At 38.5% G+C, this 57,671-nt stretch carries 47 protein-coding genes (2 of these 47 cut by a window edge); 20 read left to right on the top strand and 27 right to left on the bottom strand.

Translation table 11 applies throughout. The features are described from left to right. The 4 genes in view from MOMA_RS07120 to MOMA_RS07135 are tightly spaced (at most 9 nt apart) and all read right to left on the bottom strand, a layout consistent with a single transcriptional unit that may run on beyond the window. Positions 1–126: the 5' portion of a hypothetical protein gene (locus tag MOMA_RS07120; protein WP_009501845.1), read on the bottom strand. 96 nt of this gene lie to the left of the window's left edge; 126 of the gene's 222 nt are visible here — the first part of the coding sequence; the start codon lies at positions 124–126; its stop codon lies off the left edge, out of view. A gap of 2 nt (positions 127–128) precedes the next feature. Continuing rightward, positions 129–359: a hypothetical protein gene (locus MOMA_RS07125; protein WP_009501846.1), complete on the bottom strand. Its 231-nt coding sequence runs from the start codon at positions 357–359 to the stop codon at positions 129–131. Next, complete coding sequence (locus tag MOMA_RS07130; protein WP_009501847.1) at positions 356–658, bottom strand: hypothetical protein; 303 nt, start codon at positions 656–658, stop codon at positions 356–358. The genes MOMA_RS07125 and MOMA_RS07130 overlap by 4 nt, the downstream gene beginning before the upstream one ends. Positions 659–667: 9 nt before the next feature. Beyond that, positions 668–1,969, bottom strand: a complete 1,302-nt coding sequence (locus MOMA_RS07135; protein WP_009501848.1) for a phage/plasmid replication protein, II/X family — start codon at positions 1,967–1,969, stop codon at positions 668–670. A gap of 238 nt (positions 1,970–2,207) precedes the next feature. Here MOMA_RS07135 and MOMA_RS07140 point away from each other — a divergent pair, with 238 nt between their 5' ends. Then, on the top strand, positions 2,208–2,531 hold the full coding sequence (locus tag MOMA_RS07140) for a helix-turn-helix domain-containing protein (protein ID WP_009501849.1): 324 nt from the start codon (positions 2,208–2,210) through the stop codon (positions 2,529–2,531). Positions 2,532–2,541: 10 nt separating this feature from the next. On the opposite strand, the gene MOMA_RS07145 is transcribed toward MOMA_RS07140, so the two are convergent. From MOMA_RS07145 to MOMA_RS07160, 4 genes are read right to left on the bottom strand one after another with little or no spacing between them, the layout of a single operon-like run. Beyond that, positions 2,542–2,766, bottom strand: coding sequence for a hypothetical protein (locus MOMA_RS07145; RefSeq protein ID WP_009501850.1), 225 nt, complete (start codon positions 2,764–2,766; stop codon positions 2,542–2,544). Positions 2,767–2,798: 32 nt separating this feature from the next. After that, positions 2,799–3,437: a hypothetical protein gene (locus MOMA_RS07150; RefSeq protein WP_009501851.1), complete on the bottom strand. Its 639-nt coding sequence runs from the start codon at positions 3,435–3,437 to the stop codon at positions 2,799–2,801. 12 nt (positions 3,438–3,449) lie between these two features. Then, positions 3,450–8,900, bottom strand: a complete 5,451-nt coding sequence (locus tag MOMA_RS07155; RefSeq protein WP_152411812.1) for a UvrD-helicase domain-containing protein — start codon at positions 8,898–8,900, stop codon at positions 3,450–3,452. Further along, positions 8,854–9,687 (bottom strand): enoyl-ACP reductase FabI, encoded by an 834-nt coding sequence (locus tag MOMA_RS07160; protein WP_009501853.1) that lies wholly within the window; start codon positions 9,685–9,687, stop codon positions 8,854–8,856. The genes MOMA_RS07155 and MOMA_RS07160 overlap by 47 nt, the downstream gene beginning before the upstream one ends. Before the next feature lie 198 nt (positions 9,688–9,885). Between MOMA_RS07160 and folE the strand changes: the two genes are divergently transcribed. Both folE and dnaE read left to right on the top strand, forming a co-directional pair. Continuing rightward, positions 9,886–10,488: a GTP cyclohydrolase I FolE gene (folE, locus tag MOMA_RS07165; protein ID WP_227498098.1), complete on the top strand. Its 603-nt coding sequence runs from the start codon at positions 9,886–9,888 to the stop codon at positions 10,486–10,488. A 161-nt stretch (positions 10,489–10,649) separates the two neighbouring features. Beyond that, a complete protein-coding gene (gene dnaE / locus MOMA_RS07170; protein WP_009501855.1) occupies positions 10,650–14,207 on the top strand; it encodes a DNA polymerase III subunit alpha in 3,558 nt (1,185 codons plus the stop codon). An 11-nt stretch (positions 14,208–14,218) separates the two neighbouring features. On the opposite strand, the gene MOMA_RS07175 is transcribed toward dnaE, so the two are convergent. The 7 genes from MOMA_RS07175 to MOMA_RS07205 form a co-directional block, all read right to left on the bottom strand. Continuing rightward, the gene (locus tag MOMA_RS07175) at positions 14,219–15,088 is read right to left on the bottom strand and encodes an RNA methyltransferase (protein ID WP_009501856.1); all 870 of its coding nucleotides are present in this window, start codon (positions 15,086–15,088) and stop codon (positions 14,219–14,221) included. A 23-nt stretch (positions 15,089–15,111) separates the two neighbouring features. Then, on the bottom strand, positions 15,112–15,459 hold the full coding sequence (locus MOMA_RS07180) for an Hpt domain-containing protein (protein ID WP_009501857.1): 348 nt from the start codon (positions 15,457–15,459) through the stop codon (positions 15,112–15,114). A gap of 148 nt (positions 15,460–15,607) precedes the next feature. Further along, positions 15,608–16,381 carry an acyl-ACP--UDP-N-acetylglucosamine O-acyltransferase gene (gene lpxA, locus MOMA_RS07185; RefSeq protein ID WP_009501858.1) on the bottom strand — a complete coding sequence of 258 codons (774 nt, stop codon included), beginning with the start codon at positions 16,379–16,381 and terminating at the stop codon, positions 15,608–15,610. A gap of 74 nt (positions 16,382–16,455) precedes the next feature. Then, positions 16,456–16,971, bottom strand: coding sequence for a 3-hydroxyacyl-ACP dehydratase FabZ (gene fabZ / locus MOMA_RS07190; RefSeq protein ID WP_009501859.1), 516 nt, complete (start codon positions 16,969–16,971; stop codon positions 16,456–16,458). A gap of 100 nt (positions 16,972–17,071) precedes the next feature. Continuing rightward, a complete protein-coding gene (gene lpxD / locus MOMA_RS07195) occupies positions 17,072–18,118 on the bottom strand; it encodes a UDP-3-O-(3-hydroxymyristoyl)glucosamine N-acyltransferase (RefSeq protein WP_009501860.1) in 1,047 nt (348 codons plus the stop codon). 36 nt (positions 18,119–18,154) lie between these two features. After that, the gene (locus MOMA_RS07200) at positions 18,155–18,655 is read right to left on the bottom strand and encodes an OmpH family outer membrane protein (RefSeq protein ID WP_009501861.1); all 501 of its coding nucleotides are present in this window, start codon (positions 18,653–18,655) and stop codon (positions 18,155–18,157) included. 104 nt (positions 18,656–18,759) lie between these two features. Further along, a complete protein-coding gene (locus MOMA_RS07205; protein ID WP_009501862.1) occupies positions 18,760–20,058 on the bottom strand; it encodes a PD40 domain-containing protein in 1,299 nt (432 codons plus the stop codon). 192 nt (positions 20,059–20,250) lie between these two features. On the opposite strand from MOMA_RS07205, the gene MOMA_RS07210 reads away from it, so the two are divergent. Continuing rightward, positions 20,251–21,702, top strand: coding sequence for an ABC1 kinase family protein (locus MOMA_RS07210; protein WP_009501863.1), 1,452 nt, complete (start codon positions 20,251–20,253; stop codon positions 21,700–21,702). A gap of 114 nt (positions 21,703–21,816) precedes the next feature. Here MOMA_RS07210 and MOMA_RS07215 read toward each other — a convergent pair whose 3' ends face one another. The 3 genes from MOMA_RS07215 to queC all read right to left on the bottom strand — a co-directional run bounded on the left by MOMA_RS07215 (position 21,817) and on the right by queC (position 23,986). Further along, positions 21,817–22,620 (bottom strand): acetoin reductase, encoded by an 804-nt coding sequence (locus tag MOMA_RS07215; protein ID WP_009501864.1) that lies wholly within the window; start codon positions 22,618–22,620, stop codon positions 21,817–21,819. Between the two features lie 220 nt (positions 22,621–22,840). After that, positions 22,841–23,170, bottom strand: coding sequence for a hypothetical protein (locus MOMA_RS07220; RefSeq protein WP_009501865.1), 330 nt, complete (start codon positions 23,168–23,170; stop codon positions 22,841–22,843). A 72-nt stretch (positions 23,171–23,242) separates the two neighbouring features. Beyond that, positions 23,243–23,986, bottom strand: a complete 744-nt coding sequence (gene queC / locus MOMA_RS07225; RefSeq protein ID WP_009501866.1) for a 7-cyano-7-deazaguanine synthase QueC — start codon at positions 23,984–23,986, stop codon at positions 23,243–23,245. A 251-nt stretch (positions 23,987–24,237) separates the two neighbouring features. Between queC and MOMA_RS07230 the strand changes: the two genes are divergently transcribed. Both MOMA_RS07230 and MOMA_RS07235 read left to right on the top strand, forming a co-directional pair. Beyond that, positions 24,238–24,915 carry a hypothetical protein gene (locus MOMA_RS07230; protein WP_009501867.1) on the top strand — a complete coding sequence of 226 codons (678 nt, stop codon included), beginning with the start codon at positions 24,238–24,240 and terminating at the stop codon, positions 24,913–24,915. 119 nt (positions 24,916–25,034) lie between these two features. Further along, entirely contained in the window at positions 25,035–25,589 is a 555-nt protein-coding gene (locus MOMA_RS07235; protein WP_009501868.1) for a hypoxanthine-guanine phosphoribosyltransferase, read from the top strand. A 90-nt stretch (positions 25,590–25,679) separates the two neighbouring features. Here the strand turns inward: MOMA_RS07235 and recD are convergent, their stop codons facing one another. The 3 genes from recD to MOMA_RS07250 form a co-directional block, all read right to left on the bottom strand. Then, positions 25,680–27,638: an exodeoxyribonuclease V subunit alpha gene (gene recD, locus MOMA_RS07240; RefSeq protein WP_009501869.1), complete on the bottom strand. Its 1,959-nt coding sequence runs from the start codon at positions 27,636–27,638 to the stop codon at positions 25,680–25,682. 28 nt (positions 27,639–27,666) lie between these two features. Further along, positions 27,667–31,974 (bottom strand): UvrD-helicase domain-containing protein, encoded by a 4,308-nt coding sequence (locus MOMA_RS07245; protein ID WP_009501870.1) that lies wholly within the window; start codon positions 31,972–31,974, stop codon positions 27,667–27,669. Between the two features lie 75 nt (positions 31,975–32,049). After that, positions 32,050–36,171, bottom strand: coding sequence for an exodeoxyribonuclease V subunit gamma (locus MOMA_RS07250; RefSeq protein ID WP_009501871.1), 4,122 nt, complete (start codon positions 36,169–36,171; stop codon positions 32,050–32,052). 213 nt (positions 36,172–36,384) lie between these two features. Between MOMA_RS07250 and MOMA_RS09915 the strand changes: the two genes are divergently transcribed. Further along, on the top strand, positions 36,385–37,020 hold the full coding sequence (locus MOMA_RS09915) for a hypothetical protein (protein WP_202593254.1): 636 nt from the start codon (positions 36,385–36,387) through the stop codon (positions 37,018–37,020). Positions 37,021–37,122: 102 nt separating this feature from the next. Here the strand turns inward: MOMA_RS09915 and MOMA_RS07265 are convergent, their stop codons facing one another. Next, positions 37,123–37,902 carry a ferredoxin--NADP reductase gene (locus MOMA_RS07265; protein ID WP_009501873.1) on the bottom strand — a complete coding sequence of 260 codons (780 nt, stop codon included), beginning with the start codon at positions 37,900–37,902 and terminating at the stop codon, positions 37,123–37,125. A gap of 250 nt (positions 37,903–38,152) precedes the next feature. On the opposite strand from MOMA_RS07265, the gene tsaA reads away from it, so the two are divergent. From tsaA to MOMA_RS07325, 11 genes are all read left to right on the top strand, one after another. Beyond that, positions 38,153–38,911 (top strand): tRNA (N6-threonylcarbamoyladenosine(37)-N6)-methyltransferase TrmO, encoded by a 759-nt coding sequence (tsaA, locus tag MOMA_RS07270; RefSeq protein ID WP_009501874.1) that lies wholly within the window; start codon positions 38,153–38,155, stop codon positions 38,909–38,911. A gap of 226 nt (positions 38,912–39,137) precedes the next feature. Further along, complete coding sequence (locus MOMA_RS09920) at positions 39,138–39,629, top strand: MCR_0457 family protein (protein WP_009501875.1); 492 nt, start codon at positions 39,138–39,140, stop codon at positions 39,627–39,629. 192 nt (positions 39,630–39,821) lie between these two features. After that, a complete protein-coding gene (locus MOMA_RS07280; protein WP_227498099.1) occupies positions 39,822–40,991 on the top strand; it encodes a D-alanyl-D-alanine carboxypeptidase family protein in 1,170 nt (389 codons plus the stop codon). 207 nt (positions 40,992–41,198) lie between these two features. Further along, positions 41,199–43,685 carry a penicillin-binding protein 1B gene (gene mrcB / locus MOMA_RS07290; protein ID WP_009501878.1) on the top strand — a complete coding sequence of 829 codons (2,487 nt, stop codon included), beginning with the start codon at positions 41,199–41,201 and terminating at the stop codon, positions 43,683–43,685. Positions 43,686–43,707: 22 nt separating this feature from the next. After that, complete coding sequence (gene prmA, locus MOMA_RS07295; RefSeq protein WP_009501879.1) at positions 43,708–44,616, top strand: 50S ribosomal protein L11 methyltransferase; 909 nt, start codon at positions 43,708–43,710, stop codon at positions 44,614–44,616. 162 nt (positions 44,617–44,778) lie between these two features. Further along, on the top strand, positions 44,779–45,879 hold the full coding sequence (locus MOMA_RS07300; protein ID WP_009501880.1) for a DUF3426 domain-containing protein: 1,101 nt from the start codon (positions 44,779–44,781) through the stop codon (positions 45,877–45,879). A 59-nt stretch (positions 45,880–45,938) separates the two neighbouring features. After that, positions 45,939–47,312, top strand: a complete 1,374-nt coding sequence (locus tag MOMA_RS07305; RefSeq protein WP_009501881.1) for an MATE family efflux transporter — start codon at positions 45,939–45,941, stop codon at positions 47,310–47,312. Positions 47,313–47,426: 114 nt separating this feature from the next. Beyond that, a complete protein-coding gene (locus MOMA_RS07310) occupies positions 47,427–47,933 on the top strand; it encodes an META domain-containing protein (protein WP_009501882.1) in 507 nt (168 codons plus the stop codon). Positions 47,934–48,130: 197 nt separating this feature from the next. Further along, the gene (locus tag MOMA_RS07315; protein ID WP_009501883.1) at positions 48,131–48,685 is read left to right on the top strand and encodes an acyl-CoA thioesterase; all 555 of its coding nucleotides are present in this window, start codon (positions 48,131–48,133) and stop codon (positions 48,683–48,685) included. Positions 48,686–48,738: 53 nt separating this feature from the next. Further along, positions 48,739–49,824 (top strand): tRNA preQ1(34) S-adenosylmethionine ribosyltransferase-isomerase QueA, encoded by a 1,086-nt coding sequence (queA, locus tag MOMA_RS07320; protein WP_152411813.1) that lies wholly within the window; start codon positions 48,739–48,741, stop codon positions 49,822–49,824. Between the two features lie 253 nt (positions 49,825–50,077). Next, positions 50,078–50,494 (top strand): diacylglycerol kinase, encoded by a 417-nt coding sequence (locus MOMA_RS07325; protein WP_009501886.1) that lies wholly within the window; start codon positions 50,078–50,080, stop codon positions 50,492–50,494. A 35-nt stretch (positions 50,495–50,529) separates the two neighbouring features. On the opposite strand, the gene MOMA_RS07330 is transcribed toward MOMA_RS07325, so the two are convergent. Continuing rightward, positions 50,530–51,459 (bottom strand): TerD family protein, encoded by a 930-nt coding sequence (locus MOMA_RS07330; RefSeq protein ID WP_009501887.1) that lies wholly within the window; start codon positions 51,457–51,459, stop codon positions 50,530–50,532. A gap of 321 nt (positions 51,460–51,780) precedes the next feature. Here MOMA_RS07330 and MOMA_RS07335 point away from each other — a divergent pair, with 321 nt between their 5' ends. Then, a complete protein-coding gene (locus MOMA_RS07335; RefSeq protein ID WP_009501888.1) occupies positions 51,781–52,677 on the top strand; it encodes a substrate-binding periplasmic protein in 897 nt (298 codons plus the stop codon). 62 nt (positions 52,678–52,739) lie between these two features. On the opposite strand, the gene MOMA_RS09600 is transcribed toward MOMA_RS07335, so the two are convergent. From MOMA_RS09600 to MOMA_RS07350, 3 genes are read right to left on the bottom strand one after another with little or no spacing between them, the layout of a single operon-like run. Next, positions 52,740–53,261 (bottom strand): hypothetical protein, encoded by a 522-nt coding sequence (locus MOMA_RS09600; protein ID WP_152411814.1) that lies wholly within the window; start codon positions 53,259–53,261, stop codon positions 52,740–52,742. A 55-nt stretch (positions 53,262–53,316) separates the two neighbouring features. Further along, positions 53,317–54,219 carry a bifunctional demethylmenaquinone methyltransferase/2-methoxy-6-polyprenyl-1,4-benzoquinol methylase UbiE gene (gene ubiE / locus MOMA_RS07345; protein WP_009501890.1) on the bottom strand — a complete coding sequence of 301 codons (903 nt, stop codon included), beginning with the start codon at positions 54,217–54,219 and terminating at the stop codon, positions 53,317–53,319. A gap of 9 nt (positions 54,220–54,228) precedes the next feature. Next, complete coding sequence (locus tag MOMA_RS07350; protein WP_009501891.1) at positions 54,229–54,933, bottom strand: FFLEELY motif protein; 705 nt, start codon at positions 54,931–54,933, stop codon at positions 54,229–54,231. A 340-nt stretch (positions 54,934–55,273) separates the two neighbouring features. On the opposite strand from MOMA_RS07350, the gene MOMA_RS07355 reads away from it, so the two are divergent. Next, a complete protein-coding gene (locus MOMA_RS07355) occupies positions 55,274–57,142 on the top strand; it encodes a SurA N-terminal domain-containing protein (RefSeq protein WP_009501892.1) in 1,869 nt (622 codons plus the stop codon). 189 nt (positions 57,143–57,331) lie between these two features. On the opposite strand, the gene MOMA_RS07360 is transcribed toward MOMA_RS07355, so the two are convergent. After that, on the bottom strand, positions 57,332–57,671 hold the final stretch of the coding sequence (locus tag MOMA_RS07360) for an amino acid aminotransferase (RefSeq protein WP_009501893.1). 854 nt of this gene lie beyond the right edge of the window; 340 of the gene's 1,194 nt are visible here — the last part of the coding sequence; its start codon lies off the right edge, out of view — the gene reads right to left on this strand; its stop codon occupies positions 57,332–57,334.

Genomic DNA, 57,671 nt, shown 5'->3' on the forward strand with positions numbered 1-57,671 from the left:
GTCATCATCATTGAATAAACTGCGTTCATACTCGCATTGTTTTTGTGCATCAAGCAGTGCTACTTTTAAGGCTTCTAGGTATTGATGTTCTAGTTTATACGTTTTATTAAATATTGATAATTTCATGGTTAAAACGGTACGTCGTCATCAAATTGAAAATCACTTTCTTCATCATCGTCATCGTCAAACTTACATGCAAACACTTTACCGTTGTTTGCACAAGCGTGGCAAAGGTAGTTGTAATGCCCATTGCAAATTGGGTTGTCCTCTTCACCAATGATTTTTTCGCATTCTTCACAGTAGGTATGTTTGTATAAGTGTGGGTTGTCGTCCCAAGGTCTGTAGTGTCCGTGGCTCATGCGGTTTTAACCGTCGGTAATTTAATATCATTTACCACTGTTACAGGTTGGCTATATTGGTTAAGTTCACTACCTAATTCAATATCTAATTCAATTGGCAATTTACCGCGTAAGGTTTGTAGCTTTTCAAAATTATCACTCTTGCCGTATGGATAAGTAATAAACTTAGATCCAAATCCATCTGCATTGTCATAAGGCACTTTAACAACCACTTCGGTTACATCAATTGTGTAATCATTGCCATTTTTGCTTTTGCCTGAACGTTTTACGCGGTTAATGCTTTCTACTAACATTTTCATGGTTTATTCCTATGCTGATTGATAAAATATTTCGTTTTGGGATTTTTGTAGTCTTGCGTTAACAACGTGCATAAAGTAAGGTTTAAACACTTCTAAATATTCGCCGTTCGGGGTTGGTATGACAACATCAGTTGGTATTTGGTTGTTAAAGTCCACTGTTAGAACTTGTAAAACGTTAATTGTGTTGTCTTTGCTGTTGTTTAGATTTTGTAAAAATGCTTTTGATATGCCACAATCAAGCAAATTTTTTACATTCATTTGAAAGGTGCGTTCAGCCCCTTTGTAGTCTAATTTAACTTGATAAAAACCTGATTGTTGAATGCGTTTATAAAAGTTATAGGCATTTCTTGCTTTGGTTTTGCTTTCCCTGCCTGTTTTGGTATAGGTGGTTAATTGGCTTTCTAGTGCTTGCCAAATCTCGCTGTCATCTGCATAATTCATCGTTTTACCCTGCAATGCTGTAAACATGGCATCGGTTTTTATTTGCCACAGTTCTGTAAATAAATTTGGGTTTTGTATGTGATAATCGTATAATTGCCACAGATTTTGTGGTATTCCTAATTGTTGCATTTGTCTTGATTTTACCGTTGCTTCTATGCGAACCAGTTTGTCTGCATAGTCTTGCAATTCTTTGGTAAATATGGTTTTTAGCTTCATTTGTGCCAGTAAGTCGTTTTGTTTGGCAAGTTTTTCCAGTTCTTTGACTTCTTTTTGTACTTCAACACCTTTACAATATACTTTAAACCTACCAATTCGGCTGTTTTCTGAACCAAAATACACCGTGTTGTAATGATCCTTTTCGCCAATAACCGATTGGTTGCGTAAGCCTTTAAAATCTACATTGCGTAAATAGTCGCGAACCTGTTCGGCTTGTTTTTTGTTTTGCATAACCGCTGAATAGGTGATATCCATGTAAACAACTTTGGCATTTTGCACATCTAAATGTTGCCACAATTTGGGAAATTGATCGTACACTACTCCAATCATTTGAATGCAGTTTAATAGGTTGTCTAATCCATAAACATTATGACCTTGTAGGATTTTAGCAATGGAACAATTTAGCTCAAGGTATGGTAATGTATTGTAAGTTTGGTGGTAAAACTTATAACCAATGCCACTGTGCGATGTTGGCAAACTTTGATAAGCGTGATATATTTCAAAAGGCACGCCGTCTTTAACACACCTTGATGAACCTGTTAAACCCAATTCGTTAATGCCAATAATTGTTTTATAAAACGCACCTTTTGCATGGGTATGGGTTTCAACATAAGTTGCCAGTATGGGTATATGTATTTTAACTGTATCTATCACAATACACCTACTTAGCAAAAGGCGACTTACCCACTGTAACGGCAGTAGACAAGTCATATTCTAATAAATCTGTTTTGATCATTTTATACACTCCGTTACGTGATTAATATATATTATATCGTATAAATAAAACGATAAAACATATCTTAATACAATAGAATGTATTTATCAAGCGTAAAAATAAAATAAACCGTATTTTTATAATAAAATACGGTTTTTATTTGCATAGGTTAAAACAATGAACGAGTTAGGAAAGCGGATAGCAAAAAAATGCATAGAGCTAAAAATAACCCCAAAAGACCTAGCAGGATTTGCAGAAATAAAATACTCAACGCTAAACAGTATGATGAATGCAGAAAACCCAAACCCAACGCTACAAAATATGAAAAGATTAAGCATTGCACTTGGAACGAGCCTTGATTATCTAACATTTGGCGAGGCTATGGACGAAAACGAAGATTTAAAAATACTGTTCAATGACCTAAAAGAAATTGATAAAACCGATAAAAAAAGGATTTTGTATATTATTAGAATGATGATTGCAGAAAGTAAAAATAAATAGATACCACAATTCATAAACTTTTAATTACGTAAAAACGAAAAATTTTTCGCATAAATCCACCACCACATATGGTGGATTTAACCGCGTTTTCGCCGTGCGTGTGTGTCGGTAGTCGGTTAACGCTACGCCCCCACGCACGGCTTTTGTGTGTTTTTCGTACAATACGGTTTATGTGCAAGCCCCAAGGGTAAAAACCATCATGCAGGGGGTATTGTTGCACGATGGTTTTTAACATAAAGCCGAACACATTATACGAAAAAACGCCCTTTAGTGCGTAGGGGGCGTAGCCAGTTGCTCGGCTTGTTGGGCGTAGTCTTGTTGGTCGTAATTGTAAGGTTGTGGTTTGGGTTTTAGTTCAACGAACTTTTTGCCTGTTGCGTATTGTAGGCATTCGTCGTTGCCAATGGGTGCTTGTTGTCCGTTTTGTAGGTAGGCTGTGCATTTGTTGCCAAATCTTATAAAGTCGGTGATGAGTTCTTGTGGTTGGGTTGGTTGTGTTTGTGGTGGTTGCATTATTTGGCTGTTTGGTTGGGTTATTGGCGTGATGTATGGGTTTTGTTGTGTTTGTGGTGGCTGTGTTGGTTGTTGTGGCTGTTGGGCGGTGTCTTTCATCTTTTGGGTTAAGCCAATTGCAGGGTAAATGAAATACGCTATCATCGCCATAAAGATTAAAAACGTGGTGATGATAGACCAACGCTTACTGCTGCGTGTGGGTTTTGATGTGTTTAGCACGGTTGATTGGTAGTATTTTAGGTAATTTTTATCAAAACGCCACCATTTGACGTCGTAAGCGTTTTTAAAGTCTTCTTTGGTTGGGGTTACAATTGCCCTTGCAAAGGTGAATATCTCTACATTGGCTCGTTGTGCACAGGGCTCTTTACCGTTTGTACCGTCTAAAACCTTCATTTTTTAGTCCGACTAATCCAAATTAATTAAAAATTTAACATACGGCACAACCACAAAATGGGATTTTTTATCACCAAAATAACTGGCTTTTTCTTGATACCATTTTTCTATATCGCCCTGAAAAAATAAGGTGGTTGTAAAATCCATCATTTCCAGTTGGGCGGTATTTTGATCTTTAAATTTTTTTGAAAACAGAACAACACTGGTATTATCTACTGCGACAAAACCAAAATTTTTACTTTCAAACACGCCTGCTGAGTTGGTTCTTTGTGCTCCCCATGTTGCCTTACAGAGTATTTGTTCAATTTTTTTACGGCCTTCTTCGGTAACCAAATTTGGGTTGCTTAAATACATCTCGTTCAATTGCAAATAACGATGAAATTGTAAATATTGTGGTTTTGGCACATTTGGAATTTGGATTTTTTCACCAAATTTGTTTAGATTTTCAGCTAAAACTTGATGACAATTTTGAGCCTGCAATACAGTTAACTGGCGTTTGGCTCGTGTCAAGGCAACGTATAATTGACGCGAATAATCGTCCATTTCTGCTTGAGTTTTTGCTCTGTTGGATTGTTTTTCAAAATCAATCACATACACATAGTCAAACTCCAAACCCTTAGCACTGTGATAACTGATTAACACCACGGGGGTTTTGTTGTCATATTGGGTGCGTTGTAGTATGGATAAAAGTTTGTCATGCGTAACGTCTTGTATGTCCGCACAGCTTTGTAAAATCATCTGCCAAGCGGTATCTAAATGATTCATGTTGGCATTAACTCGCCAATTTTCCAAATACGCACTCGCCTGCCCTAAAATTTTTTCTTCAGGGTTTTGGTTTAAATACTGGCTTAATGCCTGACCGATAACGCTGTTTAACGGATTAAATTCACCGCTTTCATCTTGATTATAACGCTGACCTTTAATGCCAAGTTGTTCCAAATAATATTGCACAGCATCAAAAATATGCCAACGCGGTGCAATGACGGCAATTTTTTGGTTTTGCTTAAGGTTTTGTAAGGTTTTTTGGATATCTTGTGCCAACCAATGAGCCATATCCCACGCATATTCATTGTTTTTGTAGATTTGCGAAAATTTGCCAAAACGTATCGGTAGGTTTTGATACGGCGAGGTTGCAATACTGGCATGCTGGTTTTGTTTTAAACGTTTATTGGCATCCAGTGCTTGTATGATAAACTCATTAGACAAGGCAACAATATTGTCGCTGCTGCGATAATTGTGCAACAAATAATGTTTTTGCTGTTCGTTTAATTGGTAATTTTGTTCAAATTGTTGGATAAATTCAACACTTGCCCCACGAAAACTGTACAAATTTTGATCATCATCACCCACCACCATCAGATAGCCTTGTTGTTCAATGGCTTTGCTGTTATTTTCATCATTTTCGTCATCGGTTTCATCGTTACTTTCACTCAAATCCGCCAAATTTGCAATGATGTCGTATTGAATTGTATCAATGTCTTGAAATTCATCGACCATGATATATTGGTAATATTGTGGACTGTCTTGTAATTCTTTAACCGCCTGCTCTAACAACCATTGATAACTGGCGTTTTTTCTACGTTTATCATTGTCTTTTTCTTTATATAAATACGGATAACGCTTGCAAATTTGTTGCAGTAAGCTGGCATCATTTGCCATTGCATCATCAAATTTTTTCTCAGTGTAGCCTGTAATTTGTCTTGCCAAACCGTGAAAAGTATCTATGGTTACACCGTCAGCATGAAAACTTACCAAATTGTATAAACGTTCACGAATCTCATGCACCGCCAAACGATTGTATGCCAACACCAAAATCTTATCAGGGCTTATCTGCTCTATCATTAACAAATATGCCACGCGGTGCACAACCACAGTAGTTTTGCCAGATCCGGCTCCTGCCAACACCAAATTTGCACGACTGGCATCGGTGATAATAGCCTTTTGAGCATCGCTAAAATGTTTGGCGATAATTTTAGGTTTATAATCCTCCAAATACGGTTTTTTAGTCAATTCCACATCATCAAAATAGCGAGCAACCAAATCGGTTAAACTCAAACGATAATAATCCTCAAGCATTTGGCGTTTGTTCGCCAAATCCAAGGTAAGCCAATGATTCAAAACATGAATTCGCTGACACCTGTCCTCGTAATGTTGCTGTAGATACTGATATGCGGTTTGATCATAACGCACGCGTTTATTTTTTTCATAATTATAATCAATAAAAAACAAGGCACTGTTGTCATCACTTAAACGACCGATCTCTATGAGTTTTAAACGTTGCAAGATTTCTAAATATCCAAGCAAAATATCGGCGGATAATTGGTTGTCTTGTGCCAAGTTTTGTAACACAAAGGTTTTGCTTTCGGCAACTTGGGTGCTTTTATCTTTTTTATCTTTTTTGGACTCTTGTTTGGGCAAATCAGGCAATTTGGGTAAAATATACTCAAAGATCGGCTGTAGATTTTGGTAACATTGTTTTGCCAATATAAGCCACGCCTGCCAGTTATCCTGCATATCGTGTGCCTCTAAGTAAAGCTTGGTGTCTTGTGTTGATGCAACCTTGCATTGATATTTGGAATGTTGACGATAACGGATAAGGTTAAATTGTGCCAAAAGGTTTAAAATATGCGTTGGTTTTATCACGATCTGTTGTTGTGCCAACCACGCATCAAGCAATTGGGTATTTAGCAAAAACGATCCGTCCATTTCTTCTTGGATTTGTTCTGAAAATTGCGTAATTATTTGGGTTAAAATTTGCAAATCATCATCAATTTTATCAAACTGTTGCTTGGTTTTTTGGGCGTTTTTTAACAGGCGTAATTTCACCATAACTTCCCACTGAATGGCACCAAATTCCACAAGTTTTCTTAATTTTGCCAACAGATCTTTTACCGAAAAACCAAGCAATAATGCCAACTCGGGCAGATAAAATCGGCTAAAAATTTGTGAGTTTTGGCTTAATTGGGTTTGACTCATTTCACCGTGTAAATGACAGTGATAAGTTTGGGTTAGTGGTTTTAACGCATCGTAAATTTGGCGTAAATTGCTATCAACCAAAGGCTTTTGTTCGTTAATTTCCAACAGTTTTAGCGAAATCCATGCAGGTTGTTGCTCTTTTTCTACCAAAAGCCCATAGCGTTCTAATGCCAACAAGGCAACTCGCACTTGTGTGGTTAGGTTTTCAGATTCGGTTTGTTCTAGAGTTTCTTGCAAAATCTGGGCACAAAACCACCTTTCATCGGAGTTTTTGGATAAAGTTGGTTTGATAATCGTCCAACAATCGTTTAAAGTTTTACTGTTAGGAATGCGACTTTTGCGTTCATGATGAAACAGTTTTTCAATGTCTTTTTCATGCCACAATAAATAAGCCTCGCCGGTTTCACCGGTTTTTCTGGCACAGCGACCAATTTCTTGCACATACGAATCCAAATTATTTGGTGGTTCGTTGTGAATGACAGTGTGTATGCCTGCTTTGTCTATTCCCATGCCAAACGCATTGGTACACACAACAACATCTAAGCGATCTTGCTTAAAATCATCTAAAATATTTTGTTTTTCGTTTTCGCTAAGTTTGGCATGATAGGCTTTGGCAACAAAACCTAAGTCATTAAAATGATCGGCATAGACTTTACATTTTTTGCGACTGCGCACATATACCAATGCTACGCCCTGTTCGTGATTGCCTGAAATATTTTTGGCACGGTAGGCTTGTTGGCGTTCTTTTAACAGTTTGGTAATTTCGCTTAATTTGTCGTCTTGGTTTACATGCAAAAAATACGGCCAAATTTCATCTCGCCACACGCTTAACTCATTTTTTGGTATGCCATATTGCTTTAAAGTTTTGTGATTTAAAATCGGCTGTAATTTGGTTATCAATTCTTGGTTTAAATCATCTTTAACTTTTGCTGAAGCGGTGGCGGTTACCAGGCTAATTTTTGGGGCAATAAAAGCCAAATCTGTATCATCTGCTTGTGTGAATAAATCAGTGGTTTGGGTGAGTTTTTGCTCAAGTTTTGTGCGAGTTTGGCTTTCATAACAGGCCAAAATATGTTTGCCAATGCGTAAAAAATCAGGACGAAAATCCGCTCCCCATTGGCTTAAAGTATGGGCTTCGTCTAGCACCCAAAACGCAGGCGGACGATTTTTTAGTAAAGTGCGCACCGCGTGGGTTCGAAGTCGCTCTGGGCTTAGGTATAAAATATCAATTTCACCTTGCCAAATTTGCTCTAAGATTTGTTTTTGTGTGCTGTAGGTTTGTTCTGATGACAAATAAGCAATGCGCGGTATAAAATTGTCCAATTTAACCGCTTGCAATCCGGCTTTTAGATTGATCACTTGATCGGCAATTAAGGCTTTTAGTGGTGAAATAATGATGGTTAATTGGCGTTGATAACGGCTTAAAATCAAGGCAGGCAACTGAAAAGTCAAACTTTTACCGCCACCTGTTGGCAACACGCCAAGCTGTACATCTTTCTCCAAAAAAACCGCTCGTATGATAGAAAGTTGCCCATCGCGCAAGGTAGCAGGCGTGTTGTTTTTATTTTTAAAACCAAAAAAGTAGCTAAATTGTTCATTTAACCAATCATCGGTTACTTGATCCATTTGCCAAAATGCCAATTCTGCACGTTGAAAACTTTTTTGATATAAAGCGTGATGCAAAATCCAAGCCGGTCTGCGTGCTTGTGGGTGGTCAAAAAAACGCAACCAGTTTACAAACACGCACAAACCCAAATGTTGCCAATGGTTATCAAAAAGATTGTCAACTAAAAGATTGTCTAATGCAAAGTCTTTAAGTGCAAGGTGTATGGTTTCAAGCAATTTGGCATGATTGCCTGTTGGTAAAAATTTTGTCAAATCATCTAAGCAAAAAGGCTCATCAGATACGACAAATCCTTGATTTTGTAAGGATTGAATGTTTGGCAATAAACGATAAAAAATCTGTTGCAACACGCTTGGTAGGTTTTGCCAAGCGGTTTGACAGGTTGTCCAAAGTTTTTGGCTTTCTTGACAATCAAGCACAGGATCGTTGGCAGGTTTTTTGGCTTTATACAGTTTTAACAAAGCGTGCGTTGGTTTTTGCGGTTGTAGCAGGCTAGAAAAATAAAGCGTATCAATGCATTTTTGTTGCCAATTTTTAAGCACCAAATCATCAACTGACAAAAATTTAGCCAAATGTGGCAGATCAAATTCCAACACATTGTGTCCGCCAAGGTACAAACTTTTGTTTAATAAATCAATGATTTCGGCTTTTTGTGCGATCAATTGTTTGTGATCAAACACCCAAAAATCCAAATCCACCACAAAAGCACCAAGCAACAAGGTTTCATCGTTTGGATTAATTTCTAAATCAAGCCAAATGGTTTTATTATCAATGTTATTGTCAATGGACAGTTTGGATAAAGGGTTTAACATCGGTTTAAACTTCATCATCTGTTGGCGTTTTTTCGCCCAACATTGTTTCACTTAACATTGTTTCGCTCATAGCAACTGTGTTAAAACCACAATCCACAAACAAAATCTCGCCTGTAATGCCACTTGCCCACGGTGATAACAAAAACAAAGCAGCATTGCCAACTTCATCTTGCGTTACGTTGCGCTGTAAGGGTGCAATTTTTTCGTTCATGTCTAACATTTTGCGAAAAGATTTAATGCCACTTGCGGCCAATGTGCGAATTGGCCCTGCCGAAATGGCGTTAACACGGATACCCTCTGCACCAAGCGAACTTGCCAAATAACGCACCGATGCTTCTAAACTTGCCTTTGCAAGCCCCATAACATTATAATTTGGCAATACCGAAATACTGCCTTCATAGGTCAAGGTTAATAACGAACCTTGGCGTTTTTTTAACAATTCACGCCCAGCTTTTGCTAAAGCAATAAAACTATAACTGCTGATATCATGAGCAATTGCAAAACCTTTACGCGTGGTAACGGCGGTAAAATCACCATCTAATTGTTCAGCTGGAGCAAAACCAATGGCATGCACTATCCCATCAATGCCATCTCCCCAAATTTCACCAACCTTGGCAAAACACGCTTCGATATCTGCATCGTTTGCCACATCGCAGGGCAATACCGCCACCGCCCCAAACGTCTCGCCTGCCATTTCCACGCGTTTTTTAATTTTGTCATTTGGATAGGTCAAAATCAGATCTGCTCCTTGTGAACGCAGGCTGTTGGCAATTGCCCATGCAATGGATAATTTACTGGCAATGCCCGTTACCACAAATCTTTTGCCTGTTAACAACATAATACTTTCCTTAAAATAATCAATCAAAAATCACATTATAGCACATTTTAACAAAAATACAGTACCTAAAAGCACAATTGTAAACTTTTATAAATCATGTTATAAATCATGTTAAATATCAATAAGTTACAAAAAAATACTTTACAAAAAACAAATAATCTTTACAATAATGCGATTTTATTTTGCTTGGTTTTTAGAATGTCAAACAACACACAATGCAATCAATGTTGCGATTTTACTTTTGATGTGGACGATACCGCCCAACATTATGCCAAAATTATCAGCAACGCAGGCGAGGATTTAAACCGTGCAGGACTTATAGACACGCCGATGCGTGCTTCTAAGGCTTTTGCGTTTTTAACCCAAGGCTATCATCAGGATTTGACCCAAATTACCAATGGTGCGATTTTTCCTACCGATAACAATGAGTTGATTTTGGTAAAAAATATTGAATTTTATTCCATGTGTGAACATCATTTGTTGCCCTTTTACGGTGTGGCTCATGTGGCATATTTGCCCGATGACAAGGTGATAGGTTTATCAAAAATGGCACGCATCGTGGATATGTATGCTCGTCGTTTGCAAATTCAAGAAAACCTAACCAAGCAAGTTGCTCAAGCGGTTATGGATATGACACAAGCAAAAGGCTGTGCGGTGGTTATGGACGCGGTGCATATGTGCATGATGATGCGTGGCGTCAATAAACAACAATCCAGCACTCGCAGTATTTCTATGCTTGGTGAATTCAAGGACAATAAAGACGCTCGCAATGAATTTTTGATGGCGATTCCAAAGCCCTAATCACAAAGCCATAACCAAAATGGTTTTGTTTGCCAAATTTGTCAATTGATTGATGTTTTTTTGATTGATGTTTTTTGAATGAAATTTGTGCTAAAAATGCTATAATAGCCTTTTACTAATTTATTTTGTTTTATTAATTTAATTCTCAAAAAAGGCATCTCATGGCATTTGTACATTTTGGTATTCACAGTGAATATTCAATCACCGATTCTATCGTGCGTATCAAGGATTTGGTGAAAACAGCAAGCAACGACGGTCAGTTGGCATTGGCATTGACTGATTTGTCCAATTTGTATGCTGTGGTTAAATTTTACAAGGCTTGTTTGGATAACGCAATTAAACCGATTATCGGATCGGAGATTTTGCTTCAAGATGACGAACACAGTCTCATACTGTTGGCAAGCGATCAACAAGGCTATAAAAATTTAACCAGTATTGTATCACTTGGGTTTACCCACGGGCAAGTGTTGGGTAAGCCCATTGTCAAACGCGATTGGATTTTTGAAAATCACGCAGGCATCATTGCTTTATTTACCGAAAAATCCGATGTGGGACAAGCCATGTTGTCAAACCACACCGAACGTGCTGATAGCTTACTACAAGAATGGCAAAATGTGTTTGGCGATCGGTTGTATTTTGCCATAAAACGCACCAACCGAGCCAATGAAGATCGCTTTATTGAACAAGCCATTCGCCTATCCAATGAATATCAAATACCAATCATTGCCCACAATGATGTGCGATTTTTAACCAAAGACGATTTTGAAGCCCACGAAGCGCGTGTCTGCATTGCCAACTCACAAATCCTAGCCGATCCCAATCGTCCGCGTGATTATTCAGAACAACAATATTTAAAAAACCAAGCAGAAATGACACAATTGTTCAGCGACATTCCACAAGTCATTGATAATACATTGGATTTAGCAAAACGTTGTAATGTGATTTTAACCTTGGGAAAACCGGTTTTGCCCGCCTTCCCCATTCCGCCTGAAGATACGATAGACACTTTTTTTCGCAAAACATCAAAAGCGGGGCTTGAAAGTCGTTTAGAAAAATTATACCCACCAAACACGCGTGATGAAAACTGGCAAAACACGCGTAAAGCCTATGATGAACGCCTTGAATTTGAAATTAACACGATTTTGGACATGGGTTTTCCGGGTTATTTTTTAATTGTGATGGATTTTATCCGCTGGGCAAAAGCCAATGACGTTCCTGTAGGGCCTGGGCGTGGTTCTGGGGCAGGCTCGCTTGTGGCTTATTCTTTAAACATCACAGATTTGGATCCTTTGGCGTATGATTTGCTGTTTGAGCGTTTTTTAAACCCAGAGCGGGTATCCATGCCAGATTTTGATGTGGATTTTTGTATTGAAGGGCGCGATCGGGTGATTGATTATGTTGCCCAAAAATACGGCCGCGAAGCAGTGTCGCAAATTATCACTTTTGGTACTATGGCTGCTAAAGCTGTGGTGCGAGATGTGGCACGCGTGCAAGGCAAATCTTATGGTTTGGCGGATAAAATTTCAAAACTTATTCCAAAAACACCCGGAATTTCGCTTAAAGATGCGGTTGAAGAAGAATCCCAGTTAAAAGACTTGCTGCAAAACCCCGACAATATGGATTATGAAGATGCCAATGAAATTTGGGAGATGGCATTGCGCTTAGAGGGAATTACGCGTGGCGTTGGCAAACATGCAGGAGGCGTGTTAATTGCCCCTAATAAAATCACCGATTTTAGTGCAATTTATTGTGATGAAGATGGACATAGGGTAAGTCAGTTTGATAAAGACGATGTAGAGGCTGTGGGTTTGGTAAAATTTGACTTTTTAGGGCTTAGAAACCTAACGGTTATCCACGCAGCCTTAAAAAATATCAATCAACGCAGAGCAAAAGAAGGGCTTTCTCCCTTAGATTTAGATGAATTGCCACTTGATGATAAGCCGACTTATGGTTTGTTACAAGATGCCCATACCACAGCAGTATTTCAACTTGAAAGTTCGGGCATGAAAAAATATTTGGCAAAACTTAAACCGACCAATATTGAAGATGTGATTGCTATGTGTGCGTTATACCGTCCAGGCCCGCTTGGCAGTGGCATGGTGGATATGTATATTGATCGCAAACACGGTGCGCTTGATGTTAGCTATGATCATGAGTGGCTTGAGCCTGTGCTTTCTAACACTTATGGCGTGATTGTATACCAAGAACAAGTCATGCAAATTTCACAAGTTATGGCCGGCTACAGCCTTGGCGGTGCTGATATGTTACGCCGTGCTATGGGTAAGAAAAAACCTGAAGAGATGACCAAACAACGTTCAATTTTTACCGAGGGAGCAAAACAAAAAGGCGTGGATGCACGACTGGCAGGTGAAATTTTTGATTTAATGGAAAAATTTGCTGAATATGGCTTTAACAAATCTCACTCAGCAGCGTACGGTGTTTTGGCATACCAAACCGCCTATTTAAAACATTATTACCCTGCTGAATTTATGTCCGCGGTGATTACATCGGATATGAACAACACTGACAGCGTGGTATTTTTTATCAACGATTGTCGAGAAAATTTTGGATTAAAAGTTGAAAACCCTTGTGTCAATCATTCCAATTGGGAATTTGTACCAAAAGATCCAAAAACAATTATTTATGGATTGGGGGCGTTAAAAGGCGTAGGCGAGGGTGCGGTAGAGTCTATTGTCAATGCACGCCAAACAGGAGGCAAATTTAGCGATTTATACGATTTTTGTCGCCGTGTTGACACCAAAAAAGTCAACAAGCGTACTTTAGAAGCCTTGGTGCGTGCAGGTTGTTTTGATGATTTTGCCAAAAATTTACGCCCAGATTTGGCAAAAGAACGCGTGTTTGACATTCGCGGTGCCTTGTTTGAAGAATTGCCAAAAGCGGTAAAATCCGCCGAACAACACCGCGAAAATGCAAGCCTTGGCATGATGGATATGTTTGCTGAAATTAGCGACGTATCTGCTCCGCCTGCACTATCGCACGAACCTGTTTGGACGGATAAAGAGCGCCTAAAAGCCGAAAAAGACACGCTTGGGCTGTATTTGACAGGACACCCTGTAGACAGTTACCGCGATGAACTAAAACGCTACACCAGTTGCACTTTGGATAAATTAAGCGAAACCAAATTTGGCAGTACGCTTTTTATTGCAGGGATTATCATGGACGTGGTAAATTTTGGCAATCGCTCGGTAATTAGCCTTGATGACGGTAAAAGCCGAATTGAGGTTAGCTGTTACGCTGAAAAATTTAACCGTTTAAAAGACAAACTCAAAGTAGAAAGCGTGGTGGTGATTGAAAGTACCGTGCGTGAACGTGATGGTTTGTTTTACGCAACCTTGCAAGATGTGCTAACCATGACCGATGCACGCAAACGTTGGCTTAAAAAAATCTCGGTTAAAATTTTAGGCACGGATTTGGCATTGTTTGAACGCTTACAAAATTTGTTGTTAAAAGCAGATGATTCTACCATTCACTATCTTTCGCACCAGTTAAATCAAGACCAAGAGATAAACTCCGCCAAAACCAACACAGCTGACACAACCGCTACAGAGGGCATACCCTTAAATTTATGCGTTTATACCGATTTTGCCATTGCAAATTTAAACATGCCTAAACATTGGCAAATTTTGCCTGATGATGACAGTTTGTTGGCTTTAAAGACCTTGGTAAAAGATGAAGATTTGCATTTTAGTTTTGTTTAATTTAGTTTTGTTTAATTGGTTTTTTGGTTTGCTTGTTTGATTTTGGCAAGCATCGCTTGTAACAATGCTTGCAATAATTGAAATTCTTTGATATCCAATTGCAAGCGACCAAACAAACGAGCAATCCGCCAAGGCATGGTTTTTGGCTGACGGCTGTCATACAAACTTAATTGAGCCAGTACTGCCAAAAAATCATCTTCAAGTTGTTGTTTTTGTGCATGATTAATGGCAGGCTCGTCCCAGTTTTGACGCAAGTTTAAGGTTAATTCATGTAAATTTACCGACTTGGCTGTTTTTAAGTTATCTGTTGGCAAGGTTTCTTCTGCCATGAATGTTTCTTCTGCCGTTTCATAAAGCACACTGGCAATCACCTGCACCGCCATTGCCACATTTAGCACGCTATAATTTGGATTGGCCGGAATTTGTATGTGATAATCTGCCAACTTAAGTTCATCATTGGTTAAGCCGCGGTCTTCACGCCCAAAAACAAACGCAATTTTATTTTGGTTGGCATGATCTGGATTATGGGCTTGCTGGGTATGATAAACAAAATGATTGATTATCAATTTGGCGGATAGGCGTGGCGTTAATACAGGCTTTGGCATATGACGTTGCCGACTGCTGGTAGCAAACACCCATTGACAATCAGCAATTGCATCTGTCAATGTATCGGCGTATTGACAATGATGTAAAATTGCTTGACCGCCTGCGGATAAGGCAAGGGCATCATCGTCTATCGGTTTTTTTGGTTTTACCAACACCAAATGACGCAAACCCATAGTGTGCATAGCACGAGCCACCGATCCAATATTGGCAGGCAAGGTGGTATTTACCATGATAATATAAATATTATCTAATAACTGTGTTAGCTTATTATTCACTGAATATTCGCATTTTGTCAAGGCTACTGGCTGTTGATTAATTGCTTAATGTCATTATTGACCGCTTGGGATTCGGCTTTAATTTCATGGATTAATTGCTGATGTTTGTGAATTTGACCACCGCGACAAATCTCTTGCAATTGGTAACACATTTCGGTTAAATGCGTCGCTCCAAGGTTTGAGCTTGCTCCTTTTAAACTGTGCGATGCCTCAAAACCCATGCGGTTATCGTCATTGTCAAAAGCCACTTGCATTTCTTCAAGACGTTGTTCACTGTCTGACATATAAGTGTTAATTAAATCTATAAAATCATCTTCCAATAAATCACGCAATTCCTCAAACTGGGCTTGACTGATGTGTTGACTGCTCATCAAAACTCTCCATAAATGATAATCATGCCAAAATAGCAAATTTAGATTATAACAAACTTTAGCAAAATCCTGTTATTAATTTTGTAAATGATTAATTTTGTCAATGAATAATGAATACTTGTTTTACCAACCCTTTTTACCAACCCTGTTAGCGTGTTAAACCTCGCTGGCTATTCATCAATGAATCAATAAATAATTGAACTTTTGGTTCTTGTGCCAACAATGGTTGCAATTGATCAATTGCTGCTTGTTTTACCAACCCTGAACGATAGATGATCTTATAGGCTTCTTTTAAAATATCAATGGTTTTGACTGGCCAATCTCTGCGTTTCATGCCCTCTACATTTAGACCGTGGCTTTTGGCAGGGTTGCCTGATACCATATTAAACGCCCCAACATCTTTTAAAATCAAACTTGCCCCACCGATCATGCTAAAATCATCAATGCGACAAAACTGGTGAATGCCACAATTGCCACCCACAACCACATGATTGCCAATCACCACATGCCCTGCAATGCCAACATTATTGGCAAGGATATTGTCATCGCCAATTTGACAATCATGGGCAATGTGTGTGTTTACCATGAATAAGTTGCGATTGCCAATTTTGGTTAAGCCTTTGTCCTGTGCTGTGCCACGATGTAAGCTGCAGGCCTCGCGAATGCGATTGTCGCAACCAATCTCAAGCCAAGTTTCTTCACCTTGATATTTTAGATCTTGACAATCTTCACCAATACTGGCAAATTGAAAAATCTCATTACGCTCACCGATACGCGTATTTTTAGCGATTACCACATGTGAATGCAACACACTATCCGCTCCAATGCTAACAGCATGACCAATCACGCAAAACGCACCAATTTTAACAGATGGGTGAATGTTTGCACTGGGATCAATGATTGCCGTTGGGTGAATGTGCATGGATTTTCCTTAAACTTAAAAATTTGTCATTATAGCAGTTTGATAAAAGTTTGCCAAACTTACCATTGGTAAATTTAATCTTTGCCATATTGACGGTGCTGCTCACTTAGGATAATCTCAGCACTCACAGCCAACTCCCCTGCTACTTCTGCACTGGCTGCAAATTTATACACCCCACTTCTTGCCATGGTTTTTTGTGTGCGCAGCACCAACTGATCACCTGGAATAACAAGGCGTCTAAAACGCACTTTATCCACGCCTGCAAACAAATACAAAATCCCATCTTTGGGTTTCATGTTTTTACTGATAAATTGCAACACTCCTGATGCCTGTGCCAAAGCCTCAACCATCAAAACCCCAGGCATAATAGGCTCTTCTGGAAAATGTCCATTAAAAAACGGCTCGTTAATGGATACGTTTTTAATCGCAGTAAGCCACTCATCAGGCCGACAGGCGGTTACGCGATCAAGGAGCAAAAATGGGTATCGGTGTGGTAAATAATCACGCAATGCCATACTATTAATGGGCAAGGTGATTTTACGTTCTGTTAAAGCGGTTAAATCGTGCTCGGTTAATAACGCACTATCCATATATCTTCCTTTTTAAAAATTGTTGGTAAATTAAAATTGTTGGTAAAATGGCTGAATTTATACGATAGGCAACCAAAATTAAAATTAATTAAAATTAAAATTAATTTTTAACCAACTGTTTGATTTTAATTGCCATTTTTTTCCAAATTGCCGTTGGTAGCATTGGTGTACCTGATGAGTAACTGCCTGGGGTTTTGATGCTTTTGGTTACCATCGTCATACCGGTGATTGTTACATCATCGCAAATTTCAATATGTCCAACCAAGCCTACACCGCCTGCCAACACGCATCGTTTGCCAATTTTACTACTGCCTGCAATGCCAACACAACCAGCAATGACCGTGCCATCACCAATTTTTACATTGTGAGCGATTTGCACCAAATTATCAATCATCACATGGTTGCCAATCACCGTATCACCCAAGGCCCCACGATCCACGCAAGTTTGACTGCCAATGCGAACATGATCGCCAATCACCACGCGCCCAAGCTGATGAATTTTTTGCCAACCAACCAAGGCCGTATCGCCTTTTGGAGCGTAACCAAAACCATCATTGCCAATACTGGCATGACTGTGTAGCACAACAAAATCACCAAGTTGACACTGATACGCCACAAAACTGTGTGATTTTAACTGACAATGTTGCCCCAAGCACGCAAAATCCGCCACCACCACATGACTGTCCAAGGTGCAATTATCACCAATTATCGCATGCTCACCAATCACGCAAAACGCTCCAATGGTTACATTACGTCCAATTGTGGCGGTTTTGGCAATGCTTGCTGTTGGGTGAATGACAAAGGGTTTATCAACATTTGGCCAATAAGCAAAAAACTGCGTTAATTTGGCAAACGCAAGGTATGGATTTGCCACCACAATTGCCAAGGTTGCATTTGGACAAATTGACTGTAGATCTTGTGGCAACAATACCGCCCCTGCGTTGGTTTTATCCAACTGGGCTTGATATTTTGGATTTGCCAAAAATGCCAATTCATCAGCATTGGCATCTTGTAAAGGTGCAATGCCTCTTAAGCAAAAATTTGGCTTGTTAGCAACAAAATTTAGCACAACATCGGTGTTTTTTACCACAGTTTGCGGATCGTCTGCCAAATGATCGATAAGCGCTGTTAAAGTTAATTGTGTCATTTTAAGCGTTTTAGCCAACTTTAACCAAATTTAGCATTACTTAACTTGTTGGTTTAACGCGTGAGTAACATCGTCTGTAATGTCAAATTCAGCTTTAACAAAACTTACCGTTTCTGTTGTATTGTCAAGCAACACATCAATGTTTTTTTGTTTTATCAAATTTTGCATAATTGATTGCATTTTTGGGCTAACTTTGTCTAAAATTTCTTTTTGACTGGTTGCGATGGTTTGGCGGATTTGAGATGACACTTGTTCATAATTTTTCATATTGGTGTCAATTTGTTTGGCAATGCTTGCCTTTTGCTTGTCATCTGCACTTTGATATTGTTGTTGCAAACGCTCCAAATTGGTTTCGTAAGTTTTGATTTGCTGTTGTTTGGGTGCAAGGGTTTTTTGCGTGGCGGTGATTTTGCTTTTGGCAAAATTGGTATTGGCAATTGCTTCTTCTGAATTCCATACCGCCACCGTATTGGCAACAACTGTATTGGCAAAACCTACGCTAAGCGTAATTAAAGTCAATAATAAAGATTTTTTCATAATCAGCCCTTTTTAGTATAAAAAATAAACCAAATATTAATTTTAGGCAATTAATTTTTGGACATTAGGTTAATATTAAATTAATTGGTGTTAATTAATTGGTGTTAATGATTTGGGTTTAGCCAAATTGGGTTGTAAATCACACCGTTTGGAATGCCGTATTGATTTGGATTAATGCTAATGACATTGCCTTTGGTGTTAATGGTTAAGGCGGTTTTGGTTGAGTAAATGTAATGCATGCCATTTGGTGAAATGCTCGGTGCTTCGCTTCCAGATGCTTGTATTGATTTTACCGAACCTGTGCTAAAATCACGCACCACGCCGTTATTTGTCCCTGACAAATAGCTCATTTTTTTGCCATCGTTACTGATACGAGCCATGCTGTTTAGACCACCACTGGTTAATTGTTGCATTTGTCTGTTGGCTAAATTGTAACGAAAAATCTGCCCGCGGTTATTGCCATACCGATCAGATGTAAACACAAATGATTTGCCATCTGGCGACCAACTTGGGTATATTTCTGGTGCAGGACTGTTGGTTAGGCGACGTGGGTTACTGCCATTGGCATCGGCAAGATAAATATCAAGGTTGCCCTCTTTATCACTGCTAAACAAAAGCTGGTTGCCATCTGGTGAAATTGCCCCGCCCAGGTTATTGGCCTTATACGGTGTTACCAAATTTACCTGGCCGTTAATATCGGCGACATAAATCACAGGATAGCCGTTATATTGCTGTTCTTCAAAAGTGAATTGTTTGCCATTGGCAGATGGGTTTAGCGCCTTGATGTTGCCTTTTACCGTGCGAATGATCTGTGGATTATAACCATCAACGTCCGATACAACCAAATATGAAACTGCGTGTTTGCCAAAACCTTGTTTGACAACATAAGCAATTTTACCAGCAAAATCACCCTTAACCCCTGTGATTAATTCTAACACTTTATCGGCAATTTTTGCACTGGTAAAACGCAAGTCTTGGTTGTTATTTTTGCTTTTTTCACGATGTACACCGCCTAACACTTGCCCTGTTTTTACATTAATCACCTCAAAGTTAATCTCAACATGATCGCGATTGGTTTTGCTGTTACCAACCACCACATACGGTACTTTATTGGCTCGCCATAACTCTAAATGCACCTCGCCACTGCTGTGAGGTTTTTCAGGCAAACTGTCGCTTCCGGCCATTTGTCCGATATTGGTCAAGTAATTTTCTACCACATCAGATACGCTGTTTGCTCCTATAAATGGCACAATTGCAATTTGTGTTACAGAACGCGGAGCGGTTTTGACAATGGTGGCTTCGGCGGCGTAGGCTTGTGGCAAAAAGGTCATGATACCCATAAAACCAAGTTTAACCAAACACATTGTCAAGCGTTTGTTGGCAAAAGATTGAGCAACTTGCATAACTATCTTCTATTTTTAAAAAATTGTGAAAAATAATAGCATAATTTTTGTTAATAAAAAAGTGGATCGCGACTTTTTGGGCGGTTTTATTAACAATTTTCTATGGATAATGATGGTTTAAGTTTTTGTAAAAATCTTTTTTTATGTTAAAATGAGTGAATTTTGATAAGCACAAATTTTGCAGGCAGATAAATGACTGACAACAGTAGCCAAAACCTACAAAACCAACCCCTTGAATTAGATGCCTTAAAAACCAAAGCATTAGACAGACGTTTATCCATTGCCAAAGCATCGCTCAATATTGGCAGGCGTTGGGCAACCAACAGTGCATTTGGTGTGTTTAAATCCAAAGAACAAAAACAGCTTGCCAAACAAGCCTTTATGAAAGAACAGGCTCAATATTTGGCAAACGAATTGGGTAAACTGAAAGGATCGGTGGTAAAAATTGGACAAATGTTGGCTTTGTACGGTGAACATTTTCTACCGCCTGAAATTACCGAGGCGTTACAAACCTTAAACAGCAATACTGCAACTTTTTCGTGGCGGATTATTGAAAGTGCGTTGCGTCATGAACTTGGTGAAAAAATTCATGATTTTGACATTGATCCCATGCCAATTGGCACAGCAAGTCTTGCCCAAGTACACCGTGCAACTTTAAAACCCACAGGGGAGCAAGTGGTTTTAAAGGTTCAATATCCAAATATTGCCGATGCGGTAGATAGCGATCTTGATTTATTCCGTCAATTGCTTAAAGTAACCAATGCCGTACCACAAACGCGTCAATTAGATGATTGGTTTGAGGAAATTCGTGATTTGTTGCACCATGAAGTCAATTATTTGTTGGAGGCAAAAACCACCGAAATGTTTTATGAGCGGCTAAGCGGTGATGATCGCTATGTTGTGCCACGCATTATCAATGAATATAGCACAAGTCGCGTATTGTGTATGACATTTGAAGAAGGCTTATCAATTGGTGATGAACGCATACTTGCATTGCCAGAATCGCGACGCTGTCGTATCGGACAGGCATCCATTGAGATTATGTTGCAAGAAATTTTTGCATGGGGCGATATGCAAACCGATCCAAATTTTGGCAACTATCTGATACGCACCATTGAACAACAAACTGATACCAAGCTAAGTGATACCAAGCTAAGCGATCAACCGGTCGATCAACTGGTATTGTTGGATTTTGGGGCGATTCGCCAGTTTGATACAACCTTGTTAAACATTGCCAAGCGGTTTTTGTTGGCAGGGTTTTATCACGATCGCAAACAAATGTACGAAGCACTTAACGATGCAGGCGAGCATTATGATTTTTTTGCCACCATGAACGAACAAGTTAAGCACGATATGGTTGAATTGTTTTTATTGGCAAGCGAACCGTTTAGCTTGCCAAGCCATAATCCAACCATACCAAAACATTGCTTAGACAATGAGGGCAATTATATTTGGGCAAAAAGTGATTTGCACAACCGCGTGATTGGTTTGGCAACCAAATCCGCAAGTTCCAAAGCCTTTAGCATACCACCAAAAGAATTTATGTTTATTAGCCGAAAATTTATCGGAGCTTATACTTTTATGACGGTATTAAATGCCAAAACATCTGCAGAAAAATTAATACAGCCTTTTATACTTGTTTAATTAAACTTAATAAACTTAATAAAGACACATAAAATAAAAAAAGTGGGTTAATATAGCTATTAGCCCACTTTTTTATTTTTATTAAACAATTCTTAACCAAGCAATTTTTAAAAATTAACGGAAAACCATACCGCCATCTGTAACCATGGTTTGTCCTGTGATATAATTGGCATCATCTGATGCTAAAAACGCCACTAAATTAGCCACATCATTGGGTTCTTGTGGACGACCAACCAAAATATTTTGCGTAAATTCATTCCATGCTTGTTTTGGTTTATAGCCTTTGTGTTCAACAAAAGCTTGATCAATACGCTCCCACATTGGCGTATCAGCAACGCCCGGACAATAAGCATTGACACGAATGTTGTGTTTTGCCAATTCTTTGGCGGTTGAATGCGTGAACGAACGCACCGCGTGTTTTGATGCCGAATACAAACTCAACATTTCATAAGATTCATGCCCTGCAATACTACACGCATTGATGATCTTACCAACACTATTGTTGTCTTGTTCATGTTGTTTTTGCATTTGTTCAGCCGCTGCTTGTGTGCCAAAAATCACGCCTTTCACATTAATATCAAGCACGCGATCAATTTCTTTTTCTTCAATTTCTAAGAAAGGCTCAACCGATTCTACACCTGCATTATTAACAAACACATCAACGCGACCAAAAGCCTCAACAGCTTGTTTTACAAGGTTAAATTGATCATCGCGTTTTGATGCATCGCCAACAACACCGATATAACGATAACCTGCTTTATCAAATTCTGCTTTTGCTTTGTTAAGATTTTCTTCATTAATGTCATGCAAAACCACGCTAAAACCATCTTTGGCAAGACGTGTGGCAATTGCATTGCCAAGACCTACCGCTGAACCTGTAACAATTGCAACTTTTTGATTGGTATTTTTATCCGACATGGTATGTCCTCTTTTTTTGTATTTAAATAGTTTTTGTATTTAAACAGTTTTGGAGTTAAAGTTTGATGTAAAAAATTATCATAAAATCGTTGGAAATTGTGTTAAACCAAAACCAACAATTTTATTATAATTTGTTCACCTAAATGACGTATATTTATTCTGTTGGTTGTGTGTGAATTTATGTTAACAATGTTGCTATTAACCGTTGCTATTTAATCTACTATTTAATAATGCCATTGCCACAGGCTTTCATGCGATCACTGATGTTTTGAAAAGTTTTATTGGTGCGGATATCTTTGCCTGATTTTACCCAATCGTCCAGTTCGTTTTTTTGTTTTTGGGTGATTTTTGCTTGTTCTTTTACCACACAGCCACATACTTTTTGGGCGGATTTATTGTCGGTAATTTTTTTCTCAGTCATTTGAGCCACGCACGCATTGATTTGAGCATGATTGACATCAGTACTGGCATTGGCAAGATTTGGCAATATGATACTTGGTAGTGTCAAACTTGTGCTTAATAAGATCGTCGCAAAAGTCGGTTTTTTCATACAATTTCCTATGGGTTTTATCAAATTTAAACAAATAATTTTTTAAAGCTGTTATTTTATTAATAACATATTTTATTGATAACAAGTTGGATCGTCTATTTCAGCTTGTAAAAAACCTTGCTGGCGTAAATAACAACTGTCGCACTTGCCACACGCCAAACCATCACGATTTGCCTGATAGCACGATACGGTCAAACCATAATCCACACCAAGTGATACGCCCAATTTGATGATCTCTGCTTTACTTAAATGCAACAAAGGCGTTGCAATTGTGAGATGATTTCCCATAACCCCTGCTTTGGTAGCAAGATTTGCCATTTTTGCAAACGCATCAATATATTCAGGACGACAGTCAGGATAGCCTGAATAATCCACAGCGTTTACGCCGATGACAATGGTATTTGCTTTGGTTACCTCAGCAACCGCCAGTGCATACGATAAAAAAATCGTATTGCGGGCAGGCACGTAAGTTATTGGAATGTTGGCATTGTTTTGATGGTTGCTAAAATCTGCTGTTTTGTCTGCATTTGGAATATGTAGGTTTTGATCGGTTAGAGCCGATCCACCCAGCTGGGCTAAATCAATGCCAATCACGCGATGATCCACACTGGCAATTTTGGCAATGTTTTTGGCTGCGTTAAGTTCACTATTGTGGCGTTGACCATAATCAAAACTTACCGCGGTTACATGGTTAAAATTGGCTTTTGCCCAGTACAAACACGTAACAGAATCAAGACCACCTGATAGCAAAACAACGGCGTTTTGGTTGTTATTAGGCTTGGCAGTTGTGGGTATAAAATTTTGTGGTTTATTCATAAGTTATTGATACAGTGGTTATTGATATAGTGGTTATTGATACAGTTTTCTGCAGTTTTTATTTTATGCAGCAATTTTAGCAAAAATACTTTTAGCAAAAAATACTTGCTATTATTGGCAAGTTTTTTTTACAATGTTTTTACAATTTATCATGTTTGTTTTTCAATGTTTGATTATTTTAGCAAATATTATTAAATTTTTCTAATGTTTTAACATTAATATTGTTTTTAATATGTCTTTGAGTAAATATTATGTCTTATTATTTTGGGTTTTTGCCATCTACAAGCTTGTCTGATACCATTGACGATGCTTATGCCTTAATCAAGAATAACCGCGGTGAGCGTTACGATGTCTACCGCGATAAAATCACACATTTAATCAATCAAGAATTGCTTGATATCATGCTTGTCAAATTGATCGAAAGTTTGCCTGACAACTCCGAACGCAAGCAACATTTGATTAAAGTCAGTCATACCATTGAAGCGACAACCGATAAATTGATTAATACAGTTTTAAGCCCCACTACAAATGATTTGGTATTGCCAAGTTTTGAGTTTTTGGATAAAAATGTGCTAAAAACCGACTTAGAGGGCAAATTACGCATTAGCGTGCCCTTGTCTGATGCTTTGGCAACCCAACTGTTGGCAAGTTTTGACAATGTACAACAAGGCAATGGCAAGCATGAAGTGGAAAATTTAACGCGTTTGTTTGATGAATTAACCAAGGCTTGTTTGCAGCATTTTTTACTGGATTTTAGCAAAACACTGCCACTAAGCAGGCTAAAACGCGGTGCAATACCGATTGCCGATAGCGTTATTAACAAAGCGTTGTCATTGGCATTGCATCGCTTAATTCCACAACTGCCAACAGAATCACTTGCCAAATTTACCTCTTATTATCAGCCGTTGATTTTTGAAAGCCACAATTGACAAACGGATAACACTAATAAACTGCAATTTTGTCAAAAATATCAAAAATAAGACAAAAAATGTGTTAAAATAGCCAATTTTTTCAAATGCACTTTTTAAAGGCAAAAAATAGGTGATGTATGAGCCAACTTAGCAACCAACAAATTGAAGAAGCCCTACGCAACTCTGAATGTCTGATTAGCAGTATTGAGGTGGCGGCCGCTTATGAACGTCTTGCAGCCAGTGTTAATCTACACTACGCTGGGCAAAATCCGATTGTCATGGTGGTCATGAACGGTGGCTTGATTCCTGCCGGGCAACTGTTGACCCAATTTACGTTTTATCATCGCATGTATTATATTCATGCCACGCGTTATCGCAACAACGCTGGCACAAGTGAACTTGAGTGGAAATTTAAACCCGATGTGTCGGTGATGGGCGAAGATATTTTGTTGATTGACGATATTTTTGATGAGGGCATTACGTTAAAAGCGGTGGTTGATGAACTAAAAAAAGAAAACCCAAAATCCATCAAAACTTGTGTGCTGCTGAACAAATTACACGATCGTAAAGTGGCGGATTTTGATGTAGATTTTGTTGGTGTTGATGTTGCTGATCGCTATGTGTACGGCTGTGGTATGGATTATCATGGTTATTTGCGTCATATGCCGGGTATTTATGCAATTAAAGAGTGATTTTAATAAAAAGTGATTGTTAAAATCGGTTAATGTTTAAAAAGTGGGTGATGACCCACTTTACTATTTTTACTTTTACCAAACCATTTATCAAAACTGTAATGCCAACCCTGTATGGCGATGTGATTTTTGTTGCAGCGAGGCTGTTAGGCTTTGTTGTTCGCTTACCAAAATTACATCTTGTTTGCTGCGCGTAACCGCTGTATAAATCAACTCTTGGCTTAACAAACGCTGATGTGATTTTCCAACGCACACCGCCACACAATCAAACTCCGATCCTTGTGATTTATGAATGGTCATTGCGTAGGCAGGCTCGCACACACTTGGGCTAAGCTGATTGATCGCAACCAATTTATCAGCAAAACATACCATAAGCGATTCTTTGATCCATAAGCAAATGCCAATATCCCCATTAAACAAACCTAAATGATAATCATTGGTATTAATCATAATTGGTAAACCGTGATAAAAATAATAATTATGATTAACAAGCCCTGTTTTTTGCAAAAAGATTTTTTTTAGTTGTTCGTTTAACATCTGTTTGCCTAAAATACCGTGATTGCCCGCGGTTAAAATGCGATATTGATTAAACGTCGCAAACAATTTTTTGCAATTGGTATCAAATTCATCTGTGTCTATATTTACACTATCCATATTAGTGGTTTTTTGCCAATGATTTAATAAATCAAAAAATGGCTGATACGGCTGTGATAATACTTGATATAGTGTATCTGGTTGTTTAAAGGTATCTGCTTGTAATAAAGCAATTTTTTCAGGGTTTGTTACTTGTAGAGTATTGGTAATTTCTAGCAAATTATCAATGTTACAAGGCTTGGCGTGGTTTAGTGCGTATTGAATGGGTTTTGCCAATTTGCCAACTTTTGAGTTATCATCAAATCGCTGAGTTTCACTAAGTTCTGTACGAAATGTTTGTAAAGCTGGAATTTTGCACAAATCTGCCAATACCGATCCTGCGTCCACTGCTGACAATTGATTGGCATCGCCAAGCAAAATCAACCGTCCTGTTGGTTTAATCGCATCCACAAGCTGACTTGCAAGCTCAAGCCCAAGCATAGATGCTTCATCAACAATCACCAAGTCATCAGGCAAGTGGTTGTTTTTGTGATAACGTGGCGTGCCGTGCTGTCCGATACCGAGCAATCGGTGCAAGGTTTTGGCATTTTCCAGGTTAATTTTTTCACCTTTTAAACTGTTTTGGAGCGACTCTTGCATTCTTTGAGCGGCCTTGCCTGTTGGAGCGGTTAAGGCAATGGATAGTGGCTGTGAGTGCGTGTGTTGCAAGCGTTTTACCAACTCCGCTACGGTAAAAGTTTTACCCGTTCCAGGCCCACCGGTAATAATACTAAACGCATAACGACTTGCCTTGTCAATTGCCTGTTGTTGTAAGGCATTGGGGGTTTTAACTGGACTTGAATCTGTATCTGTTAAATCAAGCGGTTTTATTTTTTGTGTTTTGGTTTTTTGTGTTTTGGTTTCATTTGTAAGCTGTGCTTGGCGTTTTGTCATTGCCAACAGTTGCATTGCCAGTTGATATTCAGCAAACCACTGGCGCTGTAACCAAAAAACCCACTGATTCGCCTGACGATATGCCACAATTGGCGTGTTAATCGGTGAGGGCGTATGGGTTAACTGGGTTAACTGGGTTAACCAACCATCGTTTTGCCAATTTTGTAACTTTTTTTCATCATGTTTTTTTTCATCATGTTCGGCATGTTGGCTGTGTAAGGTCAAAATCGTATCCCCATTTGCCAGTGCATTGTCCAATAAACCAAACAATTGTTGAATAGTTCTTAAATCAGATAACCGATGAATGCTTTCGGTGGGCTTATTTTCATCAAAATTTTCTAAACCTGACTGATTGTTTGGGTTTTTATGGTTAATAGCGTTTTTTGCTTGAGTCAAATTGGGGTTTAAAAGTTGTTTTTGTTGTTTGCGCAGTGCAATAAAATCGGCAATTTTATCTAAATTTAACAAGTTGTTTTTGTTGTTTGACAAGTTTTTTGACAAGTGTTTTGATGAATTGTGCATAATGTTTCCTAATTGGGTTTTCATGGGTTTAACCGAACAATTGATCCAATTTTATTACCATAGCACTTGGAATTTGCCAAACATATTGTCCGGTTTTAGGATTATTTGGCGACATGCCACGCAAAAAAGCATACTCTACCCCACCCAAATGTGTCTCAATATCATAATTTGTTACATGCAAACGCAAAAAACGGTGCAATGCCACTTGGTAAATCAGTGCTTGTAACCAATAATGGTGTTCATTCATCGCATTTTCTAATGATTTTTGTTGGTAATTATCAAAGGTTGTACCCAAAAAGTTACTTTTATAGTCAAGCACATAATATTTACCCTGATGTTGATACAACAAATCAATCTCGCCTTTTAAATATTGCCAAACGGTGTCTTTTGGATTTTGCAGGTATAATGGTTTGTTGTATTGGTCAAATAATGCGTTTACTTCATTAAAATCTAAATTATTTTTTAAGTATAATTCAAACCCCATTTCGGTTTTTTTGTGATTTTGGGCAATATCTGCCAAACAAATGCACGCTTGTTTATTTACATATGTTGGTGCTGCCAAGGGTGTGTGCATGATATCATTAAGCCAATTTACCAAATTTATGTAATCAAGCTGAAAAGTTGGCCCGCTGGCGTGGTTTACGTTGTTGGTGTTTAAAGCAGAAAAGTTTAGAGTAGAAAAATATTTATCAGGCATGCTGTATGCACGCAATTCTTTGTCAATGATGGCTTGTATATTAACAGCACTGCGATCGTTTTTGGATAAATTCATCAAATTTTCTAACACACTGTGCAAAAATGTCCCGGCGGTTGTGCCTTTTTCAAAAGTAAAGCGAATGTCTAAATTTGCTTGATTGTTCATGTCCGATTCAATGTCAGACTCAATTGCAATATTTTCATCGTCTTTTAATTGCAATAAATCGGATTCTTGTGTGTTTAGATTTTGTGCTGAAAATTTTTGTGCTGAGTATTTGGCTAAATTGGTAAAACTGGTTGATTGCCAATTTACAAAATTGGCTTGTTTGATTTTTTTATCAAAATAATCTTGATAATCTGATAAATTTTTTGGGGTTTTTGGGGTTGGTTTGGCATGATGAGTGAAGTTTAGGTTTGGTTTTTGTTGTTTTTGGATAGTTGCTAGATATTTGTTTAGGTCATGTTGTGGATCTTTGGTATCAATCACATTAACCGTTGTAGATAGCCGTTCATGCAGATGAAATGCTTTGATGTCTTTTTTATCGCCAATATCTGCCAAAAATGGTTTTAACGGCGTATAATGATTGCTGTTGCTGGCGGTTGCCTTAACCACAATGTAAATACGTTCTCTGGCTCTGGTTAATGCCACATACATCAAACGTAAGCGTTCTTCATATAAATCTTGCATCTCTTCATCGGCAAAATTTTTGTTGTGATTGTTTTTAACGGCGGATAAATGTCGACGGTTTAATAAAGTCTGATGGTTTAAATGCTCATGATTTTTGGGCGTGTCATTTTTATCCGTATACAGGTTTTTATCCGTGTACAAGTACAAATGCACCGATTGGGTTTTTGGCAGATTGTCAGTTAATCCAAGTACAAACACGATGCCAAATTCCAAGCCTTTAGATTGGTGAATGGTCATTAATTGTACGCCCATTTCAGTGGACAGACGTTGTTGCAAAAATTTATCGTCAACTGGTTTGGTTTGCACTTGTTCGCAAAACCATTCTAACAACTGATGATCGCCCGCCATACCGCCAAATTCAGTGGTAATTTGTTCATTGATAATATCCAATAATTGACGTAAATCAATCAAAAACCGCTCGCCTTTTTCATGACTTGCCAATCGTTGCCAAACGGTTAACTCGGTCTGATGTGGCAATGTGTTTTGTTGATTAAACAGCCATTGCACAGCGACTAAAAACCCTTGTTTTTGCCATTTTTGTGATGCTTCATTTAATTGTGCTTGTAGCTTATTTAAAATTTTTAAGTTTTGGGTCAATTCGCCTTGATCTTCATCGATGGATTGAAACAATTGGTTGATATCCTTTAACCGAAGCTGATAAAAATGCGACATCAACACAGTGCGCAGCTTATCGGTTTGATACGGTGTTAGCAGTAACGACATTAAATTTAGCAAATCGTGGCTTATTTTATCAGCAAAAATACTCTGACTGCCACCGCGCATGGTTGCAATACCAAATTGGTTAAATTTACGCTCAATTTGATCTAAATATTTGTTTTTATTTGCCAAAATACAGATATCAGACAGATTTAATGGGCGTTTGTTTGGTTGATTGTCGGTTTTTTCAAGCATAAAAAGTCGGTTGCTTAACGGTGCATCGTTGTCAAACCACGCTAAAATCTGTGCCAAAACTACGTCAGATTCTTGTACATAATCAATATCTTCGTCATTTTCGTCATTTTGTTGGTTGGTATCTGTTGGAAAAGGTTCGTGATGACTGATTTGCAAATAGTTAATCGTTTGCACGGATTTATCAGCCACAGACTCATCATGCACAAGCTCGGCGGTTGTTCTATCGGCATCAATTTTATGATAATAAATTTCATCGCCCATTCGACTTGGCAACAATTTATCGTGTATATGTAAGTTATCGTGTATATTTAAGTTATCGTTTTTACCCATATTTTGGTTGTCAAGCACACCATACCAAGCATTTAAACTGTCAATTAAGGCCTTAGATGAACGGCGGTTAATGGTTAATTGTTTGGGTTTTTCAGGAAATAAAGATTTTAACGCGGTATAATTTTGCACATCACCGCCACGAAAACCATAAATTGCCTGTTTTGGATCGCCTACCAACAACAAAAAACCGCCATCGGTGTTAACACGCCCATCTTCATTGTTGTTATCCAAATAAATCCGTTTAATAAGCAGGGCTTGTTCGGTATTAATGTCTTGCGATTCATCAATTAATGCCACAGGATATTGGTGGCGGATATATCGGGCAAGAGCGTTGCCTTGCGAACCGTCTAAAGCGTGGTTTAATTTTGCCAATTGTAATGAAAACGTGGTAAGCCCTTTGGCTTCAAGCACATTTGGTAAATGTTCACGCACATAACGGCTAATAAATTGGCTAAAATAGGTATTTAGTTGTTCTTTATAATTATTTAAGCGTACCTGATAATCATACAACAATGCCAAATCATGCAAAAACACCAAATCTGTTTTTTTAACCGAAGCTGCTTTGTTAAACACCGATTTGTCGTTAAATTTAAACGCATGCAATGTCTGCAATAATTCTTTGGTTTCTTTGTTTGTTTCAAATTTTGCCAATTGAGCCAATGTATCTGTGGTGGTTTTAAGTGCTTGTTGCACAACTTTAATTTGGCTAAATTTTTTATAAACATGCCCACTTTTGTTTAAACCCAAATTGTCTTTATTGCTTTCATCAAAAGCATCACTTGCATAGTCAACAATCCGTTGACGCAGCCCATCAATGCCTGCCAAATCCAAAACTGGCATTGTCATGACATCGATCGGAGCGGTATAAAAATTTAACGCCCTATCTACTACTTTACGATAATCCTCCACGCTTTGTAAGCTGTCTTGCACCTTTTGATAAACCACTGGAAATTTGTAATGTTGCTGATACAAATACGCCAAAAAACCGCGCATTTCATCATTTATCATGCCTTGAATGATACCAGTTACATCGTTGCTAATTTTGATTTGGTCGGAAAATCCTGTTTCACTGCTAAATTCACGCAACCACTTTTGGCATAAACTGTCAAGCGTGCCAACAAACAATCTGGCTAATTGATTTAACGCAAGTTGAGTGCGTTTTAATGCCAAACTAAAATCCAGTTTTTTGGCATTATTTGTCAACATTTGTTTTAAAATATACGCCACCAAATATGCATTCACCGGATCGTGATACCTGTCTTTAATGTCTTGTTTGGTTAAAAATGCCTCAAAATCGGAGTCAAACTTAGCAAAAAACAACTGCCAACTCTGTGCAAGTACTGGTTCTTCGATCAAATTTTGTTGGGTTTGTAAACTGTTTGCGTATTTATCAGTCATTTTTTGATAAATATTGCCAAAATCTTCACCAGTAAAAGCAACCAATACTTGATAAAAATCTTGCAAACGTCCGCGGATACGCTCTTGCATTTCGGTCGCTGCACTGCGTGTAAAGGTTGTTGCGATGATTTTTTCACAAGGATAACCTTGCTCTACAATTAAACGCAACACAATTCCGGTTAATGTCCATGTTTTGCCCGTGCCTGCCGATGCTTCAATCAAATGCCGCCCTGATAATGACAAATTTACCGCTGGGGCTGGCTTGTCTTTTTCGTTTCTGTCTTTTTCATTTATCGTTTGTTCGTCTGTCATTTGCTCTTCCTAATTTTTTTTAAATTTTTTAAATTTTTTCAATAAACCAATTTTTAACTAAAATAACATATAAACTTATTTAATCAATTTGGCTTGTTCGCCAATGTCAATTAAATGATCTTGCAATGGCTGATACAACCATGCAGCCAAACTTTGCAAAAAGGGTAAAATCACCGTCGGTTTTTGCTCACCAATTAACAACTGCCACAATTCAAAATCAAAATTTTCAACCGTGTTGTAAGATTGATAATTGCCAGCGATCCAGTTTTTAATCAAATCCCCTACTGTTTTGGCTGTATCTTGTTTGGCTAAATAAGTTAATGTCGTCGCAGGCGGTAATATTAGTAACTGGCAACGGCTTAATTGCCAAAACATCAGCCAATCTTGTAGCCATGTATAAGCCAATTGCCACTGAATGGCGGGTAAATACAAGGTTTTGCCTTGGTATTGCCATAATGAAAAACCGTGTTGCTCCATCACTTGTTGTTGACTGGTTTTTCGCACCACTTGCCAACATAAATGTTGCAGCCAAAATGCCAACTGATGTCTTTGCGATCCTTTATTTGGCAAATAATTCAGCCAATAGCCGTTGTTATCGTTTATATTATTAGCATTTGGTAAATTGGCGGTTATGGTGATATGTTGCACCATGCTTTGTTGTAAGTGGTTGTCATTTTCATAAAAACTACCATCATCATTTAAACCAATAACTTCAAGGCTTAAGGTTTGTGCTTGCGTTTTTGTGATTAAACCTGTTAGCCAATTTTTAGAATTTGTGTTAAAATTTTGTTTTGCTTTGGTTTGTAGGTTTTTAAGGGTTATAAAAGTTGGTTTTTCATTGCTTAGGCTATTATTAACGTGCTGTTCGTTGATGCGTTGTAATTGTTGATAAAAATCCTGCATTGCCTGTTGCAACTCATTTTCTTGTTGCCACAAAGCCTGATAACGATTTACCCCTGAGGGCAAAATGTCGTTAAATGCCAACGCAGATGTTGACAATAACTGCTTCGCGTTAACATCTGTACCCTTAGCATCTGCATCTTTGACATCTGTATCTGACACATTAAAACCTGCAATTAACGCCTCATTGAGCTGATATTTACCTAAAGCATTCAAATTTAGACTTTCGTAGGCTTCATCGATCTGGGCAAAACGGTGGGTAAATAATTTTTGGGCATGAATAAAACTTTGTGCAGGATTTTGTCCGGCACCAATCAATTGGCTTAATTTAATAAACTGCACCTTGCTATGATTGTTGCTGTTATGGTTTTTGCTTTTGGTATCACCTTGCACGCTGTGCAACTGGCTTAAAGCCGGGCGTTGTCGCTGCCAGTTTTGTAGCCATTGGTTCAGATCGGATTTTTGCCACAAATTTACCTTATTGGTTTTGGCAAAATTGTTAACATACAAACCATCAGAAGAATGGTGCAAAGCGTGGTATAACTGATACCAAATTTTAGCAGGCGGAGCGGTTGCCATTTTTTGTTGCCAAAACGCATTTTTTGACAATGTATCTTCTTGTAAAAAATGACTAAAATAACCCTCATCAAAGGGCAATACCTGATGCCAAGTTACAAAATAATCCAACACTTGTTTGGTAAAATTTTTGGTTAAATTTTCGGTTAAGGTTTCACTTTGCCAGGTTTGATTTTGCAAAAAACCAAGCAATTCCTGCACAGGCGTGGCAGGCAAATGTTCGTGAGTATCACTCATACTTTTGTAGTTATAAAACAACCAACACGCCTGCCGTGCACACAAAATTGCATCTAAAAACGCACCCAAATCATCATCTTCGCGAAATCTATCACCGCGTTTACCAATACCCGCTTGCATCAAATTATAGCGACTTGGTGGCTCTTGTTGTGGAAATTCACTTAAATTTAAATTAAGCATTACTACCAATTTATACGGAATATTACGCACCGTACCAATACGTGCAAAGGTAATCATGCCTGACGGTTCGGCACGCACTTGTTGTGTAAGCAGAGCTTCATCAATGCCATACAACACAAAGTTTAAATTCAAAGTCAAATTTAAGTGATTGGCTTTAAGTTGGCTTTTGATTTGGTTTTGAGCAACAAAAATAGTTTTCCATGCTTGAGTTTGTTTAAAAACATTAAATTTATCTTGCATTAAATTTTCAATATCGTTTAACCAATGGTAAACAGACTTTTTAACACCCAATAAATACCTATTTTGCTGCAAGGTTTGATAAATATCACACAGAGCAATCACAATTGGCTTATCACTGAAACTTAAGCCTGCCAACGGTTGGATAGCTTCTATATCACCTGCCAAATTTTGATACTCACCAAAACGCACTGCTTGGCTGTTTGGCATAAGCAGTCCTGCCACCAATCTTTCAAGTGCATACGCAAAAGTATATCGATAATCATCGTCATGACTGTGTAAGGTTTGGCATAAATGCATTTCGTCAAAACCGCGCACAAATCCTGCGTTTTTTAACAATTCACAACCGCGACGCATTTGTTCAGCACTTAACCCAAAACTTTCATACATCGGTGCCAACATCAACCAATCACACACATCGGCACAGTGAAACCTTGCACCCACTTGGTTTAATAACGTATAGTAACCCATAACCGCATGCCAAAGCTGATTAACCGCTTGGCTGGCCACGCCTGTAACTTTCGCAGGAAGTGTAAAACCATCTGCACCCTTACCCTTTGGAAAAATCGCCTCAATGGCAGTACGTTGCTGTTCAATATTAGGCAACAGCACCAAAATATCTGACAATTGTCGTCTTGTGTCTTGATTAAGCCACGCCACAATTTGCCCGCGCAACACCTCCAGTTGTCGCACCATACTATGACAAGCATGCACCGCCAAACTGTTGTCAATTCTGTTGTCAATTTGATGCAATTGCCATGGCAGATTGGGTTTAATCCGCTCTTCGTATTTGCGTTTTTGTTGCAATTTGTCATTATCTTTGACAATTTGTAACAATTCAGTAACTTTTTGTGCCGTCTCGGTTTCATCAAGCATCAAAATATCTTGTTGCAATTGGGCTAACACACTGGTTGACTGCGTTTCTTCTACAAAATCATCTTGCCAAATTGTAAGAAAACCTTGATCGTCATCATTGCCTGACAAATTTGCAAGCAGAGCAAACACCTCGCGAGATTGTTTACCAAATCTTGACAACAAACTATGACCGTAATCTTTTAAATCAATGGCATCTGGATTGGTTAATTGTTGCTGCAAAAACCAATTTTTATCCACGATATCCGCCCAAAACTGCTCCGATGGGTTAAAATGCAACAAGGTTACAGGCATATATCGACTTAATTTACGCAACTCATCTAACTCATTTGGTGGCAACTGTTGCACAGTAAACAAAATCGCTTGTTTTGGCAAAGCGTGTTGTTCAATGCCTTGTTCAATTGTTTGCCAAAAGTTTTTTTGTAATTGTTGGCGTTTTTTATAAGTTGCATCAAAAAATTGACACCACAAAAACCGCTGGGCTTGCTCTAAATTTTCATAATGCTCTTGCAACCAATCAGGTGTTTTGGTATCGTAGTGTTGTAATTTGCTTTGGAAAATATCTTTTTTGGCAATCAATTCTGCCACATTGACTTTTTCACCCCTACCCCACAAAAAAAGCCACTCGCTACGATACGTCATATAACGATTTAGCATGCCTGCCATCTCACCTGCAAACTGCCAAAACCGCCGCTCCAGCGATTGAGTTTTGTTGTGCGATTCTTGAGTGGTTTTGGTAAAAGTGGTTTTGGTAAAATTAGCACTTGGTGGTTTTTCTGCTTGTGCATCAGCAAGCATAGGTTCAATAAAACCAAACAGTGGGTGGGTTTTATCGTTAACAATCTGCGTATGTTGTGCCAACAAATATGAAAAAATCTGCCATTGCATGACATTTTTTGACAAAGGAGCTTCATCAGACACATTTTTTAACACTTTTTTTAATAATTGCCAATAAAAACGCCCCCAAAACTCCGTTGTGATTAACGTACTAATGCCAAACGCATTTGCCACTTGTTTTTTTAGCCAATCGCCCATAACTTGAGAGGGCACAATGACATAAAACGGCTCAAAAATCGAGTGCTCATTGATAGATTGTTGATATAACCTTAAAAAATTTTCAAGCAATTTTTCAATTTTATTGCTTTGGATAATGTTAAAGCCTGTTTTTGGTGTTGATGGGGTGAAATGCTTCATAAATGCCACTTTTTTGTCTAATTTTTGTACTTATAATGTACTTATAACTTGCAATAAGTCGTTAAAACCATATCAAAATTATAAATTATAACACGTTAAAATTATAACATGTTAAAAACATGTTAATCAGATAGCTTCTGTTAATTCTTACCAAACTGTGCTACATTATTAGTTTAACCAATTTTAATGACAACCAACCAACGGAAAAACACCATGTTACGTCCAATTGATGTGATTTTTAAACACCCTGTCAAAAAATTTACCGTAATTTATCAAAATGGCAAACTTTGGCAATTGCCAAAACTGGAATTTGACGGACAGTCTTTGGCTTATAAAAAAGAATATCAAGGCAGCCGAGAACAGATTTTTGTATCGCCCGATCAGACATTAGATGCCGACGATTCGGTATTAATCTCACAATTGTTAACCGTAAATTTGCCAAAATCGGTACATGGGCGTAATGTTGATGAATTTGAACATTGGTGGCGACAAAATTGCTATGATTTTAAGGCAGAAATTGAAGCAAAACAAGCCTGCCAAAACCAAGCCCAACAACTTTTATCAAAACCTAAGCAAAACCTGACAACAAAACAGCCAAGCAAAAAACCAAACACCGAACAAAAAACCGCAAAAACCACGCCCGCGCAACCGCAACCGCAACCGCAACCGCAACCGCAACCGCAACCGCAACCGCAACCGCAACCGCAACCGCAACCGCAACCGCAACCGCAACCGCAACCGCAAAAGCGTATCACACAGCCAGAGATTAAGTCAAATTCATCTACAGCCAATAACCCTGCGTACGATGTTTTTGATGAAATGCTAAATGATCTATTACATCAATTATAATGCAACAAATATAATGCAATAAAAAACCAAACTCTCGTTTGGTTTTAGCAAAATTTAACCAACAAAATTCAACCAAAATGGCAACAGCACCGCCCTGCACAATCACTGTTCTACAAATGCCCTTTCTACCACATAATCACCGGTGCCGCCCATGCGTGGCGAGCATTTTAATCCAAAACCATCTAAAATCAATGCAACATCTTTATTCATTGATGGGCTGCCACAAATCATCGCACGATCATGTTCAGGATTCATAGGTGGCAGACCGATGTCTTTAAACAATTTGCCAGATGTCATCAAATCTGTCATACGCCCTGTGTGATAAAACGGCTCACGCGTTACCGTTGGGTAATAAATCAATTTGTCTTTTACCAACTCACCAAGCAACTCATCATCAAACAAATCTTTTTCAAACATTTGTCGATAACCAAGCTCACTGACATAACGCACACCATGCACAAGCACAACTTTTTCAAATTTTTCATACACTTCAGGATCACGAGCCAACGACAAAAACGGTGCAAGCCCCGTGCCTGTTGCCAACATATACAAGTGTTTGGCATTTGGGTTTAAATCATCAAGCACCAAGGTGCCTGTTGGTTTTTTGCTAATTAGCAGTTTTTCACCCACTTGAATGTGCTGTAAAATTGAAGTTAATGGGCCGTCTTGCACTTTAATGGAGTAAAACTCAAGCTCTTCTGCATAATTGGCACTGGCAATAGAATACGCACGCATTAGTGGTTTGCCATTAACCTCAAGGCCTATCATTGCAAATTCACCATTCCGAAAACGCAAACTGTCATTGCGCGTGGTTTTAATGGTAAATAAGGTTTCATTCCAATGATGCACATAAGTAACCGTTTCTTCATAAAATTTTGCCAAAATTTTGGCACGCAGATCGTGATTGGCTTTATCCGACATAAAAACACCTTTTTTGTTCATTGTTATGAGTAAATTCAATAAAAAACGAGATAAAAACGAAAAACCTGCATATCATAGCAAATTTTTTGCAAAATTGGCGACTTTATTGTCAAAAAATGCCATAATATAGCGAAGTTTTTGCATAATTGACATGCATCAGAAAAAATTACCGCACACTTACTCAAAAAACCACTCAAAAAAAGTTGTTTAAATGCCAAAAAATATCAATCACCAACAGATACAACTGCCGATTATCGGTTATTTACGATCGCCGTTATGCCAAAAATTTGGCTTGCCACGCCAGCCAAACTTAGTCAACCTAGCAGGCGTGATTGAGCTGATACCGCCGTTTGACAATCCAGATGCCTTTGTTGGCTTACAAGAATTTAGTCATATTTGGTTGATTTGGCAATTTCACCAAAACAAAACCGCCGCCAACCTATCATTTCGCCCTCAAGTTCGCCCACCAAGGCTTGGAGGCAATGCCAAACTTGGAGTTTTTGCCACACGCAGCATGTATCGTCCTGCAAATATCGGCCTGTCAGTGGTTTTATTGCAACACATTGAACAAAACAATCACAGTGTGCGTTTGCACGTTGTGGGGGCAGATTTGGTAGATGGCACGCCAATTATTGACATCAAGCCGTACATTGTCTATAGCGACAGTTTACCCCACGCAATCAGTGGTTTTGCCAGTGATAAACCTGCATTAAAAAAACTGGTTGTGAGTGAAACCGCCCAACAAAATTTTGCCAATTTAAAAAAACAGCGCCTATTAACCGAAAATGACATCGCAACAATCAGTGCCTTAATCGCCCAAGATCCACGCCCTGCCTATCGCCAAACTGAAATAAACAGCAAATTTACCCTACAATATCAACAAGTTGATGTGTGTTTTTGTATGCTGGATAACAATGCGTTACAAATTGTATCGGCGGTAAAAATCAACAACAAAACCAACAATGCGTAACATTTGATTAAAATAAATAACATTTGATTAATAAGTAAAACTTGATTAACAAAAAATTATTACCCAATTATTGCTAATTCAGCAAAAAACCGCAATTTTTTCACAAAAAACCACCGTTTTATCGCATTTTTTTAAGGTTTTTTTTGTCAAATTTCGGTATGATATGCCACAGTTATTTTAAAGTTTTTTTAATCATTGAAATTTTTTAATCATCAAGGTTAAATTTATGCTATCTATTTTATCTGCTCTGCAAACAGCCATGATCACGCCAAAACCGCCACAAAATAAACCCAAGATTGCCAAAGTTTTACTAGGAGCAATTGGACTGTCTGTTGCCATGTTTGCCACCGCCCATGATACAATGATCCGTGATACAATGACCCGTGATACAATGACCGATGGCATAACAGGCAACACCATTGCAATTGACATGTCAACACTCGCCACCACCAAAGAAGAAGTCGCCGTGTTACAGGTTTTTTCTGAAATCTGCCCACCAATGTTAACCAAAAAACAACAACAAGGTTTTGCCAAAGCTTATAACGCTGAATTAAAAAGTCTTATGCCAAGTATCAGCGATCCGCGCCTGGCCGTACAATATTTATCCACCCAACAAGATTATAAACAAATTTTAAATGAAACTCGGCGTTGGACGTTAAGTTTTTCCAACGCTGAAAACAAACGAGTTTGTACAGAATTGGCATCTTCTGCACAATAACCAAAACCATTTCAAACTAAAATCATTCTACCGCTTAATTTTTTAAAACTTAATTTTAAAACTTGCCACTTTTATCTTTTGTGATATTTTGGTAATATAGATAACATTTGGTTCATTGTTACATTTTATTGTACATTGCATTTATTGTTACATTAATTGGTGCAAACATTATTTGGTGAAAAAGGTATTACTGTGAAATACAACTTACAAAACAATTTACAAAATAAGGTAAAAATTTGGTTGCTTACATTAAGCGGATTTGGCATGTTTGGTATGGGATCGGCTTATGCCATTGAAGCCCCAACATTAGACAACAGTGCGTATATTTTGATGGATTATGACACAGGCACTGTGTTGGCACAAAAAAACGCCGATCAGCCCTTTCCTCCTGCATCACTTACCAAAATGATGACCAGTTACATCATTGAACAACAACTTCTATCAGGCAAATTACAAGAAGATCAGCCTGTATTGATGACCACAGATGCGTGGTGTCGCGGACGCAACACTGAGTCGTGTATGTATGTAGATGTCAATACCACTGCCACTGTATTAGACATGCTAAAAGGTATTATTATCCAATCTGGCAATGATTCGGCCAAAGCTATGGCCCAGCACATTTCAGGCAGTGAACAAGCGTTTGCTGATCTTATGAACAGCGAAGCCAAAAAATTAGGCATGACCAATACCCACTTTGTCAATTCTACAGGCATGCCTGCCAATGGACACCAAGCATCGCCACAAGATTTGGCAAAACTTGCAAAAGCAATTATTAAAGATTCTGGCAAATATTACCCAATTTATAGCCAAAAAGAATTCACCTATAACAACATCAAACAAGCCAACCGTAACAGCTTGTTATTCACCGACAGCACCGTAGATGGCTTAAAAACTGGACATACCAAAGAAGCGGGTTTTTGTTTGGTTGCCTCAAGCAAACGCGGTGATATGCGCCTAATTTCGGTGATTATGGGTACAAAATCAGAAAAAGCCCGTGCTGAACAATCTAAAGAATTGCTCAACTGGGGCTTTGGACATTTTAACACCAAAGTGGTTGCACCCATGGGGCAAAATTTTGGCAGTGTGGCAATTAAATACGGTCAAGCAGATGACGTTGCGGTAAAAACAGGGGCTAATTTACAAGTATTGTTAGAAAAAGTTAACCAAGACAACATTCAAACCGTGGTTAATTTGCCAAAAAACATACAAGCCCCTATTGCACAAGGACAACAAGTAGGTGAAGTCGTCGCCTTACTTCACGGTAAAGCAGTGGCATCTGCACCACTCATTGCTGAAACAGCGGTAGAAAAATCAGGCATTTTAAAACGCATTTGGCAATATATCCTAGGACTTTTTGACTGATGCGTGCGTTTGGTTTGACACCATTAAGTTTAGTAAAGTTAAATTTAATGTTAATAATCTATACAGCAATTAGCGGTATGTTAACAGGTTGCATAACCCAGTATTCCAAACACCAAAGCAGCCCAATTCCTGTTAAAGTTGATTTACACACAACCAAAAACGAATGTCATTCAAATCTTAAACCCGGCCAATTTTGATAAACTGTTTATGAAATTAACAATTTTTACAAGCCCAAAGCATGCACAAAACCGCCAAATCAAACCATTTGAGAGTGGCAGTTTTGTTTTGAGCTTTATTTTTGTAGTAATTATACTCATTAGCTTAATTGTTTTGGCAGTTTATCTTATCAAACAAGATCGCGTTATCACGCAAAAATTTGAAGGCAAGCGTTGGAATCTGCCTGCAAAAGTCTATTCACAATCGCTTGATTTACAACAAAATTCACCATTAACCACCGATGAACTGGAAAATTGGCTTGGTTGGCTAAACTATCAAGCATCAGATGATTATAAATCCGTTGGCACTTACCAAAAAAAAGGCAATACTTATTACATTCACACGCGTAAGTTTAATTTTTCTAATAAAGATGTTGAGCCAAAACAAATTATTAAACTACAAATTAGCAATGACAAAATTGTCAATTTACAAAGCACCGAACGCAATGAATCGGGCAAAATTCGCCTTGAGCCGATTTTAATTGGTGGTATTTATCCTGACAATAATGAAGATCGCATTGTCATGCAATTGGATCAAATTCCAAAAGCATTGATTGATGCCCTGATCGCCACAGAAGATCGTGGGTTTTTTGAACATCATGGGGTTTCTATTCGTGGCACAACGCGGGCAATTTATAGCAACCTATCGGGCGGTGCAAGACAAGGTGGCTCAACCATTACCCAGCAGTTGATTAAAAATTTTTATCTAAACTCCGATCGCACCTTAAAACGCAAAGCCAACGAAGCAATTATGGCCTTGTTGCTTGAACGTCATTATAGCAAACAAAAAATTTTACAGACCTACATCAACGAAATTACCCTGGGGCAAAATGGCAACCATTCTATTAACGGTTTTGGACTGGCATCGCAGTTTTATTTTAACCGCCCCTTGGCAGAATTACGCCTAGACCAAATGGCCTTGCTTGTTGGTTTGGCAAAAGGCCCAACACAATACAATCCAATTCGCTACCCAAAATTAGCCTTACAGCGGCGCAATGTGGTATTAAACAACATGCTTATCATGGGTAAAATTGACCAAAAAACTTATGATACCTCCAGTCAAATGCCACTCGATGTGGTAAAAAAACCCAGTATTGGACAAAGTCGCTTTCCTGATTATTTAGATATTGTAAAACGTGAATTAAATAAAAGCTATGATGCTGATGATTTAAAAAACGAAGGCTTGCGTATTTTTACCAGTTTTAATCCCAATGTACAACAAGCAGCCGATAAAGCCGTTGATCAAAGTTTAAAGCAACTTAAAAAATCCAATCCAAAAAGACTTAGCCAACTACAATCCGCCCTTGTCAGTGCCAATCCACAAAATGGTGAATTATTGGCCGTTGTTGGAAGTGGATCGGAGTTTACCGGTTTTAACCGTGCCGTAGATGCCAAGCGTCAGGTTGGCTCATTGTTAAAACCGATGATTTATTTAACCGGGTTTGAACAAGGCAAATACAACCTTGCCAGTGGTGTAGATGACAGTGCAATTAACATTTCTCAAGGCAAAAAACGCTGGAGTCCCAGCAACTATGGCGGTGGCAGTCATGGCATTGTACCATTGACAACCGCTTTGGCAAATTCATACAACCAAGCGGCGGTAAGGGTTGGTATGAGCGTGGGCGTATCAAACATCATTACCAATTTACAGCGCATGGGCGTGCAAAAAGAAATACCAAACTACCCTGCTACTTTATTAGGAGCAGTGGATTTATCACCGATGGATATGCTAGCCGTCTATCAAGTATTGGCAACAGGTGGCATAAAACACAACATTCATACCATTCGTGGCGTTGTGGACAATGAAGGGCGGGTTATCCAAGGGGCAAATTTTCAAAAGCATCAAGTCATTAACCCTGTTGCTGCCTATTTAACCAATTACGCAATGCAAAAAGTTGTTAGCAATGGTACCGCAAAAGCAGCATTGACTTTGGGCGAAAATTTAAAATTGGCAGGAAAAACAGGCACAACCAACGATTACCGTGATGCATGGTTTGCAGGTTATAGTGGCAACTACGTTAGCGTGGTATGGGTGGGACTTGATAACAATCAGACCACAGGGCTAAGCGGTGCTAATGGTGCATTGCCCATATGGATAAATTTTATGCGTCGCCTAAAACCAACCCCAGTACAACTGCCAGAACCTGCCAATATTCAATGGCAATGGCTTGAAAACGCAACAGGAGAGCTGTCTCACCAAGACTGTCCAAATGCTATTCGCGTGCCTATTGATACACGTTATTCCCCTCAAAATTTAAGCAGTTGTGCCAATGACATACACCTTGGACAACAAGAAGCCCAACTTGCCGAGCAACAACAACTTGACATGCAAGAATTGTACGATAACGAACAACAGCGTTTAAATCATTTAAACAATCCAGAATCCGATACGCCTTCTGACACACACAACAACCATGAAAACAATCAAAACCGCACCAACACTTTAGCAGATGAAATTTTACAATTAGACTCGCGTTAAAATAAACCAAAAAGGAAAAATTATGGCCTGGCAACAACTACATATCCAGTGCAAAAAATCCCAAGCAGAGATCGCCGAAACCCTCTTATTGGAAGCGGACGCATTAAGCATTAGTCTTGATGATGCAGGCGATCAACCGCTGTTTGAACCCTTACCCGGCGAGTCGCCTCTGTGGGATAATGTGATTGTCAGTGCCTTGTTTGATACGTCGGTAAATTTGGAAAATATCAGTCAATCCATTGCCAATCAAGTTATTGCCACGCGTGTTTGGCAGTCTTGTGTAGATGATAAAGATTGGGAGCGCGAATGGATGAAAAATTACTATCCGATTGAATGTGCCAACAATCTATGGATCACACCAAAATGGCTAACCCCACCAAAACCTGACGCTTTGAACATTATGATGGATCCGGGGCTTGCTTTTGGTACAGGTTATCATGCCACCACGCGCCTGTGCATTGATTGGCTTACCGAACAAGATTTGACAGATAAAATTGTGCTTGACTACGGCTGTGGCTCAGGAATTTTGGGTATTGTGGCATTAAAACGCGGTGCAAAAGCGGTATACGCAGTAGACATTGATCCACAAGCCCTCCTTGCCACGCAACAAAATGCCAAATGCAACGGGGTTTTAAACCAGTTACAGGTTTTTTTACCACAAGCGTTTGAACAGTTTTGCCAAAACAATCCAAATCTTTGCATTCAAATGATTGTTGCCAATATTTTAGCCAAACCACTGATTGCCCTTGCCCCATATTTTAGTACACTCATCGAACCAAAAGGCGACATCGTACTGGCAGGCTTAATTGAAAACCAAGTTGCAGATGTAAAAACCGCCTATCAAGCATTTTTTGACATGCACAACGATTTTGCTTTTAGCAGTCAAGAAGACAAACATTGGCACCGTTTATCAGGTAAAAAAAGCCGATAATCCTTAATTTTTTGTTACAGTTAACCAAGGTCAACGTTTCATCGCTATTTTATCGGTAAAATGTTGACTTTTTTTGTATTTAAGGTTTTAATACATTTCAATACAATTTTTATAAAACTTTTAACTGTTTAGCAATATTTTTTTGAAGGGACGGCAGAAAATATGAGTACACAGCAAACCCAATGCCCAAATTGCCAACATACGTTTGGTATTACCGACGAACAACTGAATTTAAAAAGCGGTTATGCTCGGTGTGGCAATTGTAAAGTGATTTTTTCTGCGATCGATAATTTAACCAGCTTGGCTAAACAAGCTCAAACCAAACAAGCCATAACACCCGATACAAAGACAACCCAAAACCCTCCTAACCAAACAAAACCAGTAAAACGCACAAAAAAAGCCCCCGCAGACGGTGATTTGACTTTTGATGACAACACAGGCTTAGGTCAAGAAGCAGATCCTGATACCAACAACAACCAAAATTTGTTAGATGATCTTGACATTATTGATAATTTTGACAATTTACCAATCAATAAAATTGCAGTTGCAACAACCATAAAAACCGAAGATGATGAAGATTGGCTCGCCCATTTATTAGAAGAAGAAAAACGCAGAGAAGAAGCCATTCAATATATGCCTGACAACGACAAATTAACCAAAGTTGGACATGAAAATACCGTGGTAGAAATGCTTAACGAACTTGGTGTCGATGTGGCTTATGAACAAAGTTTAGAAAGCAATGAATACCATCAACGTTTAGACGAGCGTTTTAGTGCTCAAGTTGCATCGCAAAAAAATATAAAAAAACCAATTGGTATGACGCTTGTGTGGGCGGTTGGCAGTTTGTTATTAATTGGACTGCTTGTGGTGCAATATACTGTGTTTAACCTTGACAATCTGTTAAAAAACCCTGATAATGCCAAAAATTTACAACAAGTTTGTACGATTCTTAAATGCACTTTGCCCACAGCCAACGTAAGTTTATTGGCAGCCAATACCTTAAAACTAGAAAAAACCAAAAACAACAAACAAACAGATTTAATATTTACCTTAAAAAATGGTACAAACCAAAAAATGATTTATCCAAATCTTAAAATCAGCCTACGCAACGGTAATGACATCAAAGCCCAAACCATAGTTACCCCCAAGCAATATTTAGATGATGACGGTTATCTTATGCCTAAGCAAATCAGGACGGTAAAACTGCGCATTGATTATCCAAAATTTGGCGTGCAACAGGCTAATATTGAGCCGTTTTATTAAATTGAGCCGTTTTACTATCAAGCTGTTTTACTTATTAAGCTGTTTTACTATTACTTGTTATGCAAATTTTAAAAAAACCAAGCAAACGCCAAGACTTACAACAACTTTTTTTATTAACATTACCAATTTTAATCACTCAAATTTGTCAATCAGGATTGGGTTTGATTGACACCATTATGGCAGGACGCGTGTCTGCGTTAGATTTGTCGGGCGTGGCAATTGGATCGGGTTTATGGTTGCCTGTCATGCTACTGGCAGTAGGGGTTTTATTGGCTACTACGCCCTTGATTGGTGAGGTGATCGGACAAAATCAGCGCGAAAAAATCCCTTTTATCACTCAACAATCTTTGTGGCTTGCGGTTTTGATTGGCTTTATTGGCATCGTGATTGTCAATCAAATGCACCATTTGTTTGCTCTGATGGGCGTGCCAGATCATATCCAACCGATTGCCAAAGAATATCTGTTTGGCATTGGTTTTGGTTTTCCTGCGGTGGGTTTGTACACAACGTTACGCTGTTATACCGAAACCCTAAAACACCCAACAGTGGTCATGATAATTAGTGTCATTGGACTTGTGTTAAATATTCCAATTAATTATGCGTTTATTTATGGGATCGATTGGCTTGGTTTGCCTGCGTTTGGTGGGGCAGGCTGTGGCTATGCATCGGCGGTGTGTTTGTGGTTAAATTTAGTTATGCTAATTGGTTATTTAAGTTTTTCCAAACATAAAGATTTTAGCCAATATCGCTTTTTTAAACAGTTTAGCCTACCAAAAACCGTCCAACTTGCCAAACAATTGGCAATTGGCATACCAATTGGGTGCTCTATCTTTTTTGAGGTGAGTGCTTTTAGTTTGGCATCACTGATTATCAGTCCGCTTGGTGAAATTGCCCTTGCCAGTCATCAAGTAACCTTAAGCATTTCTTCACAATTGTTTATGTTGCCATTTTCGGTTGCAATTGCATTAACCATTTTGGTATCAAGCCGTTATGGGGCAAAAGATTATGCAAGTTTAAAACAAATTAAACTTTTGGGCGTGATGGTAGCAACCAGCCTTGCACTAATAACCATGACTTTTACAGCGGTATTTCGCACCCAATTGCCAAAATTTTTTAGCGACAACCCACAGGTTATCGATAAAGCCAGTTTGTTGCTGTATTTTGCTTTGGCGTATCAGTTGTTTGACGCATGGCAAGTAAGTTTTGCAGGCATTTTGCGCGGACTACAAGACACAAGCGTGCCAATGTTTATCACCTTGTTTTGTTATTGGGGCGTGGCAATTCCGCTTGGAGCGTATTTGGTTCGTTTTACCGATATGGGTGCAAAAGGAGTTTGGATTGGTTTGGTAATGGCATTAGGATTGGCGTCGATATTGCTTGGCAGTCGTTTGTTATGGCAACAAAAAACCCTAAAAACACGTTGGCTGCTTTAACCATATAAAACCCAAACCATATAAAACATCAACAATATAAAACATAAATTGTGCTATACTAAAACTAAATTTATCAATAAACTAAATTTATCAATAAATAAAAAGGGCAATTTTATGAAACCAACTTCTATAAAACCAATTGTAACCACTTTATGCATGGCAACTGTTTTATCAATGACTGCTTGCCAATCGTTTAGCAAAACCACAACCACCACAAATCCTGCTTCTGCAGTAACTCTACCGTTAAGCGATGCCAAATTACAACATTACACATGGCAATTAACCTCGGTAACTGACAAAATGGGTAACCCTAAGGCTGGCATATTGTTTGACAAAAAATTACCGCCACTACAAATCAGCTTTCACAAAGGCGGTCGGTTGGTATTTGGCAATACTTGTAACAACCTTTCTACCAGTTACATACTCACCAATGACAATGTCATTATCGGCGAGATTATGAGCACGCGCATGTTGTGCGAACCTGAAAGAATGCAGTTTGATGACTTAGCACCAAGCGTACTACAAGGACAATTTAAACTTACTCAAGGGGCAGATGGCGAGCCTGTGCTTACGGTAACTGGTGATAAACTAATCAGTGTGTTTACCCCTTATGTAAAATAGCCAGTATGTAAAATAGCCAAGGCTTTAAAACGCTAAGACTTGAAAACGAGCAATTTAAAACAGTTAATGCAAATTTGCTGGATTTTTTGTATAATTGTGTTTTTTGTATAATGATTTTTGTATAACTTTGGTTTTGCACAATTGTGCTTGTGCATCACCATTTGTCATTTTTGCATCGTTTTATTTGGAATTTTCTCATGTACCCTTTTATCCGCCTAGCCACCAACATTGTCAAAAGCAGCCTTGATTACAAAAAAGGCAACACCCTTGGTATTCATGACACAAGCGAAATTAAACTTATTGCCAATATTAACGATATGGATAATTTTTTAGAGATGAACAATGGGCGGATTTTGACGTTGTTTGATTTGGGACGCAATGATTTTGCCATTCGCACAGGGCTTGGTAAAAGTTTAATCAAGCGGCGGTGGGGTTTTGTGGTGGCAGGCAGTACCATTCAATACCGAAAACGTGTTCGGTTGTTTGACAAAATCAGCATTAAAACTCACCTAAAAGCCGTAGACGATCGTTGGTTTTACATGGAACAGACCATGTGGGCAAATGGCAAACCTTGCTCGCATGCCCTTTTGCGTACTGGCGTTACCGATTTAAAATCAGGCAAAGTGATTGACACCAAAACCGTGCTTGACACCCTAGGCTATCACGATGTTAAGCTACCGCCAGATGCATGGGTGCAGGCGTGGGCAGATGCAGATAAATTGCGTCCTTTTCCGCGTTTAGATGCAATTTGATTTTTACAATGCAATGCTTTTCAACAAAACAGTCAACCACAGTCAACCACATTATGAAACTTTCTGATTTTGATTACGATTTACCAAACGCCTTAATTGCGCGCTATCCACTTGCTGAACGTTGTGCTTCAAAACTGCTGTATGTAAATAGCCATGGTGATTTGCAAGATTTGGCATTTATCGATTTGCCAAATTTACTAAACCCTGGGGATTTAATCGTGTTTAATGACACCAAAGTCATGAAAGCACGCCTATTTGGACAAAAAGACACAGGCGGAGCGGTTGAGATTTTGGTGGAGCGGATTTTACCAAACGATAAAAATCACACCAACACTGCCTTATGTCATGTTAGATCGAGCAAAAGCCCAAAAATTAACCAAACACTGTATTTTGCCAACCAACAAGTAACTGCCACCATGCAAGGTCGATCGGATAATTTGTTTGTTTTGGTATTTAATCAGCCAATTTTGCCAGTGCTGGAGCAATTTGGCACACTACCCATTCCGCCCTATTTTGAACGCCCTGCCGATGACAATGACACAGATCGCTATCAGACTGTTTTTCACGATCCCAATAAATTAGCCAGTGTCGCCGCCCCTACCGCAAGTTTGCATTTTGATGCCAAAATTTTAACAAAATTAACAGCTAACGGCGTAAACACTGCGTTTGTTACGCTTCACGTTGGAGCGGGTACTTTTGCTCCTGTCAAAACCTTGGATATTTTACAGCACAAAATGCACAGCGAGTATGCAGAAATTTCCCAAACCACAGCAGATCTGATCAACCAAACCAAACGCCAAGGCGGAAAAATCATCGCCGTTGGCACAACCGTAACGCGCGTCTTAGAAACCGCCTTTCAAAAAACCGCAAGTTTTGCCAATCCCAATCTATCCGCTTGGACGGGTGATACGGATATTTTTATTTATCCATCTTACAAATTTGGCGTCATTGATCGCTTAATTACCAATTTTCATTTACCAAAATCCACTTTACTCATGCTTGTGTCAGCGTTTAATGGTACAAAAAATATCAAAAATGCATACCTTCATGCAACCAAAAACAATTACCGTTTTTTTAGTTACGGCGATGCAATGATTTTGGATAAACAGGCAATTTATGATGAAACCTTAAACACTTAATGCCAATTTACTCAACCATTACCCACAAGGAAAAACAGATCATGAATGCTTCAAACAATCCACAGGATCAGAAGAATAAGCAGAAGCAATCTTGGATTCAAGATTGGATCGACGCCGCAATAACAAACAGCAATCGCATGGCGACGGACGAGAACTATCGCCAGGAAGTCTCAAAACGAGCCACGCCGAGCAAAGAGGAAGTGCAAGCAACATTGGCGAGAAACCTGAAGACGACAAGCCTTGGATAAACACCATGAACCACCCAAACGAAAAGCAACCATTTCACCAACATTTGTCAGGTTACGCCCAACAAGCCAAAGGCACAACAGGGCTTTCTCGCATTATCAAAGCGGCCGGTTATTCGCGTGATGGTTTTTTAGCCGCGTATCGACATGAAGCTGCGTTTCGTCAAGTATTTTGGCTAAACTTAATCTTAATTGTCTTGTTATTTTTTATGCCTTTTTCGTTGCTTGTCAAAATGGTTTTGTTGTTTGCAAGTATTTTTTCTTTGGTGGTAGAACTGTTTAATACAGGGCTTGAGGCCGCGATTGACCATACTTCTACCAAACAGCACCCACTTGCCAAAATTGGTAAAGATGTTGGATCGGCTGCACAGTTTTTAGCCTTGTGCTTGTTGAGTGTTTTATGGTTGATGGCGTTGTTTGGTTAGTTTTTCTTAATAAACCAATAAATATCTTTAATAAACTAATGAGAATCACGAACCAATTGTTCGCTAATTTCTTGTTCAAAATCCGCTTGTCGGTAAGATTTTAAACCTTGCACTTGTTCAATCAAGCGCCAACTATCGGCAGAACGGCTAATTGTCGCAAGCCAAATTGCAGGTATGGGTTCTTTTATTTTTGGTAAATTGAGTTTTAAGATAACATTGCCCTCGTCATCGCTTAGCGTGCATTCACCTTGTTGAACTTGGTTTAACGCATGCCCTGTATAGGACGAAAGCACCAACACAACTTGATAAATATGAGGCGGAATACGAAATAAAAACAGTCCAAGGTTTTCCTGTTTTTCTTCAGTCAACACAGGCTTATCATCATTGCCTATCAATTCATCGCCCTGATAACGCACGGATTCCGCTTGATCGCGCACATTTTTAAACCACACGCGCTCTATCACCTCGCCATAACGATTGCACAACAAACAAGCCAAATCCAAATCCATTGACTGCTTGCGTTTTTTTAGCTGATTGATCAATCCTGATTTTAACACTTTGGTTTTCTGCCAATGCACACCAAATCGCCACTGCTTTAAACTTACCTCTAAACTTTCTACCGCTATGCCCGCTTGAGATAAATCCTCATTATCGTCAATTGCCAAAGTAGCGGTATGATCGATCAATTGACCGCTTTCACTTAAAATTTGATCATCGGTATAATGTTCGGTTGTAGAATCTGTGATTATGGGATCTGTGGTTGCAAGTGATGGATTTTGTTGACTGTTGTCAAAATTTGTTACAAAATCTTGGGCGTGTTCAGATTCAAACTGGGTGTTTAACACAGTGGTTTTTATCGTTGGGTGTTCTTTTTCCTCAATTTGTTGCAAAACTGCCATAATTTGTTGCGTATCTTGTTGTGCATCTTGGCGTTTTTCAATTTTTGATGTTTTATTGGTTGGCATAATCGTTCCAATTTTTATTAAATTTTATGTAAATTAATTTTTTAAAGTTGCTAATTTTTAATTACCGCTATAAATTGGCATTATTTTTCAATAAAAATATGATTTTTAAAGATTTTTTTTGGTTATTTTAACATGATTTTTTATAAAAAATTTGACAAAAAATGCTAAATTATGTTACTTTAGATAAGAAATTGTTGGCAATCTAAAATACTTGTTATTTCAAACACTTGTTAACAATTTTAAGGCGTATCTCTGTTTTTTTTATTTAGATTTTGTACTCAGAAATACGCCTTAATACTCTTATCTTATTAAAGGTTTCTTATGACATTTAAACACATTTATCAAAAATTGGCTCAAAAATTAGCTTTAGGGCTTGGCGTCATGACATTGGGTGCAAGTTTGGTCGGCATGGTAGGCTGCGATCAATCCACTACCAATGGGGGGGGTATGAAGGCTAACGAATCCCTCACACCAAACGACACAAAAACAACCACCGCAGAATCAAACACCACCAATCATGCCAAAATATTAAAAATTGCCATTAATACCAGTATGCCCCCATTTGTGTATCTCAACGACGTAGGCACGCCGATTGGCATTGATATCGATGTTATCAAAAGCATTGGCGAAAAACAAGGCTTTGGCGTAGAATTTTTCCCCATGCCATGGAAAAACCTATTTCCAAGCGTAGAAGCAGGCGAAACGGATTTGGCAATTTCAGGCATTTCGTTTAACGCAGATCGTAACCAAAAATACGGTTTAACCAAATCATACTTATATGTACCATCGGCAATTGTTTACAAAACCGATAACCCAAAATTTAAAGGCAAATCCGTAGCAAAACTTGAAGATTTAAAAGGTACAAAAGTCGGTGCGATGGAAGTTGCCAAACAAATGATCCAAATGGAAACCGTCGGCGGAAAAGAAAACAGCACCTACACCGACACGTCATTTTTGGCATTTAAAAAAGTACTAAACAATGAAATTGATGCAACCTTTGAAGACCGTCAATTGCTTGAATATTATGCCAAATCTTATCCAAAACATAAGCTAAAAATTGTCAGCTATGAAACCAAAGAAAACCCAGAATCACAACAAGTTATCATGACCAAAAAATCCAATCAGGAACTGTTAGACAAACTCAATCAAGGCATCGACGAATTGGTAAAATCAGGTGAATTAAAACGCATCGAAGAAAAATGGTTGAATGCACAATAACAAAATGTACATATTAACAAAATATTAACAAAATTATCTAGCATGGGTGAAATGATGAGATTTCACCCATTTTTTTGGGTTTGCTTTGCCAAAAAATCAGTCAAATTAGCCAGTTGGCTTGCCAATGGTAATCCGATGAGTGGCTGTAGTTTTGCGATGATATCAGGCTCAAAATTTGCCAACAGTTGTTCAACTTCTGCTAAAAATTGAGTTTCGGCTTCTTCGTTTGGATCAAATTCATCAGGGTAGATTTTGGGATATTTGCTTAGGCTATTTTGACGAATTTGGGTGAACAAATCCGCCAAATTTTTCGCAAAAATTGTCGCATTGGGCAAATTGGGCAAATGATGAGCCAAACCTTCAGCTTTGGACTCAAAAATTGCACTTTTTTGTAACACCGGTTCAAAACGAATACGCTTTTCATTAAACAAGACGTCAATTTTTAGCCGCGGTTCACCAATCACGATACGCAAGGTTTTGCCTGTTAATACTTGCAAATTTAACTGCGTAATTGGATCGCTTGCAATGGCGACATTGATAATTTTTTCAATCACAACAAGAGATAACACAGCCAACATAGTCATTTTGCCTTTTTGTAAGCACAGATTCTAGCACATTACGCACAAAGGTTTAAAAAACTCACTTTTTAAAACCGCGATGTACAGCCACAATACCACCGGTTAAATTGTGATAATCACAATTGACAAAACCTGCCTCTACCATCATAGATTTTAGCGTGCGTTGATCCGGATGCATGCGGATAGACTCTGCCAAATATTGATAACTTTCGCTGTCATTTGCTACGATTTTACCCATGAGGGGCAAAGCGGTAAACGAGTATAAATCATAGGCCTTAGAAAGTGGTTCAAACACAGGTTTAGAAAATTCAAGAACCAACAAACGTCCGCCTTTTTTTAACACACGATACATCGCACGCAAGGCTGCATCTTTGTCTGTAACATTGCGCAAACCAAAGCTAATCGTTACCAAATCAAAACTTTCATCAGCAAATGGTTCAAGATTTTCTGCATTGGCAAGCACAAAATCTACATTATTACAGCCTGCATTAATCAAACGCTCACGCCCAACCTCAAGCATAGCCTCGTTAATATCTGATAGCACCACATGCCCTGTGCGACCGACTTCTTTACTAAACACTTTTGCCAAATCCCCAGTTCCGCCTGCAATGTCCAGCACATTCTGCCCTGCTCGCACGCCTGTTAAACTAATGGCGTAACGCTTCCACAAACGATGAATGCCAAATGACATCAAATCGTTCATAATGTCATATTTTTTGGCAACCGAGGTGAAAACTTCGGCAACTTTTTCTTGCTTTTGTGATTTTTTTACCGTTTGATAACCAAAATGTGTCTCTTCATCACCATCGGTTTCGGCTGTGTGCGGATTATAAATCGCTGATTTATCAAAACCTGACAGCGTTGTTTCGCTTGATGATTGGTTAATTTGTTCGCGAGTTAATTGTTGTCCTTGCGGAGTTGATACTGGTAAATCCAAAGGATTGCTAAAATTTTGTTTGGTCATAATTTTGCCTTAAGACGACACTTGAAAAGGAGCGGTTTTTTGTGCGTAAATATTATCGATAATTTGTTGCTCTTTGGCACAAAACGGATCAATAAAATCCTTCATGTTTTTAATCGGCTTCATCGCCACAAAACCATCTTCAACAAACTGATACAAAACATCAAATCCATGTTTAAAAGCAAGCGGTTTTGCCATGTCAAAGGTTTTTTGCACCAAAAACGATTTTAAATGCTTTTGGGTAAACTCATATGTCAATGCCAAGTTTTTGAGTTGTTGCTCTCTTTCGGTTTTTGCGTTGACTGCTTGGTAAGCAATTATTATGTTTTCTTCATTGACTATTAAGTTATTTTGCAATAAATAGTTGGCAAGTTGCAGATCAAGCTCAAGTGCAAAAATCGCTTCTTTCACCCCCATAATCGCTGTTTCTAGGCTTTTTTGCGGAATAAATTTTTCAACTTTTTCACCTTTTTTTGCCATGCGTTCTAATTGTTTGGCAAGCAAATCAAATTTGTCGCCACCATACAATTGCTCAATTAAAAAATTTGCCATTAATTGGTTTTCAGGTTTGGTAAATAATGCTTGATGCGTTGTAAACAACCGCTGTCGTTGCCAAGTTTGCACCGCTTGTAAGGTTTGATTTAAATTGGCATGCTGATGATAATCCAACTGCCAAAATTGGGTTAAATTTTGCTGTAAATCGGCTAAAATACTCATAAAAACTCAATACTATCCATAAAAATTCAATGTAAATTTTGTCAAAACTAAAAAAAATAAACTAAAAAAGGAAAAATAAACTAAAAAAGGCATTTAGATTAAACCAATTTTACTAAAATTACAATGATAAAAATGATAAAATCGTGTTAAATTGTTATCAAAACCAGATAAACATCTAAATCAAAAAATTAATCCACACAATAAAACACGGCATTAAGCAAAAATTATGGTTATTCATAGCTTTTTTAACCAAAATAGATTAAAATGTTAAGTTAATTTTTTGACACTTACCGTTACAACAACTTAGTTAACAACTGTTTAATGAATAAAGCGAGCCAAAATGGAAGCATTACGAGCGTTTTTAAAAGGTTGGGTGGGAAAAGGGCTGCTCATTATATTTTTATTACCCTTAGTGATTACAGGTTTTGAGTCCATTGTGCATCAAGGCGATGATCCGAATGCAGTTGCCAAAGCAGGCGAGCAAGACATCAGTGCATCTGCCCTACAAAACATGGTAAATCAACGCCGCGAAAGTTTGCTAGAAAGCGTTAATGGCGATACAAGTTTAATTAATGACAATGCCCTGCGTAAACAAGTACTAAGTGGTTTGATTGATCGTGCGTTATTGTTGCAACAAGCCAAAAAGTTAGGCTTTACGGTTTCAGATGCAAGTTTGACCCAAATGCTTGTTATGCACCCAAGTTTTCAAGGGGCAGATGGTAAATTTTCCAATGAACAGTTTGGCAATTATTTGCGTTCGCAAGGCATTAATAAAGACCAGTTATTTGCACGTTTGCGTGATGATGAGACCATTTCTGCGTTTGGACGTGGCATTGTAACCACAGCAATTTTTGCCAATACAGGTGTGGAGCGTTTTATCGATATGCAAACTGAAGTGCGTCCGTTGTGGATTGCACGCCTTGATTGGCAAAATTTTGCCCCACAAGTCAGTCTATCCGATACTGAAATTAACAGCTACTACCAAAAAAATAAAGACAAACTTAACAGTGAAGAAATGTTGGATTTAAACTATTTGGTTTTGGATAAAAACAACCTCAACATTCCAGCACCAAGTGATCAAGAAATTGAGCAACAGTATCAACAATATTTGGCACAAACTGGCAACCAAACCAGTTACGAGGTTGCGATGATTTTGGTAAGTGGTGATACAGCCAAAACCACATTGGATAACGTAAAACAACAGCTCGATGCTAAAAAAGCCGATTTTGCCACGCTTGCCAAACAATACTCACAAGACGAAGGCAGTAAAAATGACGGCGGTAAAATTGGCACAATCAGCCAAAGCATGTTTCCCAATGATTTTGCCAAAATCCAAAATGCCTTGCAAGGCTTAAAAGTAGGCGATGTTACCGCCCCTATCCAAACCAATTACGGCCACCATCTGTTTCAGTTATTAAAAATAAACGGACAAAATCCACCAAGCCTAGACAGTGTAAAAGATCAATTAATTGAACAAATTAACACACAAAAACGCGAAAACACATACCAAGAATTGATCGGTAAAATCAACAACGATGCCGTATCAGGATCAAGCGTGGCAGAATTGGCAAGTCGTTATCATCTTGCCAGTCATAGCCTAAAAAATTACACCAAACTCAATAACAACAGCGAACTTAATCAACCCGCCGTAATTGCAGCAGCGTTTGAGCCAACTTTACTAAAAGAAGGCGGTACATCAGTGGGTATGGAATTGCCAAATCGTGTGGTATGGCTACAGCCAAGCAATTATCGTGATAAAAAACCGCTTAATCAAGCTGAAGCTACGCCCATTATCAAACAGCGCTTGACTGTCGAAAAAGCCAAAGACTTGGCATTAAAACAAGCTGAAACAATTGCCAAAACCATTACCGATGCCAAAAGTTTACAAAACGCACCAATTGCATTTCAAGATTTTGGGGTAACCAATCGCTTCAACCCTGCACTGTTAGATGAAGAGCGAAGTGCAGCATTTAGCAAGCCTGCCAATGACAACCAATTATCTGCAACAAGCCAAATTACCGAACAAGGTGCAAGTGTTATCGTCGGCGGTAAAATTAGCAATGACAATAGCCAAGTTGCCACCAAAATCCGTCAAGACACCGCCAAAATCATTCGTGATAATTTAGGCCAATCACAATATGAAGATTATTTGACATATTTAAAAGACACACACGATGTAAAAATCAAGCAGCAAAACTTAAACCCATAACATTGTATTAATTAATTTTATTAATAATTAATTTTATTAATCATTAATTGTATTAATCAATAAATTTATTAATCCATCTCAAAAAAAAAACAAAAAGGGCGTAAAATCAATTACGCCCTGAAATTACACCCTGATACGCTTATTCACCAACATTCATGGGTATTCACCAATTTGGTTTATGCCTTTGGTTTATGCCAAAACCGTTGCCATAGCATTGGCCACATAGTCAATATTGCCAGAATTTAACCCTGCCACACACATGCGTCCATTTGACACCATGTACACCGCAAATTCGTCTTGGAGGCGTTGTACTTGATCAGGGGTTAAGCCTGTAAAGCTAAACATACCTTGCTGAGTGGTTAAATACGCAAAACTCTTACCCGATACTTTTGCTTCTAACACATCACGCAGTTTGGTGCGCATTTCACGGATACGATCGCGCATGGTATAAACCTCGCCTACCCATTCACCAAACAAGGTTTCATCATTCATCACAATATCCACTACATGACCGCCGTGGCTGGGTGGA

The organism is Moraxella macacae 0408225 (assembly GCF_000320365.1).
In the GTDB taxonomy this organism is placed as follows: Bacteria; Pseudomonadota; Gammaproteobacteria; order Pseudomonadales; family Moraxellaceae; genus Faucicola; species Faucicola macacae.

Bases quoted from the DNA above. Each gene is read 5' to 3' on its own strand.
- recD (WP_009501869.1), bottom strand. From the start codon at position 27,638: ATGCACAATTCATCAAAACACTTGTCAAAAAACTTGTCAAACAACAAA.
- MOMA_RS07220 (WP_009501865.1), bottom strand. From the start codon at position 23,170: ATGAAAAAACCGACTTTTGCGACGATCTTATTAAGCACAAGTTTGACA.
- queA (WP_152411813.1), top strand. From the start codon at position 48,739: ATGAAACTTTCTGATTTTGATTACGATTTACCAAACGCCTTAATTGCG.
- tsaA (WP_009501874.1), top strand. From the start codon at position 38,153: ATGCCAAAAAATATCAATCACCAACAGATACAACTGCCGATTATCGGT.
- MOMA_RS07330 (WP_009501887.1), bottom strand. From the start codon at position 51,459: ATGCCAACCAATAAAACATCAAAAATTGAAAAACGCCAAGATGCACAA.
- MOMA_RS07180 (WP_009501857.1), bottom strand. From the start codon at position 15,459: ATGAGCAGTCAACACATCAGTCAAGCCCAGTTTGAGGAATTGCGTGAT.
- MOMA_RS09920 (WP_009501875.1), top strand. From the start codon at position 39,138: ATGCTATCTATTTTATCTGCTCTGCAAACAGCCATGATCACGCCAAAA.
- MOMA_RS07300 (WP_009501880.1), top strand. From the start codon at position 44,779: ATGAGTACACAGCAAACCCAATGCCCAAATTGCCAACATACGTTTGGT.
- fabZ (WP_009501859.1), bottom strand. From the start codon at position 16,971: ATGGATAGTGCGTTATTAACCGAGCACGATTTAACCGCTTTAACAGAA.
- dnaE (WP_009501855.1), top strand. From the start codon at position 10,650: ATGGCATTTGTACATTTTGGTATTCACAGTGAATATTCAATCACCGAT.
- queC (WP_009501866.1), bottom strand. From the start codon at position 23,986: ATGAATAAACCACAAAATTTTATACCCACAACTGCCAAGCCTAATAAC.
- MOMA_RS07250 (WP_009501871.1), bottom strand. From the start codon at position 36,171: ATGAAGCATTTCACCCCATCAACACCAAAAACAGGCTTTAACATTATC.
- MOMA_RS07245 (WP_009501870.1), bottom strand. From the start codon at position 31,974: ATGACAGACGAACAAACGATAAATGAAAAAGACAGAAACGAAAAAGAC.
- folE (WP_227498098.1), top strand. From the start codon at position 9,886: ATGTCAAACAACACACAATGCAATCAATGTTGCGATTTTACTTTTGAT.
- MOMA_RS07205 (WP_009501862.1), bottom strand. From the start codon at position 20,058: ATGCAAGTTGCTCAATCTTTTGCCAACAAACGCTTGACAATGTGTTTG.
- mrcB (WP_009501878.1), top strand. From the start codon at position 41,199: ATGAAATTAACAATTTTTACAAGCCCAAAGCATGCACAAAACCGCCAA.
- lpxD (WP_009501860.1), bottom strand. From the start codon at position 18,118: ATGACACAATTAACTTTAACAGCGCTTATCGATCATTTGGCAGACGAT.
- MOMA_RS09915 (WP_202593254.1), top strand. From the start codon at position 36,385: ATGTTACGTCCAATTGATGTGATTTTTAAACACCCTGTCAAAAAATTT.
- MOMA_RS07305 (WP_009501881.1), top strand. From the start codon at position 45,939: ATGCAAATTTTAAAAAAACCAAGCAAACGCCAAGACTTACAACAACTT.
- MOMA_RS07230 (WP_009501867.1), top strand. From the start codon at position 24,238: ATGTCTTATTATTTTGGGTTTTTGCCATCTACAAGCTTGTCTGATACC.
- MOMA_RS07355 (WP_009501892.1), top strand. From the start codon at position 55,274: ATGGAAGCATTACGAGCGTTTTTAAAAGGTTGGGTGGGAAAAGGGCTG.
- MOMA_RS07325 (WP_009501886.1), top strand. From the start codon at position 50,078: ATGAACCACCCAAACGAAAAGCAACCATTTCACCAACATTTGTCAGGT.
- MOMA_RS07160 (WP_009501853.1), bottom strand. From the start codon at position 9,687: ATGTTGTTAACAGGCAAAAGATTTGTGGTAACGGGCATTGCCAGTAAA.
- lpxA (WP_009501858.1), bottom strand. From the start codon at position 16,381: ATGCACATTCACCCAACGGCAATCATTGATCCCAGTGCAAACATTCAC.
- MOMA_RS07140 (WP_009501849.1), top strand. From the start codon at position 2,208: ATGAACGAGTTAGGAAAGCGGATAGCAAAAAAATGCATAGAGCTAAAA.
- MOMA_RS07335 (WP_009501888.1), top strand. From the start codon at position 51,781: ATGACATTTAAACACATTTATCAAAAATTGGCTCAAAAATTAGCTTTA.
- prmA (WP_009501879.1), top strand. From the start codon at position 43,708: ATGGCCTGGCAACAACTACATATCCAGTGCAAAAAATCCCAAGCAGAG.
- MOMA_RS09600 (WP_152411814.1), bottom strand. From the start codon at position 53,261: ATGACTATGTTGGCTGTGTTATCTCTTGTTGTGATTGAAAAAATTATC.
- MOMA_RS07200 (WP_009501861.1), bottom strand. From the start codon at position 18,655: ATGAAAAAATCTTTATTATTGACTTTAATTACGCTTAGCGTAGGTTTT.
- MOMA_RS07130 (WP_009501847.1), bottom strand. From the start codon at position 658: ATGAAAATGTTAGTAGAAAGCATTAACCGCGTAAAACGTTCAGGCAAA.
- MOMA_RS07215 (WP_009501864.1), bottom strand. From the start codon at position 22,620: ATGTCGGATAAAAATACCAATCAAAAAGTTGCAATTGTTACAGGTTCA.
- ubiE (WP_009501890.1), bottom strand. From the start codon at position 54,219: ATGACCAAACAAAATTTTAGCAATCCTTTGGATTTACCAGTATCAACT.
- MOMA_RS07310 (WP_009501882.1), top strand. From the start codon at position 47,427: ATGAAACCAACTTCTATAAAACCAATTGTAACCACTTTATGCATGGCA.
- MOMA_RS07315 (WP_009501883.1), top strand. From the start codon at position 48,131: ATGTACCCTTTTATCCGCCTAGCCACCAACATTGTCAAAAGCAGCCTT.
- MOMA_RS07235 (WP_009501868.1), top strand. From the start codon at position 25,035: ATGAGCCAACTTAGCAACCAACAAATTGAAGAAGCCCTACGCAACTCT.
- MOMA_RS07150 (WP_009501851.1), bottom strand. From the start codon at position 3,437: ATGAAGGTTTTAGACGGTACAAACGGTAAAGAGCCCTGTGCACAACGA.
- MOMA_RS07210 (WP_009501863.1), top strand. From the start codon at position 20,251: ATGACTGACAACAGTAGCCAAAACCTACAAAACCAACCCCTTGAATTA.
- MOMA_RS07125 (WP_009501846.1), bottom strand. From the start codon at position 359: ATGAGCCACGGACACTACAGACCTTGGGACGACAACCCACACTTATAC.
- MOMA_RS07145 (WP_009501850.1), bottom strand. From the start codon at position 2,766: ATGTTAAAAACCATCGTGCAACAATACCCCCTGCATGATGGTTTTTAC.
- MOMA_RS07350 (WP_009501891.1), bottom strand. From the start codon at position 54,933: ATGAGTATTTTAGCCGATTTACAGCAAAATTTAACCCAATTTTGGCAG.